The sequence below is a fragment of the Desulfobacterales bacterium genome (assembly GCA_030066985.1).
GTDB lineage: Bacteria > Desulfobacterota > Desulfobacteria > Desulfobacterales > JAHEIW01 > JAHEIW01.
Genome location: JASJAN010000019.1, coordinates 57,672 through 103,961 on the forward strand (window position 1 = coordinate 57,672; position 46,290 = coordinate 103,961).

At 46.4% G+C, this 46,290-nt stretch carries 49 protein-coding genes and 1 tRNA gene (1 of these 50 cut by a window edge); 23 read left to right on the forward strand and 27 right to left on the reverse strand.

The genetic code is table 11. The features are described from left to right. Nucleotides 1–535 carry the 3' portion of a heterodisulfide reductase-related iron-sulfur binding cluster gene (locus QNJ26_10815; protein MDJ0986026.1) on the forward strand. The gene continues 326 nt to the left of window position 1, outside the view, so the window shows 535 of its 861 coding nt (coding positions 327–861); its start codon lies off the left edge, out of view; it ends in the stop codon at nucleotides 533–535. Nucleotides 536–590: 55 nt separating this feature from the next. Here QNJ26_10815 and QNJ26_10820 read toward each other — a convergent pair whose 3' ends face one another. The 4 genes from QNJ26_10820 to QNJ26_10835 all read right to left on the reverse strand — a co-directional run bounded on the left by QNJ26_10820 (nucleotide 591) and on the right by QNJ26_10835 (nucleotide 5,617). Next, on the reverse strand, nucleotides 591–1,853 hold the full coding sequence (locus QNJ26_10820; GenBank protein ID MDJ0986027.1) for a CinA family nicotinamide mononucleotide deamidase-related protein: 1,263 nt from the start codon (nucleotides 1,851–1,853) through the stop codon (nucleotides 591–593). A gap of 149 nt (nucleotides 1,854–2,002) precedes the next feature. Further along, nucleotides 2,003–2,785 carry a hypothetical protein gene (locus QNJ26_10825; protein ID MDJ0986028.1) on the reverse strand — a complete coding sequence of 261 codons (783 nt, stop codon included), beginning with the start codon at nucleotides 2,783–2,785 and terminating at the stop codon, nucleotides 2,003–2,005. A 5-nt stretch (nucleotides 2,786–2,790) separates the two neighbouring features. After that, nucleotides 2,791–4,503, reverse strand: coding sequence for a tetratricopeptide repeat protein (locus QNJ26_10830; GenBank protein MDJ0986029.1), 1,713 nt, complete (start codon nucleotides 4,501–4,503; stop codon nucleotides 2,791–2,793). Between the two features lie 58 nt (nucleotides 4,504–4,561). After that, the gene (locus QNJ26_10835) at nucleotides 4,562–5,617 is read right to left on the reverse strand and encodes an RNA polymerase factor sigma-32 (protein MDJ0986030.1); all 1,056 of its coding nucleotides are present in this window, start codon (nucleotides 5,615–5,617) and stop codon (nucleotides 4,562–4,564) included. A 58-nt stretch (nucleotides 5,618–5,675) separates the two neighbouring features. Here QNJ26_10835 and QNJ26_10840 point away from each other — a divergent pair, with 58 nt between their 5' ends. Together QNJ26_10840 and QNJ26_10845 are read left to right on the forward strand one after the other, a co-directional pair. Then, a complete protein-coding gene (locus tag QNJ26_10840; protein MDJ0986031.1) occupies nucleotides 5,676–6,311 on the forward strand; it encodes a hypothetical protein in 636 nt (211 codons plus the stop codon). Further along, a tRNA-Arg gene (locus QNJ26_10845) sits at nucleotides 6,312–6,388 on the forward strand. 221 nt (nucleotides 6,389–6,609) lie between these two features. On the opposite strand, the gene QNJ26_10850 is transcribed toward QNJ26_10845, so the two are convergent. Together QNJ26_10850 and QNJ26_10855 are read right to left on the reverse strand one after the other, a co-directional pair. Next, nucleotides 6,610–6,852, reverse strand: a complete 243-nt coding sequence (locus QNJ26_10850) for a hypothetical protein (GenBank protein MDJ0986032.1) — start codon at nucleotides 6,850–6,852, stop codon at nucleotides 6,610–6,612. A gap of 456 nt (nucleotides 6,853–7,308) precedes the next feature. After that, on the reverse strand, nucleotides 7,309–7,629 hold the full coding sequence (locus QNJ26_10855; GenBank protein MDJ0986033.1) for a PilZ domain-containing protein: 321 nt from the start codon (nucleotides 7,627–7,629) through the stop codon (nucleotides 7,309–7,311). 491 nt (nucleotides 7,630–8,120) lie between these two features. Here QNJ26_10855 and QNJ26_10860 point away from each other — a divergent pair, with 491 nt between their 5' ends. The 3 genes from QNJ26_10860 to xerD all read left to right on the forward strand — a co-directional run bounded on the left by QNJ26_10860 (nucleotide 8,121) and on the right by xerD (nucleotide 11,697). Next, nucleotides 8,121–9,260 (forward strand): SPFH domain-containing protein, encoded by a 1,140-nt coding sequence (locus QNJ26_10860; GenBank protein MDJ0986034.1) that lies wholly within the window; start codon nucleotides 8,121–8,123, stop codon nucleotides 9,258–9,260. A gap of 182 nt (nucleotides 9,261–9,442) precedes the next feature. Then, nucleotides 9,443–10,618 (forward strand): hypothetical protein, encoded by a 1,176-nt coding sequence (locus QNJ26_10865; protein ID MDJ0986035.1) that lies wholly within the window; start codon nucleotides 9,443–9,445, stop codon nucleotides 10,616–10,618. Nucleotides 10,619–10,785: 167 nt separating this feature from the next. Further along, on the forward strand, nucleotides 10,786–11,697 hold the full coding sequence (xerD, locus tag QNJ26_10870; protein ID MDJ0986036.1) for a site-specific tyrosine recombinase XerD: 912 nt from the start codon (nucleotides 10,786–10,788) through the stop codon (nucleotides 11,695–11,697). Between the two features lie 58 nt (nucleotides 11,698–11,755). Here the strand turns inward: xerD and QNJ26_10875 are convergent, their stop codons facing one another. From QNJ26_10875 to QNJ26_10890, 4 genes are all read right to left on the reverse strand, one after another. Next, nucleotides 11,756–12,532, reverse strand: a complete 777-nt coding sequence (locus QNJ26_10875; GenBank protein ID MDJ0986037.1) for an ADP-ribosylglycohydrolase family protein — start codon at nucleotides 12,530–12,532, stop codon at nucleotides 11,756–11,758. Between the two features lie 2 nt (nucleotides 12,533–12,534). After that, nucleotides 12,535–12,783: a hypothetical protein gene (locus tag QNJ26_10880; protein ID MDJ0986038.1), complete on the reverse strand. Its 249-nt coding sequence runs from the start codon at nucleotides 12,781–12,783 to the stop codon at nucleotides 12,535–12,537. 172 nt (nucleotides 12,784–12,955) lie between these two features. After that, nucleotides 12,956–13,099, reverse strand: coding sequence for a ribbon-helix-helix protein, CopG family (locus tag QNJ26_10885; protein MDJ0986039.1), 144 nt, complete (start codon nucleotides 13,097–13,099; stop codon nucleotides 12,956–12,958). Between the two features lie 263 nt (nucleotides 13,100–13,362). Beyond that, the gene (locus tag QNJ26_10890; GenBank protein ID MDJ0986040.1) at nucleotides 13,363–13,803 is read right to left on the reverse strand and encodes a PaaI family thioesterase; all 441 of its coding nucleotides are present in this window, start codon (nucleotides 13,801–13,803) and stop codon (nucleotides 13,363–13,365) included. A 243-nt stretch (nucleotides 13,804–14,046) separates the two neighbouring features. On the opposite strand from QNJ26_10890, the gene QNJ26_10895 reads away from it, so the two are divergent. Both QNJ26_10895 and QNJ26_10900 read left to right on the forward strand, forming a co-directional pair. Further along, nucleotides 14,047–14,520 (forward strand): DUF456 domain-containing protein, encoded by a 474-nt coding sequence (locus tag QNJ26_10895; GenBank protein ID MDJ0986041.1) that lies wholly within the window; start codon nucleotides 14,047–14,049, stop codon nucleotides 14,518–14,520. 174 nt (nucleotides 14,521–14,694) lie between these two features. Further along, nucleotides 14,695–14,898: a cold shock domain-containing protein gene (locus QNJ26_10900; GenBank protein MDJ0986042.1), complete on the forward strand. Its 204-nt coding sequence runs from the start codon at nucleotides 14,695–14,697 to the stop codon at nucleotides 14,896–14,898. Nucleotides 14,899–15,010: 112 nt separating this feature from the next. Here the strand turns inward: QNJ26_10900 and QNJ26_10905 are convergent, their stop codons facing one another. Together QNJ26_10905 and QNJ26_10910 are read right to left on the reverse strand one after the other, a co-directional pair. After that, a complete protein-coding gene (locus QNJ26_10905) occupies nucleotides 15,011–15,649 on the reverse strand; it encodes a hypothetical protein (GenBank protein MDJ0986043.1) in 639 nt (212 codons plus the stop codon). Between the two features lie 315 nt (nucleotides 15,650–15,964). Beyond that, nucleotides 15,965–16,342: a hypothetical protein gene (locus QNJ26_10910; GenBank protein MDJ0986044.1), complete on the reverse strand. Its 378-nt coding sequence runs from the start codon at nucleotides 16,340–16,342 to the stop codon at nucleotides 15,965–15,967. Between the two features lie 389 nt (nucleotides 16,343–16,731). Here QNJ26_10910 and QNJ26_10915 point away from each other — a divergent pair, with 389 nt between their 5' ends. The 7 genes from QNJ26_10915 (at nucleotide 16,732) to QNJ26_10945 (ending at nucleotide 23,437) form a co-directional block, all read left to right on the forward strand. Beyond that, nucleotides 16,732–17,370 (forward strand): hypothetical protein, encoded by a 639-nt coding sequence (locus QNJ26_10915; GenBank protein MDJ0986045.1) that lies wholly within the window; start codon nucleotides 16,732–16,734, stop codon nucleotides 17,368–17,370. Nucleotides 17,371–17,607: 237 nt separating this feature from the next. Further along, nucleotides 17,608–18,123, forward strand: coding sequence for a PocR ligand-binding domain-containing protein (locus QNJ26_10920; protein ID MDJ0986046.1), 516 nt, complete (start codon nucleotides 17,608–17,610; stop codon nucleotides 18,121–18,123). Between the two features lie 187 nt (nucleotides 18,124–18,310). Further along, nucleotides 18,311–18,865, forward strand: a complete 555-nt coding sequence (locus QNJ26_10925; protein ID MDJ0986047.1) for an ACT domain-containing protein — start codon at nucleotides 18,311–18,313, stop codon at nucleotides 18,863–18,865. A 385-nt stretch (nucleotides 18,866–19,250) separates the two neighbouring features. Then, entirely contained in the window at nucleotides 19,251–20,624 is a 1,374-nt protein-coding gene (locus tag QNJ26_10930) for a PFL family protein (protein MDJ0986048.1), read from the forward strand. Between the two features lie 192 nt (nucleotides 20,625–20,816). Beyond that, nucleotides 20,817–21,638: an amino acid ABC transporter permease gene (locus QNJ26_10935; protein ID MDJ0986049.1), complete on the forward strand. Its 822-nt coding sequence runs from the start codon at nucleotides 20,817–20,819 to the stop codon at nucleotides 21,636–21,638. A gap of 73 nt (nucleotides 21,639–21,711) precedes the next feature. Continuing rightward, nucleotides 21,712–22,545: a transporter substrate-binding domain-containing protein gene (locus QNJ26_10940; protein MDJ0986050.1), complete on the forward strand. Its 834-nt coding sequence runs from the start codon at nucleotides 21,712–21,714 to the stop codon at nucleotides 22,543–22,545. A 7-nt stretch (nucleotides 22,546–22,552) separates the two neighbouring features. Continuing rightward, nucleotides 22,553–23,437 (forward strand): amino acid ABC transporter permease, encoded by an 885-nt coding sequence (locus tag QNJ26_10945; GenBank protein MDJ0986051.1) that lies wholly within the window; start codon nucleotides 22,553–22,555, stop codon nucleotides 23,435–23,437. An 82-nt stretch (nucleotides 23,438–23,519) separates the two neighbouring features. On the opposite strand, the gene QNJ26_10950 is transcribed toward QNJ26_10945, so the two are convergent. Next, on the reverse strand, nucleotides 23,520–23,912 hold the full coding sequence (locus tag QNJ26_10950; protein MDJ0986052.1) for a universal stress protein: 393 nt from the start codon (nucleotides 23,910–23,912) through the stop codon (nucleotides 23,520–23,522). A gap of 163 nt (nucleotides 23,913–24,075) precedes the next feature. Continuing rightward, nucleotides 24,076–24,603 carry a type 1 glutamine amidotransferase domain-containing protein gene (locus tag QNJ26_10955; protein MDJ0986053.1) on the reverse strand — a complete coding sequence of 176 codons (528 nt, stop codon included), beginning with the start codon at nucleotides 24,601–24,603 and terminating at the stop codon, nucleotides 24,076–24,078. Between the two features lie 362 nt (nucleotides 24,604–24,965). Here QNJ26_10955 and arfB point away from each other — a divergent pair, with 362 nt between their 5' ends. From arfB to QNJ26_10975, 4 genes are all read left to right on the forward strand, one after another. Continuing rightward, nucleotides 24,966–25,394 (forward strand): alternative ribosome rescue aminoacyl-tRNA hydrolase ArfB, encoded by a 429-nt coding sequence (gene arfB / locus QNJ26_10960; protein MDJ0986054.1) that lies wholly within the window; start codon nucleotides 24,966–24,968, stop codon nucleotides 25,392–25,394. A 177-nt stretch (nucleotides 25,395–25,571) separates the two neighbouring features. Further along, the gene (locus QNJ26_10965; protein MDJ0986055.1) at nucleotides 25,572–25,907 is read left to right on the forward strand and encodes a tRNA-binding protein; all 336 of its coding nucleotides are present in this window, start codon (nucleotides 25,572–25,574) and stop codon (nucleotides 25,905–25,907) included. A gap of 84 nt (nucleotides 25,908–25,991) precedes the next feature. Then, on the forward strand, nucleotides 25,992–26,480 hold the full coding sequence (locus tag QNJ26_10970) for a metallophosphoesterase (protein MDJ0986056.1): 489 nt from the start codon (nucleotides 25,992–25,994) through the stop codon (nucleotides 26,478–26,480). A gap of 25 nt (nucleotides 26,481–26,505) precedes the next feature. Next, nucleotides 26,506–27,909 carry an amidophosphoribosyltransferase gene (locus QNJ26_10975; GenBank protein MDJ0986057.1) on the forward strand — a complete coding sequence of 468 codons (1,404 nt, stop codon included), beginning with the start codon at nucleotides 26,506–26,508 and terminating at the stop codon, nucleotides 27,907–27,909. 34 nt (nucleotides 27,910–27,943) lie between these two features. On the opposite strand, the gene rsmG is transcribed toward QNJ26_10975, so the two are convergent. The 12 genes from rsmG to QNJ26_11035 all read right to left on the reverse strand — a co-directional run bounded on the left by rsmG (nucleotide 27,944) and on the right by QNJ26_11035 (nucleotide 40,990). Continuing rightward, nucleotides 27,944–28,624: a 16S rRNA (guanine(527)-N(7))-methyltransferase RsmG gene (rsmG, locus tag QNJ26_10980; GenBank protein MDJ0986058.1), complete on the reverse strand. Its 681-nt coding sequence runs from the start codon at nucleotides 28,622–28,624 to the stop codon at nucleotides 27,944–27,946. A 104-nt stretch (nucleotides 28,625–28,728) separates the two neighbouring features. Further along, a complete protein-coding gene (locus QNJ26_10985; GenBank protein MDJ0986059.1) occupies nucleotides 28,729–31,098 on the reverse strand; it encodes a GspE/PulE family protein in 2,370 nt (789 codons plus the stop codon). Between the two features lie 50 nt (nucleotides 31,099–31,148). Further along, nucleotides 31,149–31,496: a hypothetical protein gene (locus QNJ26_10990; protein ID MDJ0986060.1), complete on the reverse strand. Its 348-nt coding sequence runs from the start codon at nucleotides 31,494–31,496 to the stop codon at nucleotides 31,149–31,151. Next, complete coding sequence (locus QNJ26_10995) at nucleotides 31,496–32,509, reverse strand: response regulator (protein MDJ0986061.1); 1,014 nt, start codon at nucleotides 32,507–32,509, stop codon at nucleotides 31,496–31,498. The genes QNJ26_10990 and QNJ26_10995 overlap by 1 nt, the downstream gene beginning before the upstream one ends. Then, nucleotides 32,506–33,549 (reverse strand): PAS domain-containing protein, encoded by a 1,044-nt coding sequence (locus QNJ26_11000; protein ID MDJ0986062.1) that lies wholly within the window; start codon nucleotides 33,547–33,549, stop codon nucleotides 32,506–32,508. Before QNJ26_11000 ends, QNJ26_10995 begins: the two co-directional genes overlap by 4 nt. A 127-nt stretch (nucleotides 33,550–33,676) precedes the next feature. After that, nucleotides 33,677–34,675, reverse strand: a complete 999-nt coding sequence (locus QNJ26_11005; GenBank protein ID MDJ0986063.1) for a hypothetical protein — start codon at nucleotides 34,673–34,675, stop codon at nucleotides 33,677–33,679. 111 nt (nucleotides 34,676–34,786) lie between these two features. Continuing rightward, nucleotides 34,787–35,935 carry a zinc-ribbon domain-containing protein gene (locus tag QNJ26_11010; protein ID MDJ0986064.1) on the reverse strand — a complete coding sequence of 383 codons (1,149 nt, stop codon included), beginning with the start codon at nucleotides 35,933–35,935 and terminating at the stop codon, nucleotides 34,787–34,789. A gap of 109 nt (nucleotides 35,936–36,044) precedes the next feature. Then, nucleotides 36,045–36,524, reverse strand: coding sequence for a helix-turn-helix domain-containing protein (locus tag QNJ26_11015; protein ID MDJ0986065.1), 480 nt, complete (start codon nucleotides 36,522–36,524; stop codon nucleotides 36,045–36,047). 126 nt (nucleotides 36,525–36,650) lie between these two features. Further along, nucleotides 36,651–37,463: a hypothetical protein gene (locus QNJ26_11020; protein ID MDJ0986066.1), complete on the reverse strand. Its 813-nt coding sequence runs from the start codon at nucleotides 37,461–37,463 to the stop codon at nucleotides 36,651–36,653. 9 nt (nucleotides 37,464–37,472) lie between these two features. Beyond that, on the reverse strand, nucleotides 37,473–38,078 hold the full coding sequence (locus QNJ26_11025; GenBank protein MDJ0986067.1) for a GTPase domain-containing protein: 606 nt from the start codon (nucleotides 38,076–38,078) through the stop codon (nucleotides 37,473–37,475). 63 nt (nucleotides 38,079–38,141) lie between these two features. After that, entirely contained in the window at nucleotides 38,142–38,546 is a 405-nt protein-coding gene (locus tag QNJ26_11030) for a roadblock/LC7 domain-containing protein (GenBank protein ID MDJ0986068.1), read from the reverse strand. Nucleotides 38,547–39,115: 569 nt separating this feature from the next. Continuing rightward, nucleotides 39,116–40,990 carry a GNAT family N-acetyltransferase gene (locus QNJ26_11035; GenBank protein MDJ0986069.1) on the reverse strand — a complete coding sequence of 625 codons (1,875 nt, stop codon included), beginning with the start codon at nucleotides 40,988–40,990 and terminating at the stop codon, nucleotides 39,116–39,118. A 207-nt stretch (nucleotides 40,991–41,197) separates the two neighbouring features. Between QNJ26_11035 and QNJ26_11040 the strand changes: the two genes are divergently transcribed. The 4 genes from QNJ26_11040 to QNJ26_11055 all read left to right on the forward strand — a co-directional run bounded on the left by QNJ26_11040 (nucleotide 41,198) and on the right by QNJ26_11055 (nucleotide 45,901). Then, the gene (locus tag QNJ26_11040) at nucleotides 41,198–41,905 is read left to right on the forward strand and encodes a Smr/MutS family protein (GenBank protein MDJ0986070.1); all 708 of its coding nucleotides are present in this window, start codon (nucleotides 41,198–41,200) and stop codon (nucleotides 41,903–41,905) included. A gap of 125 nt (nucleotides 41,906–42,030) precedes the next feature. Further along, nucleotides 42,031–44,118, forward strand: coding sequence for an elongation factor G (gene fusA, locus QNJ26_11045; protein ID MDJ0986071.1), 2,088 nt, complete (start codon nucleotides 42,031–42,033; stop codon nucleotides 44,116–44,118). A gap of 231 nt (nucleotides 44,119–44,349) precedes the next feature. Continuing rightward, a complete protein-coding gene (locus QNJ26_11050; protein ID MDJ0986072.1) occupies nucleotides 44,350–45,051 on the forward strand; it encodes a cytoplasmic protein in 702 nt (233 codons plus the stop codon). A 322-nt stretch (nucleotides 45,052–45,373) separates the two neighbouring features. After that, nucleotides 45,374–45,901 (forward strand): hypothetical protein, encoded by a 528-nt coding sequence (locus QNJ26_11055; protein ID MDJ0986073.1) that lies wholly within the window; start codon nucleotides 45,374–45,376, stop codon nucleotides 45,899–45,901. Between the two features lie 89 nt (nucleotides 45,902–45,990). Here QNJ26_11055 and QNJ26_11060 read toward each other — a convergent pair whose 3' ends face one another. Beyond that, complete coding sequence (locus QNJ26_11060) at nucleotides 45,991–46,167, reverse strand: hypothetical protein (GenBank protein MDJ0986074.1); 177 nt, start codon at nucleotides 46,165–46,167, stop codon at nucleotides 45,991–45,993. Between the last annotated feature and the right edge of the window lie 123 nt (nucleotides 46,168–46,290).

The following is a 46,290-nucleotide window of genomic DNA, read 5'->3' on the forward strand; positions in this document are numbered from 1 at the left end:
GTGGGGCAAGCCCTTTGAAGCCAAGCTGCAAATCATGCACTTTTTTGAATTTCTGGATCAAATTGATTTGCAAAAATACTCCCGAGAAGGGATTCGCAGGCTTGAGGGGATTAAATTTGTGTCCTACTACGGTTGCATGCTGGCGCGGCCGCCGATCATGCGCCACGAGAAAAACTATTATGGCTTGATGGAAAAAATCCTATCCAATCTGGGCGCTCAGGCTGAAAAATGGTCATTTTCCTCCCGCTGCTGCGGCACCTTCTTGACCGTTGCCCGCCCGGAAGTGGTCGAGCCCATGGTCAATGAAATCATCCAGGGGGCCATCGATGCCAAAGCTGATTGTATTGTGACTGCCTGTGCCATGTGCCATATGAATCTGGAAGTGCGCTGTTCTCTCAAACGAAAGCTGCCGGTGCTTCACTTTTCAGAGATTATTTCCTTGGCCCTGGGCATTGGCAGAAGCGAATACAAAAGCTGGTTTTCGCGGCACCTGGTGGATCCTAAGCCGTTGCTCAGGGCACTCAACCTGTTCTAAATTGAGCGTTTCAAATTAAAAATAGCGGCATCCCGCCTTCATCCAGGACTCCCGATTAAAAATTTGGCGGATTCAGGCCCATCAACTCCCGACGCAGCACCTCCAAAGCAGCTGTCGAAAAAATCTGTTTATGCAGGGTGCGCCTGCCAAACCAAAAATGAAATTGATGCCCGACCGTGCCTTCCGGTGAAGCCAGCCCGATGCACACCGTGCCGACAGGCTTTTCTTTGGTGCCGCCTGTGGGGCCGGCAATGCCGCTGGTGGACAAACCGTAAGTAGCCCCGCTTATATCACGCGCGCCACGGGCCATTTCAATAGCGGTTTCAACATGCACAGCGCCGTGTCGCTTTAACGTATCAGCGGATACACTTAAAACATTGATTTTGGCCGCATTCGAATAAGTGACGCCTGAAAAAACAAAATAGTCAGAGCTGCCGGATACGTTCGTTATCCAATCGGCGATCAAACCGCCGCTGCAACTTTCGGCCAGAGCCAGTGTTGCCTGCTTTTCTTTCAGCAGATCTCCGACCATCATTTCGATGGTCTTCCCCTGTTGCGAAATTACTTTAGGTCCCATTTGATCAACCACCCAGTCAGCCGCAGCCGTCAATTCTTGAGTCAATTGGTCTTCGGTGGTGCCTTTGGCATACAGCTTCACGAGAATGCAGGGAAATTGCACCTGCAGCCCAAGCGAAATTCGTGGAAAGGCCTTTGCAAACCCGCTGAGTCGTTCAAAAGTCCGGGATTCAGTCAACCCAAAGGTGGACAGCGTTTGGGTCCGGTAGTAAATGCGGTTATTGCCCAAGTGCTTTTTAACTTGTGCCAGAACTGTATCGGCAAGCATGCGTTGCATCTCAGCCGGCACACCGGGCAAAAAAAAGAATTGGCATCGGCCGATTTTCAAAGCAAATCCGGGTGCGGTGCCCACTGGGTTCTGGATACATTCTGCGCCCGTCGGCAAAAAAGCCTGTTTACGACTGGCGGGATTCACTTCCCGCTGACGCGCTTTAAAAAAATTGTCAACAGATTGCAGTGCAGATGGATTTAAATCAAGCTTTACCCCGGCTGCTTTAGCAGCAGCCTCGGCTGTCAAATCATCTGCCGTTGGGCCTAACCCGCCGGTCACAATGGCCAGCTCCGCACGACTGCCGATCTCGCTCAATACAGCAATTAACGTATCAAGGTTATCGCCCACACAGGTGTGCCGGGTAACCGCAACACCATTTTCTTCCAGTCGGGCCGCAATATGGGCTGAATTGCTGTCAATGAGGGCGCCTGTACGAATCTCTTCACCGGTGGCCACTATTTCAGCATTCATTTCTTTTTTCCTTCGTCAGGTTTGCCGGTTGCCGGTTTAGCCGGTTTGGCCCGTTAAAAAAGACGAACGGCTGAAGTCTTCGAACCGGTATACGGGCCAACGGGCAACGGGCATAACCAACAGCAGTAGATGCATTTTTGAGATAACTTTTAATCGGGGGGCGTCAAAACAAACACCGACGGCGCAACGTCGACATTGACCCAATAGCGATGGATATCGAGTTGAAAATCGATTCCGTCATTGTTGGACAGCCTTAAACGGCGCGGCACCGTGAAGCCGTCAATCTGTTGGGTGCCATCGATTTCGGCGCGATATTTCAAGCTGCCGGATCGGTGGAAGACATCCACCTGCTGCACCAGTGACAGGCTTGCATCATAGGCAATTTTTTGCCGAACCCCCCACCAATTGTCGGTCAAAATTAGGATCGGTCCCTGCTGGGATGGGTCCTGCACAAAGGTAACGGCATCAAATTCTGCCAGCGGAATCCGTCCGCTTAAAAGCGAGATGATATCACTAACGGATATGGGGATGGAAATGAGTCTTTTGAGGTCAGGGTCATTGGCCGCCAGTTTCCTAAACAGGGTATCCTGCCCCTGAACTTCCAGATAATAGAGCCACTGGCCGTCTGCAGCCAATTTGACAGCCGGGTAACCGGAAATCAGTACCGCAATGCTGAACTTGACCGGTTTTTCGCCGATCCATGCGACCCGCTGGTCAAACTGAAGGCGCCCATTTTGACTGATGGTAATGTTGCCAACACCCTTGAAATTGACCAGGGTCTCATTTTGGGCTCTGAGCGCGTCAAGCAGATCGCGGACTTGGCCGCTGCGTTCGGCGGGTGTGACCGTCACGTCTTTGGCGGGTCTGATGGCGGCACAGCTGACCATAGCACAGGTGAGGATTAAAGCGGAAATGATGCGATAACACGTCATACCGGCTATGGCCCGTTGCTGGAAATGTCACGAATTTTTTGCTCGAGCATTTCTTTATCTTCTTCTTTGTGCTCCAGCGATTTTTTATAGTACTTTAGCGCGTTGGTCTTGTCATTGAGTTTTAGATAGGCATCACCGAGATGCTCCAGCATTATCGGGTCATCCGGTACGATTTCCACCGCCTTTTGAAGATATTGCAATGCTTTCTCATATTCGCCTTTTTTATAGTATACCCACCCCAGGCTGTCGGTAATATATCCGTCATTGGGTTTGTATTTAAGCGCCTCTTTGATCAAGCGCTCGGCTTCATCCAGATTTTTTCCCAGATCAGCATAGGTATAGCCAAGATAGTTGAGCGCATTGGCATGCTTGGGGTCCAGCTCGATCACTTTACGCATGGCTGCCATCGAGGCTTCCTTTTTGCCCCACTTATCGTAAACCACCCCCAGGCGAAAATAATAGCGGGGATTATCCGGATCAGATTCGATGGCCTGCTTTATAAATTCCTCTGCTTGAACATATTTTTCTGCATCTTCATAAAAGGTGCCCAGATAATATTTGAATTCGGCATTCTCGGGTTCATGCTCAACCGCTTTGGATAACAGCGCAATGGCCTCTTCATTTTGATTGTTTTCAGACAGGATATAGGATGCATGTATGACGGCATCTTCGTAGAATCGAGAATCTGGTTTTACACGTTTAAAATGTATCAAAGCGCCGGGATTATCTTTTTTCCCGTAATAGGCGATACCGGCAATATGATTTATTTCCGAGCTGTCCGGAACGGCTTTGAGCATTCCATTGATGATGACAAGCCCTTCATCATATTTTTTAGGATCAATATAAAGCTGAATCAATTTAATGATGACTTCAAATTCAGTCGTGCTGCGCTGCCCCAGTTTTTTAAAAATTTTTTCGGCCTGCGCCGTCTTGCCTTTCTTATGGTAGTAATACCCTAGCTCCATAGCGGCCCGTATGTTATTCGGATTGTTTTGTAAAATATCCTGATACAGGCTGAGTATTTTTTGTTCGTTCTTTTCTTCTTTGTAAAGCGCCAGCAGCTCGTAACGCGGCTCCATAAGATCAGGTTCGATTTCCAGCGTTCGCTTGAATTGTTTCTCGGCTTCAGCGCGTTTGCCCTGCTGGGCATAGATTTTTCCTAAATACAAATAACCGGTATAATTACCAGGAAAGTGTTCTATCATTTGAGTGAAAACACGTGTGGCCTGATCATAGTTCTTGGCTTCCAGGTACAACCCCCCCAGCAGTTGATAGACTTTTTCCTGCTTCGGATCTGCCGCGATCACGCGCTCATAGGCATCGATGGCCGCCTGATTGTTTTTGCGCACCTGATTGATGCCACCGTAAAGAATCAAAGAGCGGATGTCATCAGGGTGATCCTTGAGAATATCTTCCAGAATAAGAAGGGCATTGGCATCGTCTTTATTCTGCAAATAAACCGTTGCCAACTCACGTTTGAGGTATAGAGAGTCCGGGTCCAGTTCAATGGCCTGTTTAAGCAGCTCGATGGCATTTGCTAAATTGCCTTTTTTTCGCTGGATCTGGGCTTCGGTAAAGTAATAATACTGATTCCCAGTTTGATCCTCTGTTGTAAAACGAAACAATGATGATGTTTGGGAGCTGGATGTCGATGTGCAGCCCCAAATAAAAAAAACGACCACCAACTGTATGGTCACTGCTATTCGTAACAACTTCATGTGACGTTTATCCTATCTGCAATGTATATAAACGTGATGGAAATTTAATCGGGCCCTGTTAATCGGATCTGCTGCCCTCGGTGTAAGATGCAAAGTCAGGAATTTCGCGCTTGAAAAATTCCCTCATTTTTTTGATGATGTTTTTCTCGACCTGGCGAACCCGCTCACGTGAGATCCCATAGCGATCTCCGATCTCTTGTAATGTCACCGGATTGTCTGAAAAGATCCGCAGATCAAAGATCTCAAGCTCCCGCGGTGTCATTTTTTTCCGGAACTCCGCAATTTTGTTGTGCAGCAGAACTTCAATCTCCTTTTTTGATACTTGATCCTCAATCGATTCGGCATTCGTGCTCACAAATTCAATTCTTTCAGTGTCAGAGTCTTCTTTGAGCGGCGCATCCAGCGAAACATCCCAGCCATCCAAACGCTGATCCATGTCGATAATCTCGCGTTCTGAGACACCCAGCCTTTCTGAAAGGAGTTTGGGTTTGGGCTCAAAACCCTCGTCAATTAGCTTTTGCTTTTCTTTTTTTAGCTTAAAAAAGAGTTTGCGCTGCCCTTGAGTGGTACCAATTTTAACCAGTCGCCAGTTATCCATGATAAACTTGAGAATATATGCCTTTATCCAAAAAGAGGCATAATAGGAAAACTTGACATTTTTGTAGGGATCAAACTTTTTGACGGCCTGCATGAGCCCAATATTGCCTTCCTGAATCAAGTCCAGCAAGTTCTGCATCCACACCCGCTGGAATTCCAGCGCAATTTTTACGACCAGCCTCAAATTAGAAGTCACCAGTCGATAAGCGGCATCTTTATCGCCCTTTTCCCGCACGCGAATGCCCAACTCACGTTCTTCTTCTCGCGTCAGTAATTTATAGGTGCTGATTTCGGTCAAATACCGTTGCAACGGATCAAATTTAACCAGCGCTTTTTCCGAGGTCTTGGCAGCCGGCTTTCTTTTGGCAGCAGCGGATTTTAGCGCTTTTGCGCTTTTGGGCGGCTTTTTAGCTGCGACCGCCTTGCCTTTACGGGATTTTGCCTTGGCAGATTTGGCCGTTTTAGTTGTTGCGCGCGCAGCGCGTTTTACGGTAGGTGCTTTTTTCTTGGCGGCCACTGGCGACCGCCGGGTTGCCTTTTTGACAGGCTGTTTTGTGCCTTTGGAGCGCTTCTTTATGGCTGGTTTGGCGGATTGGGTTGTTTTTTTTGCCGACCGCCTAGCAACTGCTGTCTTTTTAGCGGCAAGCGGGGTGCTGCGGGCGATTTTTTTAACAGACCGCTTGGCTTTTTTGGCAGCGGTCTTAGCGGCTGGTTTGGAAGTTTTGACCGCCCTTTTTGGGGCGCTTTTGGCTTTCCTTGATGTCTTGGCAGATACAGCTTTAGGGCGCCGCTTCGCTTTGGGGGCGACGCGCTTCGCAGTTTTTGTGGTTGCCGAAACACGGGATTTGGTAGTGCGAGCTGTCTTTTTGGGTCGACCCTTGGTGGTTTTGGCCGATTTCTTCGCTGTACCCTGTGTGCGAGGCGTTTTCTTTGTGCCGGCGATTCTTTTTGCACTTTGGCCAGTCTTTTTGACCGCTGAACGGGATGTGGTGGTCGATTTTTTGACCGCAGCCTTGGTAGGGCGGCTCGATCTTCGGGCAGCAGTTTTTTTTGAAACGGACTTTTTTCTTTTAGCCGGCATTTGTTTGACCCGTTATTTTCGAAATTTGTCTGTGCTGCAGGTATTCATTCGCAGCCAGTCAAACATAAAATTCACCTGCATTTTAAATGGACAGAAAAGCGAACATATGATATCGAAAAGGTTTACATGAGCGCCTGTAGCTCAGTTGGATAGAGCAACGGACTTCTAATCCGTAGGTCGCAGGTTCGAATCCTGCCAGGCGTACCATTTTTCCAAAGCTCCCGGTTGTATCATCCGGGAGCTTTTGGGTTTGGAGTCAGCATGGAATCAACTGAAGCAATTTAAGGTAGGCCTCTCGTTCTGCCTTCGAGTGTTTCGCTATCGCTATTTTCGGTCCAGATTACATTAAATAACAGGACTTAGGGGCGAACACAAGTTTTTTCTTATTCCAAAAATTAGAGAGCAATTTAGTGTCAAGAGGTTACAAATCAAAGGCCTTCCAGAAAGCGTTTGGCCTGAAAATCAAACTCTCGGGTTTCAACTTCAACCGTTCTTTTTTTGCGATCTTCAACAACGCTGACCGACACAAATCCACCACTGCCTGTAAAATGTATGCAGCATAAGGACCGATCTTTAGGCACTAAACCTTCCCCAGTTTCACCAAAAAATCGATCCGCTTTGGTGATGATTTGATCGGGCTTCAAGCGTGATTCTTTCGACAAGCGGATCATCGTGCACCCCCCTTACCTAGTGGCCATTACCATCTTTTCTCAATGAGATACCCAAATTCATGTTTTATAATATACATTAAGTCTCCGATGTTTAGTTGCAAGATGATCCTATCAACCGGCTGCTGATCAGCAAAAGCAGCTAAAAATCCTTCTGAGGGTCGATTAAATAGAGTTAGTGGATAAAGGAAACAAAACAGTCAGATAATGGTTCAATTTTGATCAAAGAAACGCATTTTATGCCTAAGCACATTTAACATTTAGGCGTCGATGGTTGTCATCACAGCAGATGTTTTTAGTTTTTTTTATCAAATGAGTGAACCCATATAAAAAGCGTGGATAAGTGTTCATAGCAAGGCGCGGTTCGAGGAAAAAGCAGAGCATAAACGAAGTATGAGAGCATTTTGAGTCGATCCGCAACACAGCTAGGGGCACTTAGACGCGTTTTTAAGGTGGGTTCTAGTCGATGGTGGTTTTGTAGTATTTGACCCCTACCCGATAGGTGGATACTTCTTCGGCCAGCATGGGTTGGCACCATTTAACTTCAGCAAAAAAACCCTCATAAAACTCTGCATGAATGGCATCTGCGGAAAAATTCTCCATCATGATGTAAATATCTGAACCTGGATCCACCCCATCAGGTGTCACAAAGCACATCCCTGCATTGGAATAATCACACATTTCAGCATGATAGAAATGATCTGTATTATGGTAGGCAAAAACGATGGGGGCATCATTTTTAATGCGATCAAACAAGCGTCTATCGTCTTTGTTTTTCATTCATCCCCTTTCAGGCGGGGGTTTATTCACAGGGATGTTTCCAAAATAAAAGAGCGCTCCGGTAATTAGAAATCAGGCAGGCTAACTGATGTTATTATCGGCTAAAACTGGGTGGATGTCAAATAAAAAATATAGTGATATCAGTTAAATGCAGGCTGCAGTCACTGACAAAAGGATCGGTTCTGATCCTTACAAAATGCGCTGCGGTTTCCAGTTGAAGTTTCGCAAATACCGGGCTGCCAGCCCGTCTGATCGGCATACAGGCGCAGGTCTGTCAGCTTGCGGCTGAATATGGCGCGGGCGGTTGTAGCAACGCAATTCTACCCGGGTTTTTGGCCGCAACCGCATGATCTTAAGTTTGATTGCCAAATGGCCGATACGCATGATGTAGGTCTAAATTTGGTCTCAGAAAATATGCTTTTGGGCTGCCCGTTTCAGATCCGGCAGGAAACTACCCAACCATAGCTGGGATTTACAGAAGGAGAAACCTTATGGACATCAAAAATGCGATATTTTTAGAAAATTTAGAATGGTTTGACGACACCGGCCAACAGATCGTCCATCGTCTGCCGGAAGAAGGCTCTGGTGAAATCAAATGGGGCGCACAGCTGACGGTCAGGGAAAGCCAGGCCGCCGTTTTTTTCTATCAAGGCAAGGCGTTTGACGCCTTCGGCCCGGGACGGCATACCCTGAAAACCCTCAATATACCCGGCTTGACCAAGATCGCCAGTTTACCATGGGGCGGTAAAAGTCCCTTACGCGCAGAAATGTATTTTATTAATCTCAAGGTATTTACAAACCTTAAGTGGGGCACACGTGATCCAGTGGCATTTAAGGATTCGGAACTGGGATTGATCCGGCTCAGAGCGTTTGGCGTCTTTAATCTGCAGGTTGTCCAGCCCGTTCTGTTTGTCAACAGTATGGTGGGCACGCAGGGTATATTTACCACTGCTGAAGTTGAAGAGTATTTGAACCGTGTGATCGTATCCCGGTTTAATGATTATATGGGCGAAAAAATTGATTCGATTTTAAATCTACCGTCCAAATACGACGAATTGTCCCAGGGTCTCTCCCAGCGATTGATGGAAGATTTCAGCCATTTTGGGATTCGCATGACCCATCTGTACATTAATGCCATTACCCCACCACCCGAGGTGCAACAGGCGATCGATGATCGCAGCCGCATGGGTGTTTTTGATGATATGAACAAGCTCATGCAGGTGAAGGCCGCCATGGCCATGGAAAAAGCCGCTGAGTCTGATGGGGGCTCGGGTATGGGAATGGGCGCCGGTATGGGGTTAATGATGCCAGCCATGTTTGCACAGTATTTTGCCAATGCTCAACCCCAAAACCAACAAACTCAGGCGGATACGAAATGCCCCGAGTGCAAACATTCCGTACCGGCGCAATCCAAGTTCTGTCCGGATTGCGGCCATCAACTACTGGTCTTTGAGCAGTGCCCGCGCTGTTCAAAAAACATTACGCCGACGGCCAAATTTTGCTCTCGCTGTGGTCATTCGGTTGAGGATAAACTGGCTTCTAAATTCTGTCCCAACTGTGGCAATGAAAATTTGGGCGATGCCGTTTTTTGCAACGAATGCGGGGAGAAAATGGCTCCCGCTGACAAATAATCCACCAGGGTCGTTGATTTCTGGCAACACCATCAGGCTGCAAACTTTGCCCAGCCGCATCTTTGGCAGAACGTCAATTGACTTTCAGCCACGGCATGAAGCAATAGCCACCCTGAAAACCGGAGGCCAGCATTAAATTTTTAATCGAACATCAGTGCCCTCAGTGCGGTGCACCCGCCATTATGGAGGAAACGGATCGCTTGTTTGCTTGCAAGTTTTGCCGGGTAACGTCTTATCTGGAGGCCAACGAAGTGTTTCACTATATGCTGCCCAGCAAGGCGCCGCAATCAAAAGAATTGCTGTATTTTCCCTACTGGCGTTTTAAAGGCATGTTGTTTTCCTGTGCGGGCAACGGTGTCGAACAAAAATTTATTGATGTGAGCCATCAGGCGTTAGCATCACATCATTTTCCAGTGAGTCTGGGATTGCGAAGTCAAGCGCTGAAACTTAAGTTTATCACACCCGACACAGAAGGCCGCTTCATTAAACCCACACAGACCTTGACGCGTATTGAAGAAAAATTTGATACGCGCTTCGGTAAAACATTGCCCAAGCCCGTATTGCATTATGCCCATATAGGTGAAACCATTAGTCTGATTTATGCGCCCTACTACCTTGAAAACGGTCTGCACGACGGGGTCCTCAACCGACGCATCGCATCAGCCGGGGTCACAGATGATGACGTGGATCAATTGCCAACTGAAAATCCACACTGGCGCATTCATTTCATGGCAACTCTGTGCCCCAACTGTGGTTGGGATCTGGCTGGCGAGCGAGACTCACTGGTATTGTTGTGTAAAAATTGTACGTCGGCTTGGTATCCGGTCGGCAAACGCCTGAAACAGATCAAATTCGGCACCCATCCAACCGAAGATGCCAATGCCATATATCTGCCATTTTGGCGGATTCGGGCTGAAATTGAGGGACTGACGCTTCAGACCTATGCCGACCTGGTAAAAGTGGCCAATATCCCCAGGGTCGTTCAGCCGGGATGGGAAAAATTCGCTTTTCGTTTCTGGGTGCCGGCCTTCAAGGTACGCCCAAAAATATTTATGCAACTTGCAAAGCATATGACCCTGGCACAGCTGCAGACCCAAATTGTGGCACAGTTACCCGAATATCGGCATTATCGCATCAATTTACCGGTAACCGAGGCCAATCAGAGTCTAAAAGTCAATCTCGCCAGTTTTTTCAGACCCAAGAATCGCCTAGTGGAAATCCTGCCGGGTGTTCGCATCACGGCCCAAAGCTTCGTCCTGGTATATGTGCCCTTCACACAAAAACATCATCAATACATCCAGCCCGACTTGCAATATGCCATTAACAAAAATATTCTCGCATTGTCAGAACACTTCTAGCGCTTAATTGTTGTTAAATTGCTGACGGGTTGCTGGGTTGATTAGCGGCACATCCATCATATGATTTTCTTCCCTTTTAGTGACGGAATATATTTATCTAATGCGACTTGCCCAATGAAGTAAGGGCTTGGATTGAAAAAACATCGCATCCATGCAATAAATGGCATATGGTGAAGCCAAAGCCACCCACCGCCGATGCGCTAATTGATCAATTTATCAATTTTTTGCTGGTCGAAAAAGGCTTAGCTCAACAAACCCTTGATGCTTACAGCCGTGACCTCATCCGATACCGTCAATTTCTGGTAAACCAAAACATTACGGCATTTGCGGAAACAGACACCCCATTGATCTTAAAATATTTGATTGGTCTTAGAAAATCAGGCCTGGTGGCACGCTCGCGCGCTCGGCATCTGGTGGCGATCAGAGGATTTTATCGATTTCTGGTTCAAGAGAAACATTTGCACACTGACCCAGCCAGATTGATTGATTTGCCCAAGACCCATTTGACCTTACCCGATGTTTTGTCCCGCGATGATATTGAGCGCTTATTGCATGCGCCTGACACCGACAAACCACTTGGCATCCGGGATGCCGCCATGCTGGAGCTGCTTTATGCAGCTGGATTGCGCGTATCGGAACTTGTGAATTTAAAGCTGCAGGATATTAATCTGGAAGCCGGTTTTGTCCGTATTTTTGGAAAAGGCGCCAAGGAAAGAATCGTGCCCATCGGGATGCAAGCTAAAACAAGAATTTCAGATTACCTGAAAACCGTCCGATCCAAACGCTTAAAAGAGAAATCGAGCCCCTATCTGTTTGTTGCCCGTGCCAATCGACCGATGACCCGTCAAGGATTCTGGAAGCTGGTGCGCCGCTACGCATTACAGGCCGGTCTGGACAAAAAAATCACCCCCCACAGCCTGAGGCATTCATTTGCCAGCCATCTGCTCGAAGGGGGTGCTGATTTGAGGTCCGTGCAGGTCATGCTGGGCCATGTGGATATATCGACAACGCAAATTTATACCCATGTCACCCGCGATCACCTTAAGCAATTACATCGCAAATTTCACCCCCGTGGGTAAAAGCGCACTGCCGTTGAAACTATTGTGAAGCTTCGGCGTTGGTCCCTATTACCGTACGTTAAAAAGATATCGCATACTGTGAATTGAATTGATCGACAATCTCTAAAAACGCTTCTGGCAATCGCTGACGAACCTGATCGATGATATCCCGGGGGATTTGACCGTAGTAGGCCTGGGCCATACCGCCGGCAATACAAGCCATGGTATCGCTGTCGCCGCCCAAAGAGATAGCCAGACGCACAGCATCTTCAAAGTCCTCAGACGCCAAAAATGCCAAAATCGATTCTGGCACAGATCCTTGGCAGGAAACATCAAAGGTATACTGCGGACGGATCTCATCCAGCGAACGGTTAAGATCATAGTTAAATTGGGCACTGATTTTGCGCCGAATTTGAACTTTAGCGACGCCCTGGCGTGCCAAATAAATGGTCAGCGCCGTTGCCTGCGCTCCTTTAATGCCTTCGGGATGATCGTGGGTGACGGCAGCGGTTTTCTGGGCCTCTAACATGACGTCCTGGGATGAGTTGAAAGCAAACCCCACCGCACTAACCCGCATGGCAGAACCATTGCCCCAACTGTTATAGGGTCTGGGGTCGTCAGACTGCATCCAGTTGAAAAATGACATACCGTAGCCCGCAGCCGGATATCTGCGGCCATAGGCTTTTAAGGCGGTAACATAATCTGTCTGATGTAGAATCGCATCTGCAATTGCAACGCTCAGGACGGTATCATCTGTAAAGCGCGATGCTGTTGAAAAGAGCGGAAAATTGGTTGTTTTGATCGGATGTTGCTCGAATACGGACCCAATTATATCTCCGGCAATAGCCCCGATCATGGTCAATCGATACGGCTATCGGCCTGGGTCGGCATTGCGCATAAATCAACATGCTCGATGTTTGAGACAAAAATTTTGCACGGTGGGCAGAATTTTTTGGGTTCACCCCGTCCTGTCCAGATCAGCTTCATGCGATGATGGCTGCCGCATTTGGGACAGACACAATTAACAGTCAGCGGTTCTTTCATTCTGATGCGGCGGACAGCTGGATCGCCTTTTTTTAACAATTGGTTTCTTTTGGATGCGGCCATTTTTTGTCTCCTTAAGCTCGAAGATTTAAATCCAGTTACCTGCTGGTTTTCACTTCCCCCCTTGGTTGGACCGCTCCTTTCTTTTTAATCCTTCCTTTTGGAATCCCCAACGCACATCTCTTGCCTGCCGGTGAAGACCTGAGCAGATGACCACCGAATCAGAGACCTCGATCTATTTTGCACGGTATTTCCGTAAAAGGTCCCTGATCGCCTCTTCCAGCAAGGCACCCAACGATTTATCCAGATCTACGGCTAAATGCTTGAGGGCCTTCAGGATGTCTTGATCGATCCGTGTTGAAAAGGTCTTCTTGGTCATGCTATAAACCTTATATTACATTAAAATATAAATCAAGAAAAAAATAATTATTAAATATTAATTTTTTTATAATTAATAATGCTAGCATTAATGAAAGTTAGGCTGACGGGGTGATCAAAAAATGCTCCGAAATAAGTTCGGTGTCGATCAGGCTGCATTCGGATATGTCGAAGGGGAATATTGGCAAGTTAGCGACACGCGTATCCGCGCGTGCGGGATGCGGATTAGTTAGGTTGATCGATATGGCCCGGATTGAAAACTGCTCAGGATACCAAATGGGGGGGGTATTTTAGAAGGTCTACGGGAATAATCCTGAAAGTTCCCTGCCCCATAACCAGAAGTTCACCTTTGGCATCTCGAATATCTGCACGCACAAAACTGGAACGTCTCGTTTTGTGCGTACTCCAGGCAGCGCATCGGAAGATTTTACCTTCTGCAGGTTTCATATAATGAATATCGATATTGATGGTCGTGCAATTATAACCCGATTCCAGTAGCGACCATACTGCCCAGGCCATGGTGGTATCTATCAGTGTGAATAAAACCCCGCCATGCGGTTGCGCTGGAAACGGCCAGCAGACGGCCGCTTGGGGTATTAGACGCGATTGCGCTTTGCCATCTTCCGCCGACTCAATCTGAATTCCCAAAGTCTGATAAAGCGAATTGGCATTCATCTGATCTAAAATGGCGCTTGTGATTTCCATCTTCATTCCTTTTTAAAATTTGCGTTTTATGTCATCTCCTTGCGTTTACCAACTAAGCCAAATTACAGCATATCTGCTACTTGACTGCAACTGAAAACACCCCTTTATGCCGGTTCTCTGTTATGTAGAGTGCGCTTGACAATCTTGCTGAGCAAGTGATACTGGCTGGTTCGAAACTAAAGATACCAACTTGCTATCTGTTGATTTTCGCTAACCATTAGGAACAAGGCTAGTAATTTGAACGTGCTTTTCATCATCATCGGATTGTTATTGGCCATTGTCGGCATGATCGGCTGTATCTTACCGGTTATTCCTGGACCGATTTTAAGTTTCTGTGCGCTGATACTGTTATCCTGGATAAAAAACTGGCAAATTTTCAGCCAGACTTTTCTGATGGTCATGGGTGCTGTTACTATTTTTTTAATTGTGTTGGATTATATTGCCCCAGCGCTAGGCGCCAAAAAATATGGCGCTACGAAACGCGGTATTTGGGGATCGGCCATCGGCATGATTATTGGTATTTTTTTTATACCCCCCTGGGGCATGATCGTGGGCGCTTTTGCGGGTGCTCTGCTCGGAGAGCTATCATCCGGACAATCCGGTCGTAAGGCGCTCCGCGCTGGTTGGGGCATATTGATCGGTAGTGTGCTGGGTGTAGGGCTCAAACTGGCCTTTACTGCCGTGGTCCTCTTTTACTATATTAAAGAGATGTTTTAGCCTACCGTTTAATCTTGTTTTATCTGTTTCGGCCAGTCAATATCCGGGGAAGTACAGTCCACAATTTTTCTTGACCTCAAACATGCTTGTGTTTTAAACTTTTAGCGTATCCAATAGTTTAGAGCCTTGCTGGGCTTGAGACAATAACCCATCAAAAGAGAGGAGGGTCACGTTTTGCCAAACGGAGTTGTCAAATGGTTTAGTAACAGAAAAGGATATGGCTTTATCGAGCAAGAAGAAGGTGAAGATATATTTGTCCACCATTCTGCAATCAACATGTCTGGGTTTCGCACACTCTCTGAGGGCGACAAGGTCTCATTTGAAATTGAAGTGGGTGAACGCGGACCGGCTGCCAAGAATGTAGAAAAACAACCATAAGTCTAAATAGACATTTAAGGCATCTCGAAGCAGTCAATCGAGATGCCTTTTTTTGAAGGTTTTTTATTACAAAATGATCAGAGTTCTTATTTCTCCGGTCACGTTAAAAAATCTAGCGCAATTTGGAAATTGTTTCTGTAGGCTGCAATTGGGCTCTTCTTTTGACACGTAAAAGCCCAGGGCTATTGTGCAGATACATCAGGGGAGAAGCAAAGCCGGCTTCGATGAAATGCGCTTCAATCAAATCAAAAATCACCGGTTGATCCGGCCAGGTAAAACACTTTTGCAACTGCTTTAATGCTTCCCATTGTCTTCGGGCTGCGGGCATTACATCAAATACTTGCTTTTGAGCCGGCTCACAGATAAACATCTCACAGACGATCGGTTTGAGCTGCCAACGACAGCCGTCGGGTCCAAGATAAATGCATTTATGTCCCCTATGGGGTGTCTGTAAAATTTTAGCAAGGGATTGGATTTGCGCCGGGCTAGCAACCAGTGCATTGATCACTACATCCGCAAAAAAGGTAATGATACCATCTTTCGAGCAGCAGGCACTTAAGCGGCTTTGATAACATTTTTGAGTGCAAATACGAGCCAAATGCTTCTTCAAAAACATGTTGACATCCTTGCGATACGCACGATATTCGCCCGTTAAATCCGTTAAAAACTGTTTTTCGGAAGCCGATATCGCCTGAAGGTGCCCGCGCACCATTTGCAATGCGGCTAACTGCTCTCCTTGATAAGTGCTCATTTGCCAACCACAATTTTTCTAAAACCCATTGTTTGATATTTCATTTGCTTAGATCAACACCCTTGATCACGTGGAAATATAAATACCCGGCTACCTTAAACCTTTTGACCCTATAAACCATTTGATCCAAAATTTCAACGCCATTACCCGCAATTTGGCCTGAGTCAAACCACAGCGCCAATAGGATTTGGACCTTTCAGAGGTCGTAGGCGTTTTTCATTGGACAAGCAAGTCAAAAATGAAAAAAGCAGTTTTAGGAACGCGCTTCTTTAAACTGCTTCTTTCTAAATGCTGTATTTTAAAAAGACCGTATTTTTATTTGGCGCCGACGTAAATTCCTCTGCCGACCTTTTTAATTTTGCCTTCTTTCGAAGCTCGAAAAATGATGTTGCGAACTTTTTTGTCCTGAAACCCAGTTTTGGCCTTTAACGTCGGAACATCTACACCTTTTCTGGACCTTCTGACAATTCTAAGTATCTGCTCTGTTGCCGTCATCTGCGGTGCTCTTCTGCGGCCCTTAGCTTTTTTGGAAACCGCTCTGCGCTTGGTTCTGGCCTTTACCACTCTGCGTTTTACTTTTTTGGCAGCCTTGGGTCTCGGTTTTTCATATGCCTTCAACAGTTTTTCCAACTTCTTCTCAAGAGCTTTAATGTCTCTCTTAACGGCTTGCAAATCTCTTTTTAAAATCGCCATGGTATTCTTCCTCCTTATCATGATTTAGCTAAAGCTTTCATTTATGCCAGGTTGAGTTAAACACAACCAGACAAAACTACATTTACTGAAGAATAATTTTAGTTAATTTTTGCTAGTAGTAAAAATTACTTTTTAAAAGTTTAACGAGCGATTAATATTTTGTCAAGTAATAAACGAAGAAAAGAAAAAAGAGATAAATAGGACGTTAAACTGGCGACAGAACATATTCGCAGAACAATACCCTTCGTTCATCTATATTCGAATACTGTCATCACAACAGTCATAACCAAATGGTCATTGTGGCCTGGCGACACATGCAGAACCGATCTTGACAGCCGTATTATCTTATAGGTGGAAGCATCTTTATATCTCTCGACAAGGAGCTTAGAATGTCTCAAATTATTGCGTGCAAATCCGAAGAAGGAATTATACTGGCAGCTGACAGTAAAGCCATTGAAATAGATCTGCAAGGAAATTGGACTGAACATCGTTTAAAGCGGCTTATACAGCTGACGCCTTATACAGCAATACTAACAGGCGGGGCAATGCAGGGCGCAGCAATGTGTGAATCACTAAAAGATTTTATCGGCCAAGAAAAGATAGAAGGCATTGAAGATGTATACCAAGCTGCCCTACCCATCATGGCCTCGGAGTACGAACACTTTATGAGAAAAAATTGTGAGTTTTTACCGGTGGACCCTATCCATCAGGTTCATTTTATTCTGGCAGGCTATTCACACAAAAACAAACGTAATCCCTTTCAACTCTATTTGTTGTGGACAAAGAAAAAATTACCACAAATTGATGGTGACGAAATTTCAACTGCTTACGCCGCCCCTCGCCGGATGACCTTGGAGTACCAACTGAATCAACAGTGCCAAAACAATGAACCGCTGGATCATATATTGCCACGGATCCGCGCTGATTTGGCAAAACAGAGTGAACTCAATGATGACGTTGCAGATCCTTTTTCTTTTGCTTTCATTAAGCGTGACGGCTTTGCTGACCTTTCTGACGCGTTTTCATAAGTTCAGCCGTTTCAAAACGGTCTCATTGTTGCATGGCGTCAAGGCAGCTCTTTGATTTGTTAAATCAATTTTGGAGTGGCGCTTACCAACATGCTTGCAAAAACCCGTAATTTTGATATATATGCCCCTTTTACGTGTGGCTGTGGTAGACATGATTGATGATTTCAATTCTTGAAAAGATCGCCACCATTATTGTGTTCTATATTGGCCCAAAGGCGATGAAAAGGAAAACCTGAAATGCAACTAACCGATCTGGCACCTCTCGAACGATGGGTTGAACTGGAAAAGAATATTCACCAAAAGTCCGGTTTAGATGTTAATGTATTTGACATCAAAGGCTACCGCATCTCTGAATTTAAAAAATGGGCCAATCAATTGTGTCCTGCGATCAAAGCAACCGATAAAGGTCAAAGTTTTATCTGTGCCCCGGCGCATATGAATATCGCCACCTTGGCCATGCGATCAAAAAGCCCCGTTATCGAAGAATGTGATGCGGGCATGCTTAAGTTGGTTGTGCCCATTTTTGCAGACAAGGAATTTGTCGGTGCCGTCGGCGCATGTGGCGTTCTCCTCGACGATGGAGAAGTCGACGATTTTTTGGTCAATAAAATGACCGATATCAGTGAGGACCAAATAAATACTTTATCCACGGGCATACCCAGTATAACGACTAAAAAAGCAGAAGGACTCGGCCAATACATCGTAAATCAAATTAATGAAATCGTCGGCGTCGCAAAACAAAACCTGCAATAATCGGCTCTTCTATTGAAGCGATCACAGCATCCACTCAACGCATTGCTCATCAAAGCAATGATGATAGGGAGCCTTCGGTTGTTCACTTCGGTTGACAGATGCCCCTTGTTTGATATTGATGATGGTTTAAAAGTTCATTCATTTCACTTCCGACACCATACTACGCAATCTCCAGGGAGCCAATTTCATGGATAAAGCGATTATCGCAATTTTGGGCCAGGACAGACCCGGCATCGTGGCTACCGTATCAAAAATATTATTTGAACAGGATTGCAATATTGAAAATGTAAGTCAAACAACGCTTCAATTTCTTTTTGCCGGTATCTTCATTGTTTCGATGCCGGCAGCGCTTTCTTCTGAAAAATTGCATCAAAATTTAAATGCGGAACTGGCTCCCCTGGGACTCGATGTTCATATTACCCTTTTTCAACCCAAAACCGTTCCGGTATCACCGCCACAAAGTGAAGCCTATATCGTAACGACCAAAGGGCCTGATCGAAAAGGCCTGGTTGCCGGCATCAGCGAAGTGATTGCGCGCTTTGAAGGCAATATCACCAATCTGCAAGCGGTTTTTAAAGGCGGTGACAAACCCGGTGACAATATGATGATCTATGAGGTTGATGTTCCGCCCCAGACCGATCAGCAAGCCCTGTATCTGGAATTAAAAAAACGCGCGCGGGAACTTGCGCTGGATATTGATATTCAGCATCGTAATATATTTGAGGCCATCCACCGCATATAATTTTGCATGAAAATGAATGAGAGGTAATATTGCGATGTATAGCGACAAATTAAGCAAGCGCAACCTAAAAAAACCTGATTGGATTAAAAAGTGGATCAAAAGATCATTTTATCTCATTCATTTTCACCCAAAGGGCGGGCCGGAGGCTTTCATCTACTGCGTTATTCAGGCCGAAGCATAGTTTAACTATTGCTTCGGCCTGAAGTGCCTTGTATATGAAAGCCTCCAACCCGTGCAAAATACAGGTTTTAACTAGAGCCCAGTTGTCTGATGATAACTATCAAAAAACAGCCAATGGAATATCCAAATGATGAATATGCCATGATTAACTATCATTCAATTCTGTCCTCTGACACCTGTTCTCTAATAAGGAATAAAAGAAAAAATGCTGTCACAAAGAGAGATCCTGTCGACACTCGAAATGCTTAAAAATGAAAACCTGGATGTGCGCACTGTCACCCTGGGTATCAATTTGCTGGACTGCGCCAGTCATAATCTTGAGAAACTGACTCAAAAGATCCGTACCCGGATCCTGCATTATGCCGAAAATCTGGTAGGCGTTTGCAATCACATTGGTCAAAAATACGGCATCCCGGTGGTCAACAAAAGAATCGCCGTCAGTCCCATAGCCGCCGTCGGTGCTGCCATGACATCTTCGCAAATGGTGGCCGTGGCGCGGGTATTGGATGAAGCCGCTGAGGCGGTGGATGTTGATTTTATCGGCGGGTTCAGCGCCCTGGTTGAAAAAGGCATTGCTCGGGGAGACATGGCCTTAATTGAAGCAATTCCGCATGCGTTGGCCGAGACGCAACGTGTTTGTGCTTCGGTGAATGTTGCCTCAACCAAAGCCGGCATTAATATGGATGCGGTTTTACGGATGGGTGAAGCCATTAAGCAGGCGGCGCAGCTTACCGCCAAGGAAGATGGTATCGCCTGTGCCAAGCTATGTGTCTTTGCCAATATTCCACAAGACATTCCCTTTATGGCCGGGGCGTATCTGGGAATCGGCGAAGCCGACGCAGTCATTAATGTCGGGGTTAGCGGGCCGGGGGTCGTCAAAAATGCGGTTGAACGAGCCCTTGAGACCAATGACCGGCTCGATCTTGGGAACATTTCGGAATTAATTAAAAAAACTGCTTACAAGGTGACCCGGGTTGGAGAACTCATTGGTCAGGAAGTCGCCAATCAGTTGAAGATCCGATTCGGTGTTGTTGATCTGTCGCTGGCCCCAACGCCCAATGTTGGCGATAGCGTTGGCGAAATATTTCAGAGTATGGGCCTTTTAAGCATCGGTGTGCCCGGAACAACGGCAGCCCTGGCACTTATAAACGACGCCGTTAAAAAAGGCGGCGCATTTGCCAGTTCCCGGGTGGGGGGATTGAGCGGTGCTTTTATCCCGGTGAGCGAAGATCTCAACATATCTGAAGCCGCCCGCCAGGGCTATATCGGACTCGATAAACTGGAAGCCATTACCGCTGTTTGTTCAGTCGGGTTGGATATGATCGCCCTGCCGGGAGACACCACCTCAGAAACCATCGCCGCTATAATGGCTGATGAAATGGCCATTGGTGTCATCAACAACAAAACCACAGCGACACGCTTGATACCGGTCCCCGGTAAAAAGGCCGGTGATAACGCCTATTTTGGCGGCTTGTTGGGCCAATCGACCATATTCCCGGTAAACAATGGCGACCAGCCAAATTCATTTGTTCGGCGCGGTGGTTTGATACCGGCGCCATTACAGAGTCTAACCAACTAAATCTGCGACAATCAGCAACGGACCAGACACGAAGCATGATGCTATCTTGTGCGCGTCAAAACGCTGCGGCAACAAGCGCAGATTCCATTGAGATTTAAACGGCTTCAATCCACCGTTTAAAATGATTTTAGCAAACGACAAAACGATCATATCAACAGCCATAGCTAGTGAAAAATATTTGTGAACCCGGCAATGACACCTTCTAAACAGGAAACATACCCGCCCGTTCAACCCGGCTTAAGACGACAAGTTGTCATTGATATCGTAAAGTTCTTAATCGTCGTAGCAGCCTTCAGCTGGCTGATGATAAATGGAACTCGACAACTGGGATATAACTGGCAGTGGTACCGGGTGCCGCGCTATATTATCGCTGCAGTCGATTCGCACCTGACCGCTGGACCATTGATCCAGGGATTGCTGGTCACCATCCGCATCACTGCCGTCAGTTTACTGCTGGCGTTCATATTTGGATTAATAACGGCTTTGATGCGACTTTCACGCTCGTTTCTGGCACGAAGCATCGCCCGAAGTTATCTGGAGGTCATCCGCAATACTCCCCTGCTTGTTCAGCTTTTCTTTATTTATTTTGTTTTGGGTCCGGTATTGAATATTAGCGGATTTGCATCGGCTGTGTTGGCTTTAAGCCTGTTTGAAGGTGCTTATGCATCGGAAATATTTCGTGCTGGAATCATCTCCATTCATCGCGGACAATGGGAAGCAGCATTTAGCATCGGGCTTAACATTCAACAAACATATCGACTGGTGATTTTACCTCAGGCCCTGAGGCGAATTTTACCGCCACTGACCAGCCAGGCCATTTCGCTCATAAAAGATTCTGCTCTGGTCAGCACCATTGCTATCTATGATTTAACCATGCGCGGGCAAGCCATCATTGCGGAAACTTTTCTGGTTTTTGAAATCTGGTTTACGGTAGCTGCGATCTATTTAACCATTACCTTGGTCTTATCAATAACTGTGTCTTTTATGGAAAAACGATTTGCTATTAAGCAATAAACAAAATTGGATATAACCTACTATTTCGCAAACTAATTAAGTGATGCCAACTGATTGTCACAAGGAGGTAACCATGCAAACACTTGATCGTCTGTTGACCATAACGATGGTAATAGCCTTAATGGCAGGCCTTGCCGGTCTCGGCATGGCCGGAGAGCTTCAGCAAAAACTGGTACAGGAAAGCACCGTTGAGCAAGTTATGAAACGAGGAACCCTGCGGGTGGGCATGTCCACATTTGTTCCTTGGGCAATGAAAGACAAGACCGGCAAACTCATTGGCTTTGAAATCGACGTCGCACGGCAGCTGGCTGCCGATATGGGGGTGCAAGTAGAATTCGTTCCGACCAAGTGGGCCGGTATCATTCCTGCGCTGCTAACCGGTAAATTTGATGTGATTATCGGTGGAATGAGTGTCCGACCGGATCGCAATTTAAAGGTTAATTTTACCCTGCCCTATGATTATGCCGGCCAGTCGATAGTGGCCAATAAAAAAATTGCAGCCGACTTTAAGCGTCTGGCGGATTTTAACCGACCCGATGTGACCATTGCCGCCAGACTGGGCTCAACCGCTGCTGACGCTGCCAATAAACACATGCCGGCTGCGCAAAAAAAATTCTTTGATGATGAAGCCCAGGTGATCCAGGAGGTGGTAAATGGCCGGGCACATGCTGCGGTCGCTTCCGCCCCCCTGCCGGCCTTTCAGGCCCTTAAGTATCCTGACCAGCTGTTTTTACCGATATCGGGCACCTTTACCAAAGAGCCCATCGGCTTTGCTCTCAGAAAGGGAGATGTTGATACCCTCAATTATTTTAACAACTGGATTCGCGTGACGGAAGCCAGAGGATGGCTTGCCGAACGAAAACATTACTGGTTTGAAACCAAGGACTGGGAAGACAAGATAAAATAGGCAACCCGTGGTATCCGGCAAAATAAACATAACCAAATTCGACCTCATTTTAGGCGGACTGCTTGTCGCCGCATTGGTGTTGATTGCTTACAAAGTGTCGCTGGGTTTAAATTACAATTGGAATTGGGGTGCCATGCCCCAATATTTTATTCGTTTCGATCCTGACGCCGGTCAATGGGTGCCCAACATTCTATTGCAAGGATTTTTGACCACCATCCGTTTGAGCATTTGGGCCACGCTGCTGGCGAGCCTTATTGGCATCGTGATGGGAATGCTGCGCATCAGCCAAAGCCTTTTCAAACGCATGCTGGCTGGCAGCTATGTCGAATTCACGCGCAATTTGCCACCATTGGTGTTGATTTTTATTTTCTATTTTTTCGTCAGTGACCAAATTCTGCCGGCCCTTGGGATAGAGACGTTTGTGCGCACACGTAGCGAAAATACCCAAGCCCTAATGACGTTTCTATTTACCGCCCCACCCCTATTCACAGCTTTCATATCTGCGTTGATCACACTTTCAATTTTTGAAGGTGCCTATATGACCGAAATCGTGCGCGCTGGAATTCAGTCCATTGAAAAGGGCCAATGGGAAGCTGCTGATGCCCTGGGATTATCCAAGTGGCACCGCATGCGGTTTATTATCCTGCCCCAGGCTATTCAGCGCATTTTACCACCATTGGCCGGGCAGTTTATATCCACCATTAAAGATTCAGCCATCGTCTCGGTGATTTCGATCCAGGAATTAACCTTTCAGGGAATGGAGCTGATGGCCACCACTTATTTGACCTTTGAAATTTGGATTACGATTACAGCCATGTATTTGGTGTTGACGCTGGCTTGTTCGTTGGGAGTGGCTAAGATTGAAAACGCTCTGAGCAAAAATACCGCATAAAAAACCCCGTCATATAGTTATCATCACGGGGTTGATAGCGTCGGGGCTACTCGCCGAATGAATTAAGGCGACCAAGAGAGCCTTATTTAATCGTGACCACCGGGCAATTGGCCTGTAAAATTACGTATTGAGCGGTGGAGCCCATCAGCAACTTGCCAACCTTTGACCTGCGCTTGACGCCCACAACAATTTCTTCTATCTGGTTCTCATTGGCAAATTCAATCAAATCCTCACCGGCTGATAGACCGCGAATCAGCAAATGCGTGTTGCATGCAATGTTGGCTTCTTCGAGCAGGGTTTTGGCATATTCCAAGCCCCGCTCGGCCTGTTCGATGTCTTTTCTTTCTGACTCTGTGCCCTTTTGCATTGACGTGACGACTTCAACCGATGCGCCAAACGCTAAGGCATGAGATTTGGCCAAATTTAAGGCATCTTTGGCTGAATTGGTTCCGTCATACCCTACCAGTATTTTCATCTCCTCCTCCTTTGCCTGCAAAAGTAAACCGTGCAACTCCCCCCATAGTTAAGCAGTTGTCTGCAAGAGAGGGGATTGATATCTAATTTCCTCTTAGCACAGGCATCTCCAAACGTCTACTAAAACTGCATTACCACATTCAGTTGGCGGGCACTTGGCAACGTTAACCCAAATCTTGAAATGTTTTGATGATGGCCCGCATAAAAGCGGGTAAATCATCTGGGGTTCGGCTGGTAATCAGATTGCCGTCAACAACCACCTCCTGGTCAACCCATTCAGCTCCGGCATGCACCAAATCATCTTTAATTGCATAAAATGACGTGACGGTTTTGCCGGCTAAAATTTTTGCCGAGGCCAGCATCCAACCGGCATGACAAATTGCCGCGACCACCTTTTTACGCTCAAAAAGATCTTTGACCAGCTGCACCATCAGCGGGTACCGTCGCATGATATCCGGCGCATATCCACCGGGTATAACAACACCATCAAAATCGGCAGCAGAGACGTTTTCAATGCTGACATCCACACTCACCTCGGTCCCTGGCTTGCCGGTATATGTTTCGGCGCTGCCGGAACCCACGACAACCACTTCAGCGCCAGCCTCTTTCAAACGATAAAACGGATACCAAAATTCAAAGGTATTAAACAATGATTCCACCGGAATAGCCACTTTTTTACCGTCTAATTCCATAATTAATCCTTTCATATATATAATGTTTTCAAATATATGATATATATTTTATAAATTTTTACTTTAATTTATTAGATTACAATTATCATTTGAATTTAACTGTGCCCACATTTGAAATAATGGCAACATAGGCATGATTTGCAAAATGTCCATTATGATACCTGCCTGAAAATTAATTAACAGATAATTAAATCATCAGATACGAAAATCATTTTATAGTGCTGATATCTAATAAGATACACCACCTAATGTGTTTTCACGTGAAACTTGAATATTTATCACCTGATGTTGTCAGAAAGTCAAATTCAAAAAGACCAGACTGGTGTTTGGGCGGAATATATTGTATACATATCATTACCCAAATGATCAAGGTTACCGAGACATTATATATTGATGAATCTGACATTGAGTTGGAATTCGTACGTTCCTCCGGACCGGGGGGACAACATGTGAACAAAGTGTCCACAACCGTACAACTGCGTTACAATGTGCGACAGGCAGCCATCCTGTCTGAGGGGGCACAGTCACGCCTGAAACGAATTGCCGGCAAGAAAATGACCGATGACGGCATCCTGATGATTAAGGCTAATCGATTCAGGAGCCAGGACAAAAACCGCAAAGATGCTATTGCCCGCCTGGTCGATCTGCTGCGTCAGGCATTGGTCAAGCCCAAACCCCGCCGCAAAACCAAGCCCTCCCGCGCTGCTAAGGAACGCCGTTTGACAGCTAAAAAAAAGCGCAGTGACCTTAAACGCCAGCGCCGCGGGGTGAAAATATCTGAAGATGGCTAATGAAACACAACATTTCAGCTAAGATTGCCAGCCTAACACTCGCCCAAAACACGAAATATCCTTGACATCTGGTTTAGAGTTCCCGTAAAAATCAATTTCCTTCAACGACCCGTTGGGCTTGCGCAATCTGCTTCATTCTGTTTATGCTGTGCCCAAATTATACAAAGATTTAGGTGGATGAAAACAATATCCTGGCAGGATTTTGAAAAAATTGAACTGCGCGCCGGTACGATCAACCGCGTGGAAGATTTCCCGGAAGCAAAGGTGGCAGCATATAAAATTTGGGCGGATTTTGGCGATTTCGGCACATTAAAATCCAGTGCCCAAGTCACCAAACACTATTCCAAATCAGACCTCCTTGGGCGTCAAATCATCGGTGTCATCAATTTCCCACCAAAACAAATTGCACACTTCATGTCTGAGTTTTTGGTGACCGGTTTTATCCTTGAAAATGGTGACGTTATTTTGGCAGAGCCACAGCAAAAGGTACCGAATGGATCGCGATTGGCCTGATAAACGAATTCAGCGAGGCTGCCTGATTAACTGATCCTATAAACAGAATATGGGGCAGCATACCGACAATATAGGATGTGTAAAATGGTCAGAAAACTAAACCCCGCGGACATCCATTTGATCGGTGTGATTTCCGACACCCACGGACAATTGGCGCCTGAGGTGCAGAAGGCCTTTAAAAATGTTGATCTTATTATTCATGCCGGCGACATCGGCGATGCAATGGTGTTAGACAAATTGTCAAAAATAGCACCGGTTATGGCGGTCCGCGGCAATATGGATTTTGGAAACTGGGCCAACGCGTTGCCGCAAAGCGAAATTATAGAGATCGGTCGCGTCGTATTGTTTGTGCTGCACATGACTGGCCGACTGAAAGAAGACCCGCAAAAAGCAGGCTATAAAGCCGTCATCAGCGGTCACACCCACCGCCCGGATGTCTATCAAAAAAACGGGGTTACATATGTGAATCCCGGAAGTGCATCCTATCCCAAGCTGGGTCATCCAGGGTCGGCTGCTTTGATTCACATCAATGGTGAGGACCTGCGCGTGGAATTCATCCATCTGAAAAGCTGAGTCCACCTGAAAGGAGAGCTGCATAATGGGAGGATTATTTGGTTGTGTGTCTAAAAATGACTGTTTGAGTGATCTATTTTACGGTACCGATTATCATTCTCACCTGGGCACCAAGCGCGGCGGCATTGCGGTGTTGAATTCAAAAGATTTTTCGCGATCGATCCATAACATCGAAAATGACTATTTCAGGTCTAAATTCGAACCGGATCTTCCAAAATTGCATGGAAACAAAGGTATCGGCATTATTAGCGACCATGATCCGCAGCCGCTGATCATAGGCTCTCATTTGGGGACTTTTGCGATTGTAACGGTCAGCAAAATTAATAATATCGAAGAGCTGGCCGCTAAAGCCCTGAACAGTAAGCGGCATTTTTCAGAAATGAGCGGCGGCGAAACCAGTCCAACCGAGCTGGTGGCGATGCTGGTCAGCGAGGCGGAATCCTTTGAAGCCGGGATTCAGCATGCCCAGGAGGCCATCAAAGGCTCCTGCTCGATGCTTTTGCTCACCGAATACGGTATTTATGCAGCACGAGACAAATTGGGGCGCACCCCCATCGTGATTGGTAAAAAGGAGGGGGCCTATGCAGCAGCATCGGAATCCTGTTCCTTTCCCAATCTGGGTTATGAGATGGACATAAATCTGGGGCCCGGTGAGATTGCCTTAATTACGGCCGAGGGCATCGAGCAGAAAAAACCTCCGTATGACCAGATGCAGATCTGCGCATTTTTATGGGTGTACTATGGCTATCCGGCGACCAGCTACGAAGGTATCAATGTGGAAGCCACTCGCAATCGTTGTGGCCGGCTCCTGGCCAAAAATGACAACGTCGATATCGACTTTGTCGCCGGTATCCCGGATTCCGGTATTGGGCACGCCATCGGGTATGCCCACGAAAAAAATATCCCTTATGTCAGACCTTTTGTTAAGTACACGCCGACCTGGCCCCGCAGCTTTATGCCCCAGAATCAGAGCATCCGGGATCTGGTCGCCAAAATGAAACTGATCCCCATAAAAGAGCTGATCGAGGGCCAGAGGATTCTTTTTTGCGAGGACTCGATCGTACGCGGCACCCAGCTGCAGGACACGATTCAGATTTTATATGAATATGGTGCTGAAGAAGTGCACATGCGACCGGCCTGCCCTACCCTGATTTATCCATGCGATTTCTTAAATTTCTCAACATCACGATCCACGATGGATTTGGCCGGCTGCAAAGCCATTGCCACACTGGAAGGCGCAGAGGATAAACATTTAACCGATTATGCCACGGCCGGATCGGAAAAAAACCATGCCATGGTCGATCAGATCAGACAGCGATTGAAACTGACCTCCCTGCAGTACCAGAAACTGGAGGATCTGGTTGCCGCCATCGGTATGCCAAAAGAAAAACTATGCACCCATTGCTGGGATGCCAGCAGTTATTTTTAGATCAACCAAAGGGTGTGGGCATTCAAAATGGACGTCATGGGATTGGTTCGTTAAAAGGTCTGATGATAACGATCGATCGCCGCTGGTCGACGTCAGGCAGGCGGTAATATTCCACTTCAATTGTATATCGATCAGCGGACAAAACCGTTTGCAGTGCTGCCAACGCTTTTTGATCCACCTCCCCTTTGAGTGCAATAATTCTTCCCTGCTTTGCCAGCAGCGGCACAGCGTTTCTCACAAAAGATGTTAAATCAGATAGCGCTCGACTGATAATGACATCAAAGGAATTTAGATGTTTAGGGTCCTCCCTTAGTTTTTCAGCACGGATGTGAAGGGCTTCACATTGATTCATGCCGAGTGTTCGGAGGACGTGCTTTAAAAAGTTGATTTTTTTGCGAACCCCGTCGATCAGCAAAACGGATAAGGATGGTTTTAAAATCTTTAGCGGTAGACCCGGAAAGCCGCCTCCGGCACCAATATCGAGCAATCGCGCCTTTTCAGGAATGAATTTGGCAGGCACCAGCGAGTCTAAGAAATGCTTGCTGGCAATATCGCGAGGCGCGGTGATGGTCGTCAGGTTGATTTTGCGGTTCCAGTGGAGCAACTCGGCAGCATGGGTGGCAAACGCAGTGCAGATGCGCTTATCGATGGCGATGCCCAATTGCTGTGCACCGTTTTTAATCAGGTTTTGCCACTCACGGGAACCAATTTCCATCAAAAATAGGGGATAGATAGGGTAATTTTAGAATGAAAGATGAATCGCTTGATTTCTGAACTTGGAAAACCTTGAACCCTGAACCTGAAACCCTGGAACCTTTTTTAATTAATACACACCCGCCTTACTTCTGCCATATCCGTGAATCCTTTGAATACTTTCATAATGCCATCCTGCCGCAAGGTGGACATTCCTTCTTTCATGGCCTGGGCAAAAAGCATTTCAGTATTGGCCTGCTTTTTGATCATCAATTTGATTTTGGCCGTTCCTTCCATAAGCTCATGGATACCCATCCGGCCGCGGTAACCGGTGTTGGAGCACGCGTCGCAGCCGACGGACTTGCAAAGGGTCATGTCCGGATCATACTCGATACCGGTTTGCGCCCAATATTTTTCGCCGTAATCGACATATATCATCTCATATTCTTCTTTGGTCAGCGGATATTCTTCCATACAGTCTTTACACAGGCGGCGCGTCAGGCGCTGGGCCAGCACACCTAAAAATGCATCAGAGAAATTAAGGGGGTTGAGCCCCATGTCGAGCAAGCGGGTAATGGTTTCGGGAGCACTGTTGGTGTGCAGGGTGGAAAAGACCAGATGACCCGTCAAAGATGCCTCAATCCCGATGGAGGCCGTTTCCTCATCGCGCATTTCACCGATCATAATGACATCCGGATCGGCCCGCAGAAACGCCCGCATCACCCGCGCAAAATCCAGACCAATTTTCGGTTTTACCTCCACCTGGCGCAACCCACCCTGGGTGATTTCAATCGGATCTTCGGCCGTCCAGATTTTGATTCCCGGTTTGTTGATATAGCTGAGGATCGCGTGCAGCGATGTGGTTTTGCCTGAACCGGTGGGGCCCACGGCCAAAACCAGCCCATAAGGCTTGGCGATGATGCGTTTCATTGCCTTGGTGTTGCGCTCGGTCATACCCATCTCTCCGAGTTCCATCGCCCCAGCCGAGGCCAATATTCGGAGAACCACATCTTCAAACCCCCCTTGAGTGGGCAAGGTGGCCACCCGGAGTTCAAATGTGGGCACGCCTTTACGCTTGAACTTGATCTTTCCATCCTGGGGCAGCCGCCGTTCAGCAATATCCAGGTTAGACATGATTTTGACCCTAGAAACGATTCCGCGAACCATTGAATTGGGAACTTTCATATACTCCTGGCAAACGCCATCCAATCGAAAACGGATAGATGTTGATTTGGCAATCGATGAGGGCTCGATATGAATATCGGAGGCATTTTTACGATATGCAGCGATAATGGCTTGATCCACCAGCTTGACGATTTTGCCAGAAGCCTCGTCGTAGCCTTCATCTTCCTCTTCCTCTTCCTCTTCTTCTTCAAATGAAACATCCGGAATTAAGTCAAAATCATCCATCGCTTGATCAGCGGTTTTGTAATCCTGGACCGCCTGACCCCCGTCAAAGAACAGTTTGATGTATTGCTCGATGTCTTCACGGGTGGCGACGGTAAAATTGATCCGATTTGATTTCATCAAGGCCTTGATATTATCGGTTTTGTTCAGATCCCGCGGATCGTCGACAAGAATCTCCACTCCTTCTTTATCCCAGGCCATGGGAACCCAGTATTCGTTGAGCAAAAACGCTTTTTTCAGATTGGACAACAGCTCCACCGGAACCGTAAAAGAGGGATCATACTCGCGAAATTGGGTATCGTAGAAAAGCGAAAAGGATTTGCCGATGACCGCCTTATTGATCTTGTTGTGTTCAATCAGAACAAATTCGACACTTTTGTTCATCTTTTTGGCCAAAGTAAATGCCTGCTGCAGCTGCTCGGTCGTCACCATTTTCTCACGCAATAGGTAATCGTATTTGGAACCGCTTGTGAAGGAGCGGGCAATCGAATCCATCCGCTTTTTGATTTCCGTATTATCCGGAGCCAACTTGTTGGCTGCCTTATAGTTGTCGAGGGCCACTTCGCGATGATCGCGTTTTTCCATCTCTTGGCCAAAAAGAAAGAAAATCTCGGCCGTAGCCTCATTGGCCAGTTTTAGCGGTTTGATCAGTTTGTCGAATTTTTCAGATGCCTTGGAGGGAGAATGTAGCTTTATGAGACATTCACTGATTTCGGGCATTATCTTAGCAATCGGATAATCTTCTTTTAATAGCTTGGCATATTCAGGCAGCGCCTCGCCATGAAGACCCATTTCCTTGAAAGCAGAAGCGCTGTCTAAAATTGCCGGGACATCTCCCTGATTAGACAAACTGTTTCGCAGCAAAGTAATGTCTTGGGCTGAAACCCCTTTGGGTGCGGTCTGCTCTTCATTGTCAATTTCATGTTTGAGCAAACGGATACGTTTTTGAATTTTATCGTGGGTCTGGCTATCCTGGTCTGCTGAAACGATCTCAATAATGTTTTCATAAATTCTAAGAGAATCTTCAAAAAGACCCATCGAACGGCAAACTTCGGCCTCGTTTATTTTGGATTCGATCTCAGTGCTCATTTAAATTTATGGCCCTTTCATTTAAGGTAACACGACAATAAAAATTTCCTTTATTTTTTAAATAGTCGTCCGAATTTTCGACCGGATTTCGCCGGTTGCAGAGATGTCAACAGAATGTCACAATTTAACCGAATTATTGCAATCGGCACGTATAGCGACATTAAGATCACTAAATACCCCATCTCCGTTTTACGGATATAGACGCGGCCTTTTTCAAAAATCAAGTCGGTCTCGCGCATGCCCTCAAGAGATTCAATAAAGAATTTCCAATCCCGTTGTTCGGGTGCCTCTTTGGGTGCCATCAGAAAGTCTTTAAAAAGCAATTCACCGTTGGCCTCAAACAGCATGATGCCGGCTACGCCCTCAGTATTTAATATGTCATTAAACAATTCCCGCATCAGTTGCTGATAACCCTCAAAATTTTATCTCTGGGGCACCGGGGATCAACGGTAAGCACTGTGGTCTTTTGACCCGGTACCAGAATGTAATCGTTGCTATCACCCTTATCAATGTATGCGAGCATAAATTTACCCATATTGAAAAACGTCCCAATTTTCGATAGCTGTGTGACATGGCTGTCCCAGAGTGCATCCTGGTATAAATCTTCCAGGCCACATTGCTGCCCGATTTCTGCTTCTATTTTCGCCTTGAGCCGGTTAAGCCGTTGCACCGGTGTTTCCGGCTGAGACTTAATCTGCTCCATGACACCTTCGGGCACGACTTCCGGCTCTTCTTCCTCATCTTTACGTCGCATGGCCTCCAAAATAAGCGGTTGCAAATCGCTGTGAATTTTATTTTCCTTTAAAGCGCAGCCATTCTGGATTGAAAGATTGACCGCATCCCATGAAAAAATTATATGAGCGGCAGCCTCCCCTTGCATTTTGTTGACCCGTGCATCTAACAATTCACCATCTCTGAAAAATAAAATTCCTTTTTGGGCGCTAGCTTTTTCCTCCAAGCGAATCGTACAGGTTTTTTGCTCCATTTCAATTAACTGTAAAAACATACCGGAAGATATGTTATGCAGGGTGCCGCCTTCAGATTCCTTTCTTAGTGTTATTAAAATCTGACGGGCCAAATTTTCGATCAAAAAAGGCTTGGCAATATAACCGACCGCCCCCCCCTCACGTGCAAGTTGTTCCATTTCCGGCGTGCTGTAACCGGTAATAATAATGACCGGTATGTCCGGGTAATGCTGCATGATATGGGCCAGTAATTCAAAACCGTCCATATTGGGCATTTTCAAGTCGGTAACAACCAAGGAAATGATATTTTGTTTCAAAACTTCAAGAGCTTGCACACCGTCCTCAGCCAACAATACAGCAAAGGACTCCAAGTAGCGCTTGAAGCCCTCTTTGAGGGCATGCAGCATCTCTGTGTCATCATCTACCAGCAGAACGTTCTTTATCATTGGTCTTCCTTGGGATCATTGGACCAGGAGGATTTTTCGATGTCGACGATTTTAATGCCGGCAACATAGTCCATGGCCTCATATTTTCTAATCCTGCCTAATTTATCGGTAATATCATTCATTTTCTTAATCTGATTATGAATTTTAACGATCTTTGCATAAAGTCGGTTGTCCTCTTTCATTTCAGACAAGATTTCATTGATCTGGTTATTGACAATGGTCAACGGCTGATTCAAGCGATGGGCCACACCGCCGGCCATTTCCAAAACGCCCTGAAATTTTTGACTTTCCGCCTGTTGTCGTTGTTGAATGAGAATTTGGGTCACATCTTTGGTAATACATTTGATATGATGTGCGCGCCCGTTTGTTTTGATCAAGAAGGCCTGACATTTAAGATGGCGCACTTTTGATTTGCCGTCCAAAATGGACAATATTGTTTCGCTGCGACCGATTTTAAAAATATCCGCCAGAAAAATCATAAACAGGTCCCGGTCGCTGGGTGCCAAAAACTCAGATAGCGATTTTCCCACCAACTTGCTCTTGGGTACGCCGAAGAATTCTTGCGCTGCCGGATTCACATTGATCAACTCTCCGCGAAGATCAAACATAATGATCATCTGGGGCAGATTTCCAGCAGGTCCTTCAATTTTGGGTGTGCCCGTGTTGGGATCAATATCGGCGGTAATTTCCTTTAGAACACCATCCAGATTGGTGACGATACCGTCATCATCAAGGATGGCTTTAGCGGTAATCGCACACCATATGGGCGTACCGTCCTTTTTTTTAAGCGCCACAGGCAGATCGAAAACCCCGCCGGCCTTAATGACCGTATGAACGATATGGCCGCGATCCTTTTTGTTCTGATAAAATTCCACGACCGGATAATCAACAAGGTCCCGCGCGGACTCAAAGCCCAATAGATTCGCAAATGCTTGGTTGCAATAAACTATTTTACCTTCAACGGTGGAGCGAAACAGGGGCGCTGGTAGGCCGTCAAAGAACTCAGCAGCCCTGCGAGCAGAATAATCTCCGTTATGCATTAAATTTTCGCCACCCATGGGGCCAAGCCTTGCTAAAAGGGTTTGGAATAAAATTGCGAACGCTCATTTTCTTGTGGGGCATAGCTTAAGTCCAATGTCCAATATCGGCAAACAAACGCTCGCAAAGTTAAATGTCAATTTCTGTAAAGATAACATCATGATAGACCAACTCTTCTGCATATTCTTGTGACCACAACTCCAGATTCTGCAAAAGCGCTGAAAACAACCCCAAGTCATGGGCCATTTCCTTGACAACCTCAACCACACCCTGCACCAGGTCTGTGTCGCTAACCTGCCCGGAAAAGGTGATTTTTTTACCAGCATATTCGAATTCGCCTGCAAACGGGTCCAAAAAAGCAAAGCGGTCTGCATTAGCAACACATTTTTGTTTGAGCAATTTTTGAAAATCCGTCTTTTTTTTCGATTTTTCAGAAACCACCACTTCGAATATGGCGAGCAAAGCCTCTATCATTATAATGGCGTTATCTGAAGTTTCCTCTTTTGCCGCCATCAGTGTTGATATGTGTTGGATGTTTTTTAGTTGAATTCGGCAAACGTTAAAGGTGCCTCCCTGTTCTTTGGTTTTCTCAATAAGTAGCTGCTGATGTTCGCTGGAAGGACTTGGCGCACCGTTGCTCCAAGAACAGGTGCCCCCCTTGATTTTCCCGTTGATTAAGAAGATAAAGCCACTTTGCGCGCCGCTACCGATACTGATGTCAATATAGCCAGTCAGTTTTTCTGAGCTCATTTTTTTGATGAGGCCTTCGAGATCTGTAAATTCAGTGCTCAGGTCTTTGTAAATTTTTTCTGCAGTTGGAATACCGGCCCAGTAATAGACTTCTTCTAGATCGATCTGATAGACGTTTACATGAAAATTATGCGCCGGGTCGGCCGCCATGAGGCGCTCGACCGCTGCATCGCCTGCAAGGGTGAGATGTCTATCTTTAAATACACCACTTAACAGCTGATCTTGATCGAAGAAAATAACACCCTCGGATGCGTGCGATTTAAAATGAACACCACCTGATCCGATTTCACCCTGAAAATGCTCCAAAAGCTTTCTTACATCTAGATAATAGGCGTTTAAATTTTCAAGCACAGGCTGCTGTTTTGGAATAACAACCATGTTGACTCCTTAGATACGATCTTATAACGCGGACCCAATAGGCACTGCCACTTTTTCCGGTGATATCCCAGACATCACCGGCATTTCCAAACAATGAGACGGCATGACCAATCAGCGCCGACGCAGGCGTTCTATTGACATGCGAATGCTTTCCTGCATTCGCGATATGGCTTCAGCCAGTTCTCCGATTTCATCTCTGGCTTTTGTTTTTATTTCAATGCCCAGGTCTCCGATGCTGATGCGCTCGGCGACATCGGTTAATGATTTGATCTTTGCAGTCAGCCGATGACTGTAGATTAAAACGATCAGGCCTATCAGCAATACAGTCCCACCGAGGATGGCCCATATGATCCAGCGCGTTTTTTGGGTCAGTTCACCGGCGCGTTTTTGCATCAAATTAACGGGTCCATGAAACTCATCTAAATAGGTCGTTGCGGCAACCACATACGGCGTCCCTGCAACAGGCGTGCAGACCATAAATTTTTCGCGAAATTTACCATCTTTGTCTTGCCAGGTGTAATATCCTTGAGAGCGTTTGCCCCCTTTAACACCCGTATAAATCTTCCAGAAACCGGGAAAATTACGACCCAACGGTTTTTTCAATGTGGACATATCAATACCGATAATCTTTGGATTAACATGGGCCCAGGTGCGCCAGACACCATCGGCATCCGGCATCTCATAAAGCGCCGTATAGCCGGTCAGGCCGACTTTTTGGACAGCCAGGGTTTTAAAGCCCATATCATTCATAAAGTCTTCTTTGACCAGTTCCGGATTTGCCAGCAGATACAAACGGCATTGGATGGCAACCGCTGTCGATAGATCCTCAATTTTCTTTTCCGCCATTTGGTTAACCACATTGGTGCTCTCATCGGTAATCAGCGTTGCCATTTTGTCCTGCTGCCATAAATACAGTAGGCTGGCACCAATGAGCAGAAGCATCGGAATAAGAAAGAACAATAACAGCATTTTGACACGCAAATTCAGCAGGCCGGTTTTGCGCGTTGACGCTGCGTGTTTAGCGCCGGATCCGTCCAGCTTGATCTCAGGTTCAGCCGCCGGCATCTCATCTGACGTTGAATCGGTTGCCGCTTCAGCAGCCACTTCTTCAACTGTTGGCGCCTCGGGCGCCGTAGCGGGTTGCTTTGAGACCGTGATCATGTGGGTACACACGCGGCATTTAAAACGCGCTGCAGCACCTCTTATTTTGGAAGGATCGATTCGGTACTTTTTCCCACATTCCTCGCAGATGACAATCATGGTTACGCTCCTTAGAAAACCGAACAGGTCAGATCAGACAGATACTTATATAGACGCTCAGGTGACAGAAACATTTAAGGGTGACTCTTCAACAATTAAAAAAGGCTGCTCATGGTGATAAATATTTTTTTTCACGTATTTTGACGGCCATTGATTTTAGAAAAACATCTTTTTTGTCTTCACGTCGAATCTCGCGGGCAAGATTATCGATGAGTTCGGCGACACAATGCCCCGGGAACTGGGATAGCTTATAGCCCAGCCGACTAACTTCTTCTTCAATTAGCACCTGAGCAATGGGACCGACGGCCAGTGAGAGATGGACCACTAGATAATCGAAAAAATCTTTATCCAGTGTAGCAATGCCTTGCTCCACCTTTTGAACCAGCCCATTTTGCATCAGCTTAGCAATAAGCTCACGCATTGAACTCATTGTGATTCCAGCTTTCTGTGCCACCCGGCCCAAGGGTGTCTTTCCGTCTAATTCCATAAATACGGAAAGCATCTGGGGATCGAGCGGGAATTCTTCAATATCTTGTCGGACGACACGCTTGAAAATCATAGCGGATAATTCGCTTGACGAAAAATCCATTTTGTTACCTCATCGGTGTCGCTTATAGCTTGGGGTCGACGCAATAGCTGCATGGAAGCAGTTGACAATAAATCCCATTCGCTTGTGATTTTTTTCATTCCGGACAAAGGGGATTTAGTGGGAATGCTAATTAAATTTTTGGAGTTTTTCTAGTTCCTTTTTTAGGGCATTCAACTCGGAATGAATGTATTGTTTTAATTCATTTATCGCTTCGGCCAGAGATTCAGGCGTTAGAGCGAGGACCGCTTCACCTGGCGGGTCGGCCGGTGATGCGATGTGAGCCGGCTCTGAAGGCTCTGCTGTCTTAGCTTGATGCTCAGCGCTGTCTACCTTCTGAACTTCTTTTCGTCCTCTCTTGGCCGCTTTATTCTTTGAAACCTTATTTCTAAGCTGCTTGTATTTTTGCATCTCAGCGCGCAATAAATTTTTCCTGTCTGCCTCTGACATGTCTTCTGCCAGTATTACCTCTTCCAGGCGTGAGTAAACCGAATTTAAAATCTTAAAGGTTTTGGGATGTGCATTGCCACGATTGATCTTGATATATTGTCCCAGAGATGTCAGCAGCTGAAGGAACATCAAAATAATCTTTTCGTTTTGGTAAGTATTTTTCAGATTATTAATTTCCGACAGCAAATCAGCTAAGGCCTCTTCCGTAATCTCCCAGTCGATTGACAATACCAGGTTTTTCAATTCGGCTAGGGGATAATCATCCGGCACACTCTCACTGCCCGTCTGAGCGGCAGAGACTTCCTTAAGATCCAATATTTCCGCTTCGGCAGCAGGGCTTTGCTCTTTTTGCGGTTCATTTTTGGCCGTATCTTGGCCATCGGCTTCGATGGGCGAATCATCATCGGAATTATCCTCTCCTCCTCCGAAAAGATCATCGAGGCGTTTGGCGATCTCAGAGTCTAGGTTGTTGTCTTTGGTTTTGTCGCCCAATTTCCCCTCCTATTTCAAATCCCGTTTAATAGATGCCACGGTCATTGAGATGATTTTTTTCAAGGTTGCCACGACATTGGTGCCTTTCAAAGCACTGGCTGAAAAAGAAGGCCTTTTGAGCTGGTCATTCAGATCTTTTTCAAGCGTATCTGTCGTCAGCAACGGAATTCCCTGCTCTAAAAGATCCAGCTTGTTATATTGCATGACACACGGAATCTTAAAGATACTCTTTTTATAGTTGGCAAGATTTTCCTGAAGATTTTTTAAGGACAATATGTTTTTTTCACGACGCACGGCCATCGCATCAGCCACAAAAACGATACCATCGACACCTCTGAGGACCAGACGCCGGGTGGCATTGTATTTCACCTGTCCGGGTACGGTATACAGTTGAATTTTAACTGCATACCCATTGATCAGGCCAATATCAAACGGCAAGAAGTCAAAGAAAAGCGTTCGATCACCGTGGGTTTTTACCGTGACCATCTCAGTTTTGATGCGCTTTCCAAACTTTTTGTATATATATTCCAGGTTCGTGGTTTTGCCGCCCCTACCGGGGCCGTAATAAACAATTTTTACCTGGATTTCTTTATTTTTTAAGTTTACGAATGCCATGCGATAGTTAAACACAAAAAATAACAAACATACATGCTCGCTAATAATGCTGGATCGCCGTTCTTAAAGCGACAGAAGCGGCCCTAGTATTGTTTTTAATTGGTCAACAGAATCGGCGACTTTCAATCTCAAAAAACCCAAAGAGATATCATTGCCGAATATAGTAATCAGTAAAAATTCGGTGGTTATCTTATTGAAATGGATATTTTCTTTTGTACCTTTATGAAACAGCAATGAAAATTCGTTTTCACCGATGATTTTGGCCATCGCGCTGACAGCACCAAAATTACCGGCAGCCAGGGCGGCCAGTGAATAGATATCGTGCTGCTTTTCTCCATTGTCGAGATTGGCAATAATATTACCGGCCATATCAATCAGAAAAACACAACGAACCCCATTTTCAATCAGGTCCTGATTTAAAATATCCTCAATGCTATCGAGCTGTTTTTGACCAAGCGTGTATGACAATTGCCCCTCCTGAATCGTATGTTGTCCTGTTTGACGAACGCGCCTATATTAACCTACGCACCTGTTTCGGGATCAGGACCGTTTGTGAAAACCCCACCCGCTCAAGACAGATGCAACCGCATCCACATCCGAAAAACGGTTTTGCCAGCTATAGTGAGCCCTAGTTCTAAAGATGGCGCATTTCACCTATTGCCATCACTGTAACATTTTGCTGGCAGTTTTGACGTCCTGCATGTTTCAGGGTGCGTCAACAACCTTAGAATCGGTAATTTATATAAAAACTTTAATATTTTTGAACAGATACACCCTGCAACGCCCAAAACAACAGAAAGTTAAAAAACAACACTTATGTTTCTTAAATTACAAAAAAAACGCTATTTTAGCAAGCTAAATCTTTGCGTCCTGACAGTTATGTTTCATTTCATGCCCGCATTGGCGGTGGTTCAGACCGCATGGCGTTCGAAAAACCATTCGCTCGGGGTAGCGGATGCGGGCTTGGTCCCGGTCATTTGACTACTACACATCTATACGTATAGTCGAACTTAGGGTTGGGATTTTGAGCGTGGCGATTAAGGGCTGGTTTTAGAATCGGATAGATCCATCGTCATCATAATCTCATTGCCGCTCCGGACGGAAACTTTTAAATTTGGATAGCGCTTTTTGAAAACCTGAATCATGGCCGCATTTTCCCGCAAAACTGTGGCCGAAAAATGGGTGTATTGATTTTTTTTGGCGATTTTTTCAAGTACGCTCAACAGGTATGAAGCAATCCCCATTGACTGGTAGTCTTCACGAACGACAAATGCAATTTCAGCCTGCTGATCACGTTCATATGCATAGGTGCCAATGGCAATAATCTCTTTATGGCCTCCTTTTTGAACAAGTCCGATAATGGACATGTTCTTATGGTAATCAACACTGGCCCAGTGCTTTTGCACAACCTCATGCGAAAAGGAACGCATTCGATAGAAAAACCGCATATAAATGGTTTTTTCCTGCAGAGAATAAAAGAAATTACGGTATGCAATCTCATCCGAAGGCAGCAAGGGGCGAAATTCAACTGCTTTGCCGTTTTTCAATGTGTATATGCTCTTGTATCCTTCGAGAAACAATAGATCTTCAGTGGAGGGTGGCAGTTGGTCAGCAAAAATATAGTGTCGCTGTTTGGCCGCATTGATAAGCTGTTCGCGAAATTTAGGATGCGCAATTTGCGCCAGCTCCATGACGCGCTGATAAATGCTTTTACCCTGCAGCTCGGCAATACCGTATTCGGTAATGATAAAATTGACATCCCCGCGGGTGGTGGCGACCCCGGCGCCCTCACTTAAATGCGGCACAATGCGTGATACCGCTCCGTCTTGCGCCGTCGATGGCAGCGCCACGATGGAAAAGCCACCTTTGGACATGGAGCTGCCCCTGAGAAAGTCAACCTGATCTCCGATGCCGCTGTAGAACATATGTCCCACGGAATCCGAACAGATCTGACCGGTTAGATCCACCTCCAACGCAGAGCTGATGGAGATCAGATGGTCGTTGCGCGCAATCACAGTGGGATCGTTTACAAATTCGGAAGAGCGAAAATAAAAGGTGGGGTTGTTATCGACATAATCGTACAATTTTTTTGACCCCATACACAGCGAAGCCACCACCCTGCCCGGCAACAACGATTTTTTCTTGTTGGTTATCACGTTCTTTTCAAATAACGGCAGCAATCCATCCGTAATCAGTTGGGTATGAAGACCCAGGTCTTTTTTTCGATCCAGGGACTGCACAATAGCTACCGGCAAATGACCGAACCCGATTTGCAGCGTGGCCTCATCATCTACCAACTGGGATAAAAAATGCCCAATCCGGCGTGCGATCTCCGTATGCTTGACCGCTGGAAACATCTCCACCAGGGGTTCCCCATAAGGCACCAGCCAATCGATCTCATCTATATGCACGAAGCTGTCACCCCAGGTACGCGGCATTCGTGGATTGACTTGGGCAATCACCTGACTGGCATGTTCTAATCCGGAGCGGGTAATATCGACCGAAACTCCCAGACTGCAGTAACCAAACTTATCGGGCGGGCTGACCTGAACCAGTGCCACATCCAGCCCGATGCGGTGGCTGGCAAACATCCGAGGAATCTGAGATAAATAGGCTGGAATGTAGTCAATTTTCCCTTCAAAAGCCGCTTTACGCATGCTGTCGCTGATAAAAAACAGTTTGGGAGAAAATCTTCGCCGAAATGATTCATCGTCAATGTATTGTGCAAATGTCGATGACAGCATTTGATAGACCATGATGTCTTGAATGGTGGACTCATTGACCATGGCCTTGATCAGATGCTGGGGCTCACCGCATCCGGTGCCGATAAACACACGGCCGCCGCTTTTAATCTGAGATACAGCCGTTGCCGCATCAACGACCTTATCCGGACATCGTTGCATCAAATCCATTTGATCTCTCTGCTAGTGGCAGTGTTTCGCTGAAAAATAACTTCTATGGTGGTTAAGACTCACATCATAATACGAATCCTGAATAAATCAACTTTGAAATGGCGGCCAGCCTTGATAAATTTGGGCATTTGTTTTCTCTGAAAAAAGAGCTTATAGTAGTTCTTAACGGATCGCTATCAAAACAGTCGTGTTCGGAAAAGCGTTAATATGAAAAAATCCTTTTCAAAAAAGGGGCTTTTTCGCCCATTTAAAGATCTTAAAACCCTGTTGGACAATCGCTCGGCTACGCTCAAAGAAAAATCAGACCATCTGGCAGCGAAAGCCCCGGCGTCTGAAATTAATCCGGACCAAGACAAACAGATGTTTGAGGCTGCTATGGCAGATGTTGAAAGGCTTCCGCACAATATCTGCACTGATATTGAACCCCCAAAAGGTATCGTTTCAGCGACAGATAAGACGAATGAATCCGATGTACTGCTTCAGCTCGAAGAGCTGGTGAAAAGCGGCAAAGGGTTTGTGGTGGCCGATACCGCCGAATATATTGAAGGTACGGGCTATAACGTAAGCCGCGTAGTAACCAAACGGCTTCACAGCGGAGAGTTTGCCGTTCAGGGCCATATCGACCTTCACGGTCAAAGTGTCGAAAGTGCCCGAACCCTTTTTGACCATTTTTTCAAAGAAAGTATTGCCAGCGGCAAGAGAATGATTCTCATCATACACGGGCGCGGTCTATCTTCACCAGCTGATCCGGTATTAAAAACAAAGGTAATTCAATGGCTCACCAGCGGACCATGGCGCAAATGGGTCATGGCATACGCCAGTGCCCGCTTATGCGACGGTGGTGCCGGCGCCACCTATGTGCTTCTAAGAAGACGTCCGGCAACCAAACGATTGAAAAGAAAAAAACGCCTGTAAAAAAAGTGCTTGACAAAAACCAAACAGATCATTAAATACTGCCGTTTTAAATTGAAAACCAGCTGCCCCCATCGCGTGTTTCAACAGATGGGGGTTTTCAATCCTAAACGGTGAAGGAACACTACATGAAGACAGACATCAATAAGGTCAGAAATATTGGTATCAGTGCGCATATTGACTCTGGCAAAACCACCTTGACTGAACGCATCCTGTTTTACACCCAGCGTATTCACACGATGCACGATGTGAAGGGCAAAGACGGTGTCGGTGCCACCATGGATTCCATGGAACTTGAAAAGGAGCGCGGCATCACCATTGCTTCAGCCGCCACCTATTGCGAATGGCAAGACCACGAGATCAACATCATTGACACGCCCGGACATGTCGACTTTACCATAGAGGTTGAGCGCTCCCTGCGGGTCTTGGACGGCGCCATTCTGGTTCTGTGTGCCGTCGCCGGTGTTCAATCGCAGTCAATTACTGTCGACCAGCAGATGAAGCGCTATAAAGTGCCCGGTATCGCCTTTATTAACAAGTGTGACCGTAGCGGTGCCAATCCAGAACGGGTGATTGCGCAGTTGAAAGATAAACTGGGACATAATGCCGTCGCCATGCAACTACCCATCGGTTTGGAGGCGGGCTTCGAAGGCGTTATCGACCTGGTTTCGATGCAGGCTGTCTATTTTGATGGTGATAAAGGCGAATCCGTTCGCCACGCTCAGATACCGGCAGAACGGTTGGCTGCAGCGCAAGCTGCCCGTGAACACCTCATTGATCAAGCTTCCATGTTTTCAGATGCGCTGACCGAAGCGATTTTGGAAGAAACCGAGGTCACCGAAGCGATGATCTTGGCGGCTGTACGCCAGGGCGTCATTGAACGCAAGCTGACGCCGGTTTATATCGGCTCTGCTTATAAGAACAAAGGCATTCAGCCTCTCTTAAATGCGGTTACCCAGTTGCTGCCATGCCCGCTGGACATTGAAAACGAGGCCCTGGACATGAACAATGCTGAACAACCGGTGGTGCTGAGCAACGAAATAGACAAGCCCTTGGTCGCTTTGGCCTTTAAGCTAGAAGATGGCCCCTACGGTCAACTAACCTATGTTCGTGTCTATCAGGGGTCTCTGGCGAAAGGCGATACGATCGTCAACGTGCGCTCTGGGAAAAAAGTAAAGGTCGGCAGGGTTATTCGGATGCACTCGAATCAGATGGAAGATATCGAAACCATCCCTGCCGGCTATATCGGAGCGCTGTTCGGTATTGACTGTGCTTCCGGTGACAGTTTTGTTGCTCAGGGACTCGGTCTGACCATGACCTCCATGTATGTGCCCGAACCGGTCATATCTTTGGCCATATTTCCGAAAGACAACAAATCGGACGTCAATGTGTCCAAAGCCTTGGGGCGATTTACCAAAGAAGACCCCACCTTTAAGGTATTCGTGAATGCCGAAACCGGCGATACGATTATCTCCGGGATGGGCGAGTTGCATCTGGATGTCTATATTGAACGGATGCGGCGCGAGTATCAAGCTGAAGTGACCACCAGTCCGCCGCGGGTGGCCTATCGTGAAACCATTACCCAGAAGGCCGAATTTGACTACACTCACAAAAAACAAACCGGCGGTGCCGGCCAATTCGGAAGGGTTACCGGCTATATGGAACCGGTTCAGAACGAAGATTTTGTTTTTGAAAACAAAGTGGTGGGGGGCGCAATTCCGACCCAGTACATCGCGGCCTGTGAAAAAGGGTTCAAAAATTGCCTGCTGAAAGGGCCAAAGATGGAATTCCCCGTCACCGGAATTCGAGTCGTCATCAACGACGGTGCCTCTCACTCAGTGGATTCTTCCGATATGGCATTTCAGGCTGCAGCCCGCGGTGCTTTTTTGCAGGGATATGCCAAAGCCAAATCGGTTATTCAAGAGCCGATAATGAAGGTGGTCGTGGAAACGCCCACCGAATTTCAGGGCGCCGTCATGGCGACCCTCAATCAGCGTCGTGCCATGATTGTGGGCTCGCAGGATGAAGGTCCATTCAGTGAAATCGAAGCCCAGGTTCCCTTGTCTGAGATGTTTGGCTATTCAACTGACTTAAGGTCGGTGACCAAAGGTCAGGCCCAGTTTACGATGGAATTTTTAACCTATCGCCAAGTTCCGCAGTCCATCACAGATGATCTAATCAAAAAAGCCGCAACGGAGAAAAAGAACGTTGCCTAAAAATTGTTGCGCGACATGACAGACCTGCTGTACACTGGCATGTGCTGCACAGATGTTTAACGTCCAATGGCTGAAATAAAAAGCATCAAAAGCAAAAACGAGTTGATCGAAAACCAAAGACCGTCTGGTTTTGAATACCACATCCTTCCAATTCAGGATCCTCAGACTGCCGACAAGATCGAGGCAAGGTCTGCCAATAATATTTTTTACATGCGGGAAAGGAATATCAACATGCTGAAAAATGAGCTCATCTTGAAAAATCCCTTGCGGCGAATGGGTTTTGAAAGCGATGACATATTAGATAAAGGCGAATTTGGGGCCGTAATGGCCCGCGCCGGTGTTGGTAAAACCGCTTTTCTGGTGCAACTGGCTTTAAATAGCATGCTCAGAGACAAAAACGTTTTGCATATCAGCCTCAATGACCCGGTTAAAAAAGTCAGCCTGTGGTACAAAGAGGTCTTCAGCCGTATTACCGCCCATTATCATATCCAGCAAAGCAATCAGCTGTGGGAGATGGTGCTGCCCCATCGGTTTATCATGACTTTTCGCGTCGAAGGCTTCAGCGTTCCCAAGCTTGAGGAGCGCCTTACCGATCTGATCGAACAAGCCATTTTTACACCTGACGCCATCATTATGGATGGCGTGCCCTTTGAAGATTCGATTCATGAGGACCTGGCCGATCTAAAACAGCTGGCATCCCGTCTGAACATGCAAATATGGTTTACCATCCGAACCCATCGTCACGAAGAGCCCGGTCCGAACGGAACGCCCTCACAGCTGATGAAAGTGGCCGATCTGTTTGATGTCGTCATCCAGCTGGTTCCAATGGGAAAACACATTCAAATAAAAGCCTTTAAAGGACCGCGTTCCACCGCAGATCAACCGGATTTGATGCTGGATCCCGCCACCATGTTAATACAGGATCCTATCTGACACGCAGTCATCTCTGACCCATCTGCAGTGACACCCTGCTCATTTGCCAGGATTTGAACTCTCCCCCGGTTGAATCCGGACTGCCCCCATTGTAATTTGCCCCTGCGCTCTGTTGCCTTAAAGATACCCTCAGCTAGTATTGGCTTGGCCACCCCATCAGGGACCAACTTTCTCAAGCAATCACATTTTTTACCGATACAAGTAACATCTGAGGGATTACATGTAACAAAAATGGGGTGTTGATATGAAAACAACGAACAGAGATCGCCAACGAAGATGGCGCCAAAAGAAGCTATCCAGCGGTATGCGAACGGTCACGATCATGTTGCCCGCCCGCATCAAAGAGATGATTGATCGCCACCGAAAAGAAACCGGTGCAACGATTGCGCAGATTATAGAAACCGCTGTGGTACATCTGCTGTCTAACGAGGCAAATTCATCTCAACTCATACCAAAAAATAAATATACTCGTGATGTTATAAGGTTTTCACCTGAAAAAATGCAGCAAATGAGTACTGATCTGAACACCATTGCTGCGCGTTTTAAAGAAATGACGGGATTCCGGGAGGATGTTACTTGTAACGCCAAAACCGTTACAAAAGATGGTAGCGCCCCCAAAACAGCCGCATCAGATGACCGTTCAACCACAGAAATCTACCGTCTGGTAAGACTGCTTAATAATATGGAGATCAGTTTGGAAGAGATTGCCCTGACCCTTAATAAGCGCAAATTAAAAACTTTATCCGGTGCCTATGAGTGGAATGCGGGCGATGTGCAAGCGGTTCTTGATGATATCCATCAAAAATACGGTCATATCAATCCACTTTTTTCCATATCCAATGCGCATTGACCGTCACAAGGGAATTTCTCCTACAGAGTTCGAAAAGAATTGATAATATCTGGGTATGAATCTAGCAATAACTGGAAGATAAAAAATCCTCATCTATTTTCATGCAAAGCTCTTGGTGGGGCTTTATGAAGGTATTTGCGGCAGATATCGTCGATGGCCTCTTCTAGTAAAGCCCCCAAGGATTTCTCCTCATCGACGGCAAGGTGTTTAAGGGCTTTGATACGATCAGCATCAATGCGGGTGGAAAATATTTTCTTTTCGCCCATGCTTGCAAGACTACCTTTTTTTCATCGTCAAAACAAGGAAAAAATGCTGACAAAAGTGAAGTTTTTAATGTAAGAATTATATATTTAAATAATTAAATTATAATATCGATAGCATAAATTACC

Excerpts from the sequence above, each read along its gene's own strand:
- QNJ26_10820 (MDJ0986027.1), bottom strand. The coding sequence starts at position 1,853 with ATGAATGCTGAAATAGTGGCCACCGGTGAAGAGATTCGTACAGGCGCC.
- QNJ26_10825 (MDJ0986028.1), bottom strand. The coding sequence starts at position 2,785 with ATGACGTGTTATCGCATCATTTCCGCTTTAATCCTCACCTGTGCTATG.
- QNJ26_10830 (MDJ0986029.1), bottom strand. The coding sequence starts at position 4,503 with ATGAAGTTGTTACGAATAGCAGTGACCATACAGTTGGTGGTCGTTTTT.
- QNJ26_10840 (MDJ0986031.1), top strand. The coding sequence starts at position 5,676 with ATGGCTGGTTTGGCGGATTGGGTTGTTTTTTTTGCCGACCGCCTAGCA.
- QNJ26_10850 (MDJ0986032.1), bottom strand. The coding sequence starts at position 6,852 with ATGATCCGCTTGTCGAAAGAATCACGCTTGAAGCCCGATCAAATCATC.
- QNJ26_10855 (MDJ0986033.1), bottom strand. The coding sequence starts at position 7,629 with ATGAAAAACAAAGACGATAGACGCTTGTTTGATCGCATTAAAAATGAT.
- QNJ26_10860 (MDJ0986034.1), top strand. The coding sequence starts at position 8,121 with ATGGACATCAAAAATGCGATATTTTTAGAAAATTTAGAATGGTTTGAC.
- QNJ26_10865 (MDJ0986035.1), top strand. The coding sequence starts at position 9,443 with ATGGAGGAAACGGATCGCTTGTTTGCTTGCAAGTTTTGCCGGGTAACG.
- xerD (MDJ0986036.1), top strand. The coding sequence starts at position 10,786 with ATGGTGAAGCCAAAGCCACCCACCGCCGATGCGCTAATTGATCAATTT.
- QNJ26_10875 (MDJ0986037.1), bottom strand. The coding sequence starts at position 12,532 with ATGATCGGGGCTATTGCCGGAGATATAATTGGGTCCGTATTCGAGCAA.
- QNJ26_10880 (MDJ0986038.1), bottom strand. The coding sequence starts at position 12,783 with ATGGCCGCATCCAAAAGAAACCAATTGTTAAAAAAAGGCGATCCAGCT.
- QNJ26_10885 (MDJ0986039.1), bottom strand. The coding sequence starts at position 13,099 with ATGACCAAGAAGACCTTTTCAACACGGATCGATCAAGACATCCTGAAG.
- QNJ26_10890 (MDJ0986040.1), bottom strand. The coding sequence starts at position 13,803 with ATGGAAATCACAAGCGCCATTTTAGATCAGATGAATGCCAATTCGCTT.
- QNJ26_10905 (MDJ0986043.1), bottom strand. The coding sequence starts at position 15,649 with ATGAGCACTTATCAAGGAGAGCAGTTAGCCGCATTGCAAATGGTGCGC.
- QNJ26_10910 (MDJ0986044.1), bottom strand. The coding sequence starts at position 16,342 with ATGGCGATTTTAAAAAGAGATTTGCAAGCCGTTAAGAGAGACATTAAA.
- QNJ26_10915 (MDJ0986045.1), top strand. The coding sequence starts at position 16,732 with ATGTCTCAAATTATTGCGTGCAAATCCGAAGAAGGAATTATACTGGCA.
- QNJ26_10920 (MDJ0986046.1), top strand. The coding sequence starts at position 17,608 with ATGCAACTAACCGATCTGGCACCTCTCGAACGATGGGTTGAACTGGAA.
- QNJ26_10925 (MDJ0986047.1), top strand. The coding sequence starts at position 18,311 with ATGGATAAAGCGATTATCGCAATTTTGGGCCAGGACAGACCCGGCATC.
- QNJ26_10930 (MDJ0986048.1), top strand. The coding sequence starts at position 19,251 with ATGCTGTCACAAAGAGAGATCCTGTCGACACTCGAAATGCTTAAAAAT.
- QNJ26_10935 (MDJ0986049.1), top strand. The coding sequence starts at position 20,817 with ATGACACCTTCTAAACAGGAAACATACCCGCCCGTTCAACCCGGCTTA.
- QNJ26_10940 (MDJ0986050.1), top strand. The coding sequence starts at position 21,712 with ATGCAAACACTTGATCGTCTGTTGACCATAACGATGGTAATAGCCTTA.
- QNJ26_10950 (MDJ0986052.1), bottom strand. The coding sequence starts at position 23,912 with ATGAAAATACTGGTAGGGTATGACGGAACCAATTCAGCCAAAGATGCC.
- QNJ26_10955 (MDJ0986053.1), bottom strand. The coding sequence starts at position 24,603 with ATGGAATTAGACGGTAAAAAAGTGGCTATTCCGGTGGAATCATTGTTT.
- arfB (MDJ0986054.1), top strand. The coding sequence starts at position 24,966 with ATGATCAAGGTTACCGAGACATTATATATTGATGAATCTGACATTGAG.
- QNJ26_10965 (MDJ0986055.1), top strand. The coding sequence starts at position 25,572 with ATGAAAACAATATCCTGGCAGGATTTTGAAAAAATTGAACTGCGCGCC.
- QNJ26_10970 (MDJ0986056.1), top strand. The coding sequence starts at position 25,992 with ATGGTCAGAAAACTAAACCCCGCGGACATCCATTTGATCGGTGTGATT.
- QNJ26_10975 (MDJ0986057.1), top strand. The coding sequence starts at position 26,506 with ATGGGAGGATTATTTGGTTGTGTGTCTAAAAATGACTGTTTGAGTGAT.
- rsmG (MDJ0986058.1), bottom strand. The coding sequence starts at position 28,624 with ATGGAAATTGGTTCCCGTGAGTGGCAAAACCTGATTAAAAACGGTGCA.
- QNJ26_10985 (MDJ0986059.1), bottom strand. The coding sequence starts at position 31,098 with ATGAGCACTGAGATCGAATCCAAAATAAACGAGGCCGAAGTTTGCCGT.
- QNJ26_10990 (MDJ0986060.1), bottom strand. The coding sequence starts at position 31,496 with ATGCGGGAATTGTTTAATGACATATTAAATACTGAGGGCGTAGCCGGC.
- QNJ26_10995 (MDJ0986061.1), bottom strand. The coding sequence starts at position 32,509 with ATGATAAAGAACGTTCTGCTGGTAGATGATGACACAGAGATGCTGCAT.
- QNJ26_11000 (MDJ0986062.1), bottom strand. The coding sequence starts at position 33,549 with ATGCATAACGGAGATTATTCTGCTCGCAGGGCTGCTGAGTTCTTTGAC.
- QNJ26_11005 (MDJ0986063.1), bottom strand. The coding sequence starts at position 34,675 with ATGGTTGTTATTCCAAAACAGCAGCCTGTGCTTGAAAATTTAAACGCC.
- QNJ26_11010 (MDJ0986064.1), bottom strand. The coding sequence starts at position 35,935 with ATGATTGTCATCTGCGAGGAATGTGGGAAAAAGTACCGAATCGATCCT.
- QNJ26_11015 (MDJ0986065.1), bottom strand. The coding sequence starts at position 36,524 with ATGGATTTTTCGTCAAGCGAATTATCCGCTATGATTTTCAAGCGTGTC.
- QNJ26_11025 (MDJ0986067.1), bottom strand. The coding sequence starts at position 38,078 with ATGGCATTCGTAAACTTAAAAAATAAAGAAATCCAGGTAAAAATTGTT.
- QNJ26_11035 (MDJ0986069.1), bottom strand. The coding sequence starts at position 40,990 with ATGGATTTGATGCAACGATGTCCGGATAAGGTCGTTGATGCGGCAACG.
- QNJ26_11040 (MDJ0986070.1), top strand. The coding sequence starts at position 41,198 with ATGAAAAAATCCTTTTCAAAAAAGGGGCTTTTTCGCCCATTTAAAGAT.
- fusA (MDJ0986071.1), top strand. The coding sequence starts at position 42,031 with ATGAAGACAGACATCAATAAGGTCAGAAATATTGGTATCAGTGCGCAT.
- QNJ26_11050 (MDJ0986072.1), top strand. The coding sequence starts at position 44,350 with ATGCTGAAAAATGAGCTCATCTTGAAAAATCCCTTGCGGCGAATGGGT.
- QNJ26_11055 (MDJ0986073.1), top strand. The coding sequence starts at position 45,374 with ATGTTGCCCGCCCGCATCAAAGAGATGATTGATCGCCACCGAAAAGAA.
- QNJ26_11060 (MDJ0986074.1), bottom strand. The coding sequence starts at position 46,167 with ATGGGCGAAAAGAAAATATTTTCCACCCGCATTGATGCTGATCGTATC.